Source organism: uncultured Jatrophihabitans sp., from assembly GCF_964251945.1.
In the GTDB taxonomy this organism is placed as follows: domain Bacteria; phylum Actinomycetota; class Actinomycetes; order Mycobacteriales; family Jatrophihabitantaceae; genus Jatrophihabitans.
Map to the genome: position 1 here is coordinate 112,405 of NZ_CAXULP010000007.1, position 57,083 is coordinate 169,487.

The window sequence follows — 57,083 nt, forward strand, 5'->3', positions numbered from 1 at the left end:
CCACTCGCCGCGCTTGCCGGCCTTCGCATGCCGGACGAGCACGATCACCGATTCGGGCAGCGGCACGGCGGCGAAGTCGGCGAGGATCTGCCGCTCCAGCGAGTAGGTCAGCCGGTCGTGCGCATCGACAGGAGGCAGCCATTCCACGGCGTCCACCTCGTTGCTCGGGCGGAAGTCGCCGCCGACGTGCCGCATCACCCAGAAGGTGCTGCGTTTGCGCGCCGCGCCGATGTCGTAACCCACGCTGCCGAGCAGGCGGGACACGACCACGTCAGCGCCGATCTCCTCGCGCACCTCGCGCACCGCCGCGGCGAGTTCGCTCTCGCCGCGCTCGAGCTTGCCTTTGGGCAGCGACCAGTCGTCGTAACGCGGCCGATGGACGACGGCGACCTCGAGCCGGCCGTCTTGTATGCGCCACACGGCGCCGCCTGCCGCGCGGACGTCTGGCGAACCCTGCTTCGCCACGGCTTACTCGCCGCGGCCGGCGAGCCGTCGCATCAGCAGCTCCTGGTAGTCGGTCCGCGCGCCGTCCGAGCGCCGCCACGAGCCGTTGGCCTGCAGATCCCAGGCCTCGGTGTCGTCGTCGAACGCGGCGTCCAGGCACGTCTCGAGATGGGCGCGCGCCTGCTTCTCGCGCACCTGCGTCAGCACCTCGACGCGTCGGTCGAGATTGCGGTGCATGAGATCGGCCGAGCCGATCCAGTACTCGGGATCGCCGTCGCCGCCGAACTGGTAGACGCGCGAGTGCTCGAGGAAGCGGCCGAGGATCGAGCGCGCGCGGATGTTCTCCGACAGCCCCGGCACGCCGGCGCGGATCGTGCAGAACGTGCGCACCAGCAGCTCGACGCGCACACCAGCCTGCGAGGCGCGATACAGCGCGTCGATCGTCTGCTCGTCGACGAGGTGGTTTGTCTTGAACCGGATCAGCGCCGGGCGGCCTTCGCGGGCGAGGAGCATCTCGCGCTCGATGCGGGTGATCAGCCCCGACCGGATGCCCTGTGGCGCCACGAGCAGCGAGCGGTACTCGGTCTGGCGCGAGTAGCCGGTCAGCACGTTGAACAGGTCGGTGAGATCGGCGCAGACGTCGGCGTCGGCGGTGAACAGCGCGAGGTCCTCATACATCCGCGCGGTCTTCGGGTTGTAGTTGCCCGTGCCGATGTGCGCGTAGCGGCGGATCTGGTTGCCTTCCTGGCGCACCACCAGCGCGGTCTTGCAGTGCGTCTTGAGCCCGACGAAGCCGTACACCACGTGGCAGCCGGCGCGTTCCAGCGCACGGGCCCACTTGATGTTCGCCTGCTCGTCGAATCGCGCTTTGATCTCCACCAGCGCCACGACCTGCTTGCCGGCGGCCGCCGCGTCGATCAGCGCGTCGACGATCGGCGAGTCGCCGGACGTGCGGTAAAGCGTCTGCTTGATCGCGAGGACTCGCGGGTCGGCGGCGGCCTGCTCGATGAAGCGTTGCGTGCTGGTCGCGAACGACTCGTACGGGTGGTGGACGAGCACGTCGCCGTCGCGCAGCGTGGCGAACACCGACTTCGGCGTCTCGCCCTCGGCAAAGCTGGGATGGGTGGCCGGGACGAACGGCCGCTCCTTCAGCTTGGGCCGGTCGACGTCGTAGACCTGATGCAGGGCGCTGAGGTCGAGCAGGCCGGGCACCCGCAGCACGTCGTCGGGATCGATCTGGATCTCGCTGGCAAGCAGTCCGACAACCGCCTCGTCGATGTCGTCGGTGACCTCGAGCCGCACCGCCGGACCGAAGCGGCGGCGCATCAGCTCGCGCTCCAGGGCCTGCAGCAGGTCTTCGTCGCGGTCTTCCTCGACCTCGACGTCGGCGTTGCGGGTGACCCGGAAGACGTGGTGCTCGACGACTTCCATGCCGGGGAACAGCATCGACAGGTGCGCCGCGATCAGGTCCTCGAGCGGCAGGAACTCCGCCTCTTCCGCGCTGCGCGAGACCACCACGAAGCGCGGGACGTTGTTCGGCACCTTCACCCGGGCGAAGCGCTGCACCTCGCCGTCCGGGTCGCGGACGAGCACCGCCAGATTGAGCGAGAGGCCGGAGATGTAGGGAAACGGATGCGACGGGTCGACCGCGAGCGGGGTGAGCACCGGGAAGACCTGGGCCTCGAAGTACTCGGCCAGCCGCGCGCGCTCCTCGTCGTCGAGGGCGTCCCAGCGCCGGATGTGCACGCCCTCGCGCTCCAGGGCGGGGTTGACGTCGTCACGGAAGCATCGGGCGTGCTGCTCGACCAGCTCGCGGATCCGGGTGGACAGGACGTCGAGGACGCGCCGGGTCGAGCGCCCGTCGGCAGAAGTGACCTGGATGCCCATGTCCGCGCGGCGCTTCAGGCCGGCGATGCGGACCATGTAGAACTCGTCGAGATTGCTGGCGAAGATCGCGAGGAACTTCAGCCGCTCGAGCAGCGGCTGCGCCGGGTCCTCGGCCAGCGCGAGCACCCGGGCGTTGAACGCCAGCCAGGACAGCTCGCGGTTGCTGAACCGGTCGTCGGGCAGGTCGTCGACGTGTTCGGCGACCCCGTCGAGGTCGTCGTCCGGGATCGTGTCGGACAGCTCGTACGGGGGCGCGTGCGGGTGCTGGCGGCCAGGCGCGGCGGACTCGATGCTCATCCTTCGGCCGCCGGGCGCGGACTGCGAGCTGCGCTCATCCGGCCATCATGCCCGGCGAAGTTGAACTGGGCGTGATCTGCGGGCCGACGAGCGCGGCGGTGGCCGTCCCCACGCCCAGCGCGAGAGCGGCGGCGAGGTCGGCGGCGGTGTCGACGTCGGTCCGCAGCCCGGGGCCGGCCGCGAGCGGGGCGGCGATCGCCGCGTGCCGCGCCGCCGATCCGGCCCCGAACGCGGGCTGCAGTTCGACGCCGGGCCGGCTGGTGAGCAACGTCGTGCCGGTGCCCGCCGCGTCCGCGACGTACCCGCGCGGATGGCCCGCGGCGGCGCCCAACGCGCTGGCCAGCTCGCCTGGACGCAGCGCGGGCAGGTCGCCGAGCAACGCCGCCACGCCGTCGTCCGGCCAGCGGGCCGCGGCGTGCGCGGCGCCCTCGCGCAGCGCGGCGTTCAGACCCGGCGCGCGTTGAACCAAGACCTCAGCGCTCGGCAGGCCGACGGCGGCAGGCAGCTGGTCCACGACGAGCAGCACCCGGCTGACTCCGTCGGCGGCGTGCGCGGCCGCCTCGGTGTCGGCGCGGATCGCCTCGACCAGCCGGCGGTGCTCGGACGAGTCCGCGCTGGCCGGCAGCAGACGGGATTTGGCGGCGGGCAGCGCCTTGACCGGGAGTAGGACGGTCCACCGCACAGTGGTCGAGTCTAGGAACAAGTTTCGCCGGGCGCCGCGGGTCGAGTGGCCGGGACCTGCCGCGCCCATGCGGCAGACTGCACCCAGGTCGCGGCGGGTCGAGCGCGCGGCCCCACGAAGACGGGAGATTCGGTGGCGAGGATCCAGCGCCTGCGAAAGCGCGGATACGGCGAGAAGCTCGGACCGGGTTGGCGGTTCGTCCGCACCGTCCTCTACCGGCCGTTCGTCACCCTCTTCCGGCTCGAGTACCGGCACATCGAGCGCATCCCGCAGCAGGGGCCGGTGATCGTCGTGCTGAACCACGTCTCGCACGTCGACCCGTTCCTCGCAGCGGCGTTCTTGCTCGACGCCGCCCGCACCCCGCTGTTCCTCGCCAAGGAGTCGATCTTCGAAGTGCCGGTGATCGGCCCCGCAATGCGCTGGATGGGCCACATTCCGGTGCGCCGCGGGACGACCGACGCCCGCCAGTCGCTGGCCGCCGCGGTGGCTGCCCTGGAGCGCGGCGGGGCGATCGTGCTGCATCCGGAGGGCACCGTCACCCGCGATCCGGATGGCTGGCCGATGAACGGCAAGACCGGCGCCGCCCGGCTGGTCGCGCTGGTGCCCGACGTCCCGGTGGTGCCGGTGACCCAGTGGGGGGTGCAGGAGCAGTTCGACCTCTACCGGAAGAAGATCAAGTTGATTCCGCGGCCGCGGCACGTCATCTCCGTGGGCGAGCCGATCGACCTCAGCGCGTTCCGCGATCGCGACCCGAGGCCGCAGATGCTGCGCGAGATGACCGACGTGATCATGCGCCGGTTGCGGGCCGATTTGGCCGAGCTGCGCGGCGTGCCCGCGCCGGAGGGCGACCTCTACCGCTGGACGCGGCGTGGCGAGAGCCCGGGCGACGCCGCATGAGGCCGCGTCCATGACCCGCGCGGCGGTGCTCGGCGCGGGCTCGTGGGGCACCACGTTCGCGAAGGTGCTCGTCGACGCCGGCAACGAGGTGACGCTGTGGGCGCGCCGGCCGGAGCTCGCGAAACTGATCAACGCCGAGCACGCCAACCCGGACTACCTGCCCGACATCGCGTTGCCGCCCGCGCTGGCCGCCACCCACGACGCGGCCGAGGCGCTCGACGGCGCCGACTTCGTGGCGATCGCGATCCCGTCCCAGTCGCTGCGGGAGAACCTGCTCGAGTGGACCGGCGACCTGCCGCGCGACGCGACGCTGATCAGCCTGATGAAGGGCGTCGAGTTGGGCAGCGCGAAGCGGATGAGCGAGGTGATCGCCGAGGTCGCGGGCGCGGCGGCGGAACAGATCGCGGTGGTCAGCGGGCCGAACCTGGCGCTGGAGATCGCGCAGGAGCAGCCGACCGCGACCGTCGTGGCATGCGTGGACGAAGCGCGTGCGGTGGCCGTGCAGGAACGCTGCGGCACCGGCTACTTCCGGCCGTACACGAACGTCGACGTTGTCGGCTGCGAACTCGGCGGCGCGGTGAAGAACGTGATCGCGCTGGCGTGCGGCATCGGGCAGGGCATGGGCTTCGGCGACAACTCGCTCGCCTCGATCATCACCCGGGGGTTGTCCGAGACGGCCCGGCTCGGCGCCTGCCTCGGGGCGGACCCGCTGACGTTCGCCGGGCTGGCCGGGCTAGGCGATCTTGTCGCGACGTGCAACTCGCCGCTGTCGCGCAACCGCGGTTTCGGGGAGCGGCTGGGCCGTGGCGAGTCGCTGGAGCAGGCGCAGGCCGCGACGCACGGCCAGGTGGCCGAGGGCGTCAAGTCGTGCCGGTCGGTGCTCGACCTCGCCCGCCGGCACGACGTCGAGGTGCCGATCACCGCGGCCGTCGAGGCCGTCTGCTTCGGCCATATGACCCCGGCCCACATGGTCGAGCTGCTGATGTCGCGGTCGATGAAATCGGAAGTCCGCCCGGCGGCGTCCCGGTAGGGTCCCCAGGCGTGACGGCGACGTGACGGAGGGGCAGCGGATCCGGGTGGCCGTCGTCTACGGCGGCCGCAGCAGCGAGCACGGGGTGTCGGTCGTGTCGGCTGGCAGCGTGCTCGCCGCGCTTGACCCGCAGCGGTACGAGGTCGTCGCCGTCGGCATCGCGCCGAGCGGGCAGTGGCTGCTGACCGACGACTCGCCGGAGACGTTCGCGATCAGCGGCCGCACCCTGCCCGAGGTCGCGAAGGGCGCGGCCGTCGTGCTGCCCGCCGACCCCACCACGGCGTCGTTGTTGAGCGTCGAGCCGGGCCTGGCCGCGCAGGCGCTGCAGTCCGTCGACGTCGTGTTCCCGGTGCTGCACGGGCGGTTCGGCGAGGACGGCACGATCCAGGGGCTGCTCGAGATGGCCGGCGTGCCCTACGTCGGGGCGGGCGTCTTCGCCAGCGCCGCCGGGATGGACAAGGAGCACTCGAAGATCCTGCTGCGCGCCGCCGGTTTGGACGCAGGCCGCTTCGCGGTGCTGCGCCGCGACCGCCCGTGGTCGCAGGCGGATCTGCACCACCTCGGGCTGCCGGTGTTCGTCAAGCCGGCGCGGGCCGGGTCGAGCGTCGGCATCACGAAGGTCGATCGATGGGATCAGCTCGCGGACGCTGTCGAGCTGGCGTTTCAGCACGACACGAAGGCGCTGGTCGAGGCCGCCGTCGTCGGCCGCGAGGTCGAGTGCGGCGTGCTCGAGGACGCCGACGGCCGGCCCCAGGCGAGTCTGCCGGCGGAGATCCGGCTGCTGCCCGGCCACGACTGGTACGACTTCGAGGCCAAGTACCTCGACGACGCCTGCGAGTTCGACATCCCGCCGGACCTGCCCGACGACGTCGTGGAACGGGTGCAGGCGGCCGCCTGCTTGGCGTTCGAGGCGCTGGACTGCTCCGGGTTGGCGCGGGTCGACTTCTTCGTCACGCCGGACGAGCGGGTGGTCGTCAACGAGATCAACACGATGCCGGGGTTCACGCCGATCTCGATGTACCCCCGGATGTGGGCGGCGACCGGCGTCGACTATCCGACCTTGGTGGACAGGCTGATCGCGGCCGCCCTGCGCCGCGGCGCGTCCTGAGCGACCCGGCCATGTCGCTGTCATGCCCTGCGAGCGCCATAGCGCGCAGCGGGCATGACAGCGGGCCGCTGCCGAACTGCGGCGGCGTCTTCTGTGCTTGGCGAAGCGCTGCACATACCCGGGCGGCGCTAACATAGGTCCGCACCGCCCTCTCAAGGCGGGACGCTGCTCGGCTTGCGACGACCTCCGGTGTTTGGTCGTCGACGCGCCCGTCAACCGGCGGTTCAGGCGCGCGAGCAGTGGGCGGGCCGTCAGGTCCGCCGGTGCCGTTCTCGTGAAGTTCGGTCGGGTTCGTGGCGTCTGCGGCACCGGCCCCAGGGCAGTTCTGGGGACGTCCAGCGGGCGGGCGTGCAGGGTTTTCGCTCGGCCACCGCGCCGGGCGTGCAGAGGAGGAGTTTGTGGCTCAACCAGGCCGGCGTCCCACGGGCGCTCGCCGCAGCGCTTCGCCGAAACAGCGACGCGGGCCCGAGGACGTCATCGCGATGCTGGCCCGCGCCGTCCGCGAGGTGGAGGCGGCCGTCGAGCGTCGCCGTGTGACGCCCGCGGTGCGCACGAAGTTCCAGGTCATCGCACTGCTCGTGCGCGAGGAGAATGCCCGCGTCCGGGGCGAGCTTGCCAGCAGCCAGACCCACCGGGCCGAACAGCTGAAGCGTCTGGACGGAATCGCGACCATCCTCGCGAAGACCGCCGTGCGCGACCCCGCACTCCTCGCCCTGCTCGCAGAAGGCGCGTCAGTCTCCGACGCGGCCCGCTCACTCAAGCGAGAGATGCTGAGGTCGGCAGGCATCGAGCCACCCCCGGAGGAGGCCGCGCCGACGGCGCCTGCCGCCGCTCCTGCCGGCGCCGAGCGTCGGGTCGTGCCCCGGTCGGTCGTCTCCCGACAGCTCACCGCCACCTTTCTGGCCCCGGACTTCTCCTCGGCCCAGCCGAGCACGGTCCGGCCGCGCCGCCTGGCCGGCTGGGAGCTGCTCAACCCGTTGCTCAGCTCGTTCGAACGCGCCGACAGCGGCGCCCCGGCGTGCATGCGCCTTCCGCCGCCGGCTTTTCTGCGCGTGCCGGGCAACCGGGAGCTGATGCCCCATCAGGCTCAGCTGATCGCCGCCGCCGCGGCCGGTCACCGGACCTTCCTGCTCGCCGACGAGCCCGGCCTGGGCAAGACCGCGGAGGCGCTGCTCGCCGCGGAGGCCGCGAACGCCTATCCGCTGCTGGTGATCGTGCCGAGCGTCGTGAAGATCAACTGGGCGCGCGAGGCCGAGCTGTGGACGCCGAACCGCTCGACCACCGTGGTCCACGGCAACGGCGACACGGTCGACGGCTTCGCCAACATCGTGGTGGTCAACTACGAGGTGCTCGACCGGCACGTGGGGTGGTTCGGCGAGTTCGGCTTCCGCGGCATGGTCGTGGACGAGGCGCACTTCATCAAGAACAAGAGCTCCCAACGCTCGCAGCACGTGCTGGAGCTCTCCGAGCGCATCCGGTCGCGGACCACGCGGCCCTTGCTGATGGCCCTCACCGGCACCCCGCTGATCAACGACATCGAGGACTTCCGCGCCATCTGGCAGTTCCTCGGCTGGATCGACGAGAGCGAGCCGCGTCCCGAGCTGCTGGACGCCCTCGAGGAGACCGGCCTGACCCCTGCCGACCCGGGGTTCTACGCCGCCGCCCGTCAGCGCGTGATCGACCTCGGCATCGTCCGTCGCCGCAAGGTCGACGTGGCCGCCGACATCCCCGCCCGCCGCATCGCCGACCTGCCCGTCGAGCTCGACGACAAGGCGGCGCGTTCGATCCGGGCGGCAGAGCGCGACCTCGCTCGCCGGCTGGTGGCCCGGTATGAGACCGCGCTGGCGAATCGCCGGACCGGCGCCGTCGGGGGCGCCGGTGTCGACGGCATCGACGCTGGCATCGACAACGACCTCGTGCGCAAGGTGGCCGCCTGGGAGCAGAAGGACGCGGGCACCAAGGAAAGCGGCGAGAACGTGTTCAGCATGATGCGCCGCATCGGCCAGGCGAAGGCCGGCCTGGCCGCCGACTACGCGGCGCAGCTCGCGCGAAGCGCCGGCAAGGTCGTCTTCTTCGCCAAGCACGTCGACGTCATGGACGTCGCAGAGGCGGCCTTCGCCAAGCAGGGGATGCGGTTCTCCTCGATCCGGGGCGATCAGACGCCGACGTCGCGGCAGAAGAACATCGACGCATTCGTGAACGACCCGGACGTCGCGGTCGCGGTCTGCTCGCTCACCGCGGCCGGCGTGGGCATCAACCTGCAGGTCGCGTCCAACATCGTGCTGGCCGAACTCTCCTGGACGGCCGCGGAGCAGACCCAGGCCATCGACCGCAGCCACCGCATCGGCCAGACCGAACCCGTCACCGCCTGGCGGATCATCGCCGCGCGGACCATCGAGGGCAAGATCGCCGAATTGATCGACAGCAAGGCTGGGCTCGCCGCGAGGGCGCTGGACGGCTCGGACGAGGAGGTCGGGGCCTCGGCGGACGTGCAGCACGAGGCGCTGGTCGCATTGCTGACGGACGCGCTGTCCGGACGGTCGCAGGACCGGGCGGTCTCATAGCTCACGTTGTCCAGACGGGCGACCTCATGGAGGGGACCTGCTGGCGGGTCGAAGCTCAGTCCAGGACGAAGACCGGGTGCTTGGCCGCGATCGCGGCGATCTGCTCGTCTGAGGATTCCGCGTCGACGCCGTCGAAGAACGCGCCGACCTCCGCTTTCCACCTAGCCAGATAGGCGCGCAAGACCGGCACCTTGTCTGCGTCGGCCAATTCGGTCGCCTGGCGTTGGTCGCGACGCCTGCCGAGCAGCAGCGTCAGACTGCCGCCGGCGGCGCGCACATTGCGGACCCACGAGCCGACCCCACGCGCAGACACCAGGTAGTCCCGCCCATCGTGGCGCAGCAGGTTGACTGGCACGCGCCGCGGTTCACCGCTCGTGCGGCCGGCCACTTCGAGGACGCGACTGCCCCATACGCTCACGCCCAGTCGGGTCAGCGCGGCAACGGCGCGATTCGCGACATTGCGAGTGAGCCAGCCTGGCTTGCGGTAGTGCGCCTGATCGGGCATCAGCGGAGTTTCGGATGCTGGTCGCTCATGGCAGGCAGCCTAATAGTCCGTCATAGCGAACCTCGTGCTGCTTCATCGTCTAAGTGTCGGGGAGGGCGAGGAGCAGCAGGAGATAGCCCACGCCATCCGTGCGGAGTGCGACGAGGAGCGCCCGATAGGTTGGGCGCCATGCCGATGCCGAAGCGGGCAAGCGTCGACGACTTCTTCGCGCAATTGACCGAGACCCAGCGACCGCACCTCGAAGCGCTCAGGCAGCTGAGCCGCGACGCCGATCCGGCGGCGCGGGAGGAGTTGAAGTGGAACCTCCCGGTGTACGTCCGCGGGGACAAGGCGAACATGTGGATGCTGCAGAACTTCAAGAATCATTGCTCGCTGCGCTTCTCGCCGCCGTTCTTCGCCACGCAGAAGGCTGCGGTGGAGGCCGCCGGTTACGAGGCTGGTGAGGGGTTCATCAAGCTCCCCTATGACCGCGAATTGCCGACCGAGCTCTTGACGGCGCTGATGAAGGCGCGGGTCGAGGACTACGAGGCGACGGGCACGGCCTAGCACAACCGCCGCGTCGGACCGGGCGCCGCGTCACTTCTTGGCGCGCACCTTGTTGCCGCGTGCCTCGTGGGTGAGTTCGGCGAGACCGAGGTGTTCGAGAAGGGGCGGCAGGTACATGCCGAATCGCCCGCGGTACCCCTTGCGCAAGCCGTACCACCCGCCGACGGGATTGTCCGGCGCGCGGCCGAATGCCTCGACCGTTCCCTCGGCCGCCGGCTTGTTCTCATCGTTAGCACCGAGTTCCACCCAGTCCTGCTCGGACAGCCAGTGGTGCAGGTCCTCGATCGCGCGGAGGTGGTACTTGAGCGTCGTCGAGCCCACTTGGCAGACGAGCGCCGGCGGGTCCGCCGTCTCGTCCCGCCACATCGCGTAGGTCGAACGGCCTGGAGCCGTGGTCAGCTGCCACGGATCGTCACTCGTGCCAGTCCCGGTCATCGCGATCCCATCTCGAGAGCAGCGCTCACATATGGCAGACGACTCTGCCATGAGCCTGTGGTCGGCGGCCCGCCACGTCGAGATCTTCCCGCTCCCGGTCCGAGGTCGCCTCGCCTGGCTCCACCAGGTGGCGGCTCGGCATGATGGCGGCATGACGTCGCTGCCCTCCTCCCGCATCCTCGATCCGCTCGACGCTCCGGCCATCCGGTGGGGCGTGCTGGCGCCCGGGGGCATCGCGCGGGATTGGACCGCCGCGCTGCACGCGACGACGGCGTCGCGGGTCGTGGCGGCCGGCTCACGCTCGCTCGAGCGGGCCCAGGCGTTCGCGGCCGAATTCGGCGTCGAACGGTCCCACGGCAGCTACGAAGCGCTCGTCGCCGACGGCGGGGTCGACGCCGTCTACGTCGCCAGCCCGCACTCCCAACACCACGAGCACGCGCTCCTGGCATTGGGCGCCGGAAAGCCGGTGCTGGTCGAGAAGGCGTTCACCCGTAACGGCGTCGAGGCGACGGCGGTCGTCGAAGCCGCCCGGGCAGCGGGTCTGCTCGCCGTCGAGGCGATGTGGACGCGGTTCCTGCCGCACATCGACGTCGTGCGCCGGTGCCTCGAGGACGGCGTGCTCGGCGAGGTCAAGGCGGTCGAGGCCGACCACGGCCAGCTGCTGTACCCCGACGGCCCGCGCCGCCTGGCCGATCCCGCGCTCGCCGGCGGCGCGCTGCTCGACCTCGCGATCTACCCGATCTCCTTCGCTCATTTGGCTCTCGGCGGGTTCACCGCCGTCCGAGCGACCGGGACGCTCGCCGAGACCGGCGTCGACGCGAGCGAGACCGTCGCCGTCACCGGAGCGCAGGGCGCGATCGGCACGCTCGCCTCGACGATGCTCGCGAAGACGCCGTGCTCGGCATCGATCTCGGGCGCCGCCGCCCGCCTCGAAATCGACGGCTGGTTCTACCGACCGAACACAGTGCGCCTGGTGGGCCTCGACGACCGCGAGATCGACCGCTACGAGCCGCCTAGCCGCGAGCACGGGCTGGCGTACGAGGCCGCCGAGTTCGCCCGGCTGCTGGCCGCGGGCAAGACCGAGTCCGACCTGCTGCCGCTGGACGAGACGCTGCGGATCATGCACGTGCTCGACGACGTCCGCGCGCAACTCGGCGTCCGCTTCCCCGGCGAGAGGTAGTACTGCTGCGCCAGGGCGTGTCGCTCATCGCCTTCCGGTGAATCGACGCTTCCACGCGCCCGTTCCGAGCTAGGCCTCTCGGCTCGGCAGTCTCCCGCTCGTGCGCGCTGGCAGCCGGTCGTGGGACGCGTCGCCGTTCGCGGCAGACGTGGCCAGCGACGCCAGCACGCGCAGCTTCTCGGCGCTGTCGCTGCCGATGTCGGGGTAGTACAACACGAGCGTCAGGTCGCCGACCGGGAGCTTGTCGCGGTGCAGTCGAAGCTCGCCGACGACAGGGTGGTTGACGACGGTCGTGCCTCCCGCGAGTTGGCGGACGTCGTGGCGCGCCCAGAGCGCACGGAACCGAGCGCTGGCCAGCGAGAGTTCCCCGACGAGCTCGACGATGCGCGCGTCGTCGGTGTCCCTGCCGATGGACTTGCGGAACGAGCCCACGAATTCAGCTGTGGCCGCGTCCCAGTCCGCATGGAACTCACGTTCCTCGGGATCGAGCATCAAGGACCGCAACCGGTTCTCGCCTGGTCGCAGCCGGGGCGAGAGGGCGAGCGCGAGCGGGTTCGACGCGAGCACGTCGAGCGCCCGGCCTTCGATGAACGCCGGCACCTCGAGGGCGGCCAGCAGATGACGCAACCGGGCGGGCACCCGCTCGGGCCGCTTGCGGGGGCGCGCTCGGCGCGACGGCTCGGCGAGGTCGAGCAAGTACTGATGTTCGACGTCGTCGAGACGCAGGACACGCGCAAGCGCGGCAAGCACCTGCGCAGACGGGTTCTTGTCGCGCCCACGCTCCAGGCGCAGGTAGTAGTCGGCGCTGATCCCGGCCAGCATGGCGACCTCTTCGCGCCGCAACCCGGCGACCCGGCGGTTGGGCCCGGCCGGGATGCCAGCCTGCTCCGGCGTGACCAAGTCACGCCGGGCGCGTAGATAACGGCCCAGCCGATTCAGCTGCTCGTCGCGCTCCATCGCCTCGACGCTAGCCCGGCGCCTGCTGCTGACAGGGGGTCCTGCCACTCCCCGGATCGGCAGGGACCTTCCACCCTCCGGACAGCAGAGGGAGCCTTCGTGCTGACGATTCGACAGTTACCAAGAGCGATATGGAGCCATGGTGGAGATCACGAACCGCACAGTCCTCATTGTCGGCGGCACCTCGGGAATCGGGCGCGGACTCGCGCGGCGATTCGTGGCTGCCGGCAGCACCGTCATCGTCGGCGGCCGGCGTCCTGAGCCGCAGGACGGGCTCGAAACGGTCCGGATCGACGTCACCGACCCGGATTCGATCCTCCGCGCCCGCGACGAGGTGCTCGACGCGCACCCCGACCTCGACGTCATCGTCACGATGTCCGGCGTCATGCTCACCGAAGACCTGCGCGACCCCGCGCACATCGCCGCGACCGAGACGACGATCGCCACGAACCTCCTCGGCACGATCCGCGTCGTCGACGCCTTCACCCCGCATCTGCTGGCCCGTGGCGCCGGAACGATCCTCACGGTGAGCTCGGGGATCGCCTTCCTGCCGTTCCCGCTCATGCCCGCCTACGGCGCGTCGAAGGCCGGCGTGCACGCGTACACAGAATCGCTGCGGGCGCAGCTTGCCGGGACGGGCATCGAGGTGGCCGAACTCGTGCCGCCCGCCGTCGCCACTGCGGGCCAGGAGAAGGTCAACCCGGCGGCCCTGCCGCTCGACGCGTACCTCGACGAGGTCATCGAGCTGCTGGCGGCCGAGCCGACGGCCCGCGAAATCCTCGTCAAGGGCGTGCTCATGCACCGTTGGGCCGAGCGCGACGGCGAGTACGCCGAACTCCTGGCGCGGCGCTCGCAGGCGCTCAGCACGCTGCCCAACCGCTGAGGACACGGCCAGCCGTCGCCACTGCCTTCGGCATTAGCGTCGGGGGAGTGCCGTCGTTACTGCCGCCGCCCGATGTGCCCGGGGCCGACCTCCCGGTCCGGGCGGTGTTGCCGGAGACGGTCGCCGCGCTCCGCCGCACCGGCAAGGCGGTGCTCGTGTCCCCGCCCGGGTCGGGCAAGACGTCGCTGCTGCCGCTCGCGCTCGCCGACGCCTTCGACGGACGGATCCTCGTCGCCGAGCCGAGACGGATCGCCACCCGCGCCGCAGCCCGGCGGTTGGCCGAACTGCTCGGCGAGCATCCGGGCGGCCGGGTCGGCTACGCCATGCGCGGCGAGCGCGTGGGCGGGGCGAGCATGCGGATCGAGGTGGTGACGACCGGCCTGCTCGTCCAGCGCATGCAGCGCGATCCCGAACTGCCCGGTGTCGCCGCCGTGGTGATCGACGAGTGCCACGAGCGGCATCTGGACGCCGACCTCTTGCTGGCGTTCTGCGTCGACGTCCGCGCCACGCTGCGCGCCGACCTCGCGCTGGTGGCGACGTCGGCCACCCCCGACACGGCCGCGCTCACCCGCGCGCTCGACGCGCCGATTGTGAAGGCGAGTGCGGCGACGCATCCGGTGGATGTCGGCTGGGCGCCGCCGGCGCGTCCGTTGCCGCTGCTGCCGGGCTCCCGCGTCGACCCGCGGTTGCTCGACCACGTCGCGGGCGTCACGCGGCGCGCGCTCGACGCGGGCGATGGCGACGTGCTCGTCTTCGTGCCGGGCGAACGGGAGATCGCGATCCTCAGCCGGGCGCTCGACGGCGTGGACGCCGACGTCCGCCCGCTGTTCGGGCGGCAGTCGCGCGCCGAGCAGGACCTCGCGCTGACGCCCGGTCCGCGGCGCCGAATCGTCGTCACCACGTCGGTGGCCGAGAGCTCGTTGACCGTGCCCGGCGTGCGAGCGGTCGTGGACGCCGGGCTGGCCCGCGAGCCGCGCACCGACCAGGCCCGCGGACTCGGCGCGTTGATCACGACGCGGGTGTCGAAGGCGTCTGCCGACCAGCGCGCCGGCCGAGCCGGCCGCGAGGCGCCGGGCCGCGCCTACCGCTGCTGGTCGGCCGAGGAGCACGTCCACCTCGCCGCGCATGCGCTGCCGGAGATCGCGACCGCCGACCTCGCCGGGTTCGCGCTCACGACCGCGGCGTGGGGCGCGCCGGGCGGCGCCGGCCTGACCCTGCTCGACCCGCCGCCGGCCGCCGCCCTCGACGCCGCGACCGCGCTGCTGCGCCGACTCGACGCCACCGACGCCGACGGCCGCATCACCGATCGCGGTCGGCGGATGGCCGCTGTGGGCGCGCATCCGCGGCTGGCCCGCGCCGTGCTCGACGGCGCGGACCTCGTCGGCGCCGACCGGACGCGCGAGGTGGTCGCGCTGCTGTCCGACGACTCGCTGACCGGTCGAGGCGACGACCTGGCCGCTCGTTATCGCGAACTTCGCAAACTTCGCGACGGCCGTGACCGCACTGACCGCGACGGCCGCGACCGCGACGGCCGCGACCACGACGCCGCACGCCGGTGGCGGCAAGAGACGCGCCGGCTCGGCAGCGGCGGGCCGGCCCGCACCGCGATGCCCGATGACCTCGCGGTCGGCACCGTCGTCTCCCTCGCGTTCCCTGATCGGATCGCGCGGGCCCGCGGGGCGGACACGGTCACCTACCGGATGACCAGCGGCACCGGCGCGCAGCTCGCGGAATCCTCACCGCTGCGGCGCGCACCGTGGCTTGCGGTCGCCGTGGCCGACCGGCAGCCCGGCCGCGCCGACGCCCGGGTGCGGGTCGCGGCGCCGCTCGACGAGTCGACGGCCCGCGCCGTGGCCGCCGACCTGCTCGCCACGTCGGAGGAGATCGAGTGGGCTGACGGCGCCCTCGTCGCGCGCCGGATCGAACGCCTCGGCGCGATCGAGCTCTCGTCGGCGCCGCTACGCGAACCCGATCCGCTACGCGTGCGGACCGCCGTGCGCGAAGGGCTGCGCGCGCAGGGTCTTGACGCGCTGAATTGGACCAGCGCCGCGCGGGACCTGCGCGCCCGGCTCGGCTTCCTGCACGGGGTGCTCGGCGAGCCGTGGCCCGACGTCGAGGACGCCGCGCTGCTCGAGCGCCTGGACGAGTGGCTCGATCTGAGCGCGCTGCGGCGCGGCGCCGACCTGCATCGCATCGACGTGCACGCCGCACTGCGCCGGCTGCTGCCCTGGCCGGCGGCGACCCGCCTGGACGAGCTCGCGCCAGAACGAGTGCGGGTCCCGACCGGGTCGCGGGTCCGCGTCGCATACGACGGCGCCGAGCCGCCGGTGGTGGCGGTGAAGCTGCAGGAGGCCTTCGGATGGACGCAAACACCGACGCTCGCCGACGGGCGCGCGCCGGTTGTGCTGCACCTGCTGTCGCCCGCCGGCCGGATCGTCGGCATCACCGGCGACCTGGCGTCGTTCTGGCGGCAGGGCTACCCGCAGGCGCGCGCCGACCTGCGGGCGCGATACCCCAAGCACCCGTGGCCCGAGGACCCGCTCACCGCCGAGGCACGGTGCGCACCAACCGGCGCAGCTGACCAGTGTTCGGCATTCGGTGGACTCGGCGCCGGCGACACCCGGCCGCGTCAGCGTGCCGCGTTGGCCAGCGTCTCGCGGTCGGCGATGCGCGCTAGCAGGTTCAGCAGCAGGGCGCGGTCCTCGGCGGCCACGCCCTCCAGCGCTCGCGCCTCGGCGGCATCGCGGGCGGTCGCGAACTTGGCGTACACGCGCCGGCCCGCCGTCGTGATCTGCGGGATGCGCACCCGACGATCCGTCGGATCGACCGACCGGACGACGAGCTGGCGCTGCTCGAGACGGTCGAGCACGCTGATCAACGTCGTCTTGTCGACGCAGACGATCCGGCTCAGCTCCAATTGGGTGCGCTGCTGACCGTCGTCGAGGGCCGCGAGAACGAGCCAGTCGCGAACGTCGTTGAGGCCCATGTCCACCGCGGCCCGGTCGAGATCGACGGCCATCCGGTCGGCTGCGGCGTGCAGCAGGAACGTCAGGTCCACCGGGCGGAACAGGGCCGAACAGGGCGGCTCGGCCGACTCGTCAGCTGAGCGCCTGGATCCCACAAGTCCGCACCGTAGCGAGTCCGCAACATGTAGTCAACATTCGGATGACTAGAATTCGGATCGTCTTGACTCGGACGATCTGAGCTCGTAGGTTCCGTGCTGGACTCGAACCGCCAACACCCGATCGCATGAAGGATTCGCACATGAGCACGAGCAACCCCGACGCCTATTCCAGCGTCGACCCGCGTCGGTGGCTGGCGTTGGGCGTCATCGCCGTCGCCCAGCTGATGGTGGTGCTCGACGCCAGCATCGTGAACATCGCGCTGCCCTCGGCCCAGCGCTCGCTGCACATCTCCGACGCCAACCGGCAATGGGTGATCACCGCGTATGCGTTGGCGTTCGGCGGCCTGCTTCTTCTCGGCGGTCGGATCGCCGACTTCATCGGCCGCAAGCGGGCCTTCGTCATCGGCTTGCTCGGCTTCGGAGCGGCATCGGCCATCGGCGGCATCGCGCAGAACCAGGCCGAGCTGTTCGCGGCGCGCGGCCTGCAGGGGGCGTTCGCCGCGCTGATGGCGCCGGCCGCGCTCTCGCTGGTCACGATCACCTTCACCGAGCCGCGTGAGCGGGCGCGGGCGTTCGCGGTCTACGGCGGCATCTCCGGCGGCGGCGCGGCGCTCGGCCTGATCCTCGGCGGCGTGCTGACCGAATACGCGTCGTGGCGGTGGACCCTGCTCGTCAACACCCCCATCGCGATCGCGACCGCGATCGCCGGCCTGCTGGTCGTCCGCGAGAGCCGCGCCGAGGGCACGCCGCGTTACGACATCCCTGGCGTCATCACCAGCACGCTCGGGCTCGTCGCGCTCGTCTACGGCTTCACCAAGGCCAACGAGAGCGGTTGGTCCGCCACCAGCACGCTGGTCCTGCTCGGCGCAGCGGTGCTGCTGCTGATCGCGTTCGTCGTGATCGAGGCACACACCGCCGAGCCGCTGTTGCCGCCGCGCGTCTTCACCGAGCGCAACCGCGCTGGCGCCTTCGTCGTGTCGCTGCTGATCGGGCTCGCGTTGTTCGGCATGTTCTTGTTCCTCGTCTACTACCTGCAGGGCACGCTGCACTACTCGGCTGTGAAGTCCGGGCTGGCGTTCCTCCCGTTCAGCGGGGGCATCGTGGTCGCGGCGGCGATGGCGAGCGGGTTGCTCCCGCGTATCGGCCCACGGCCGCTGATGGCCGGTGGCACCGCTGCCGCCGCCCTCGGCATGGCCTGGTTCACCCAGATCGAGGTCGGCTCGAGCTTCGTCGCCCACGTGCTCCCCGCCGAGATCGTGATGAGCCTCGGCATGGGCTTCGCCTTCGTGGCGCTGTCCAGCACCGCGCTGATCGGCGTCGAGCCGCGAGACGCCGGCGTGGCGAGCGCGCTCGTCAACACCACCCAGCAGGTGGGCGGCTCGCTCGGGACCGCGCTGCTCAACACCATCGCCGCGTCGGCCACCGCCGGCTATCTCCGCAGCCGTGGCGCTGGCGGCGCCGACAGTGTCGCCGCGGGCGCAGTGCACGGCTACACCGTCGCCTTCACCTGGAGCCTCGGCGCGCTGGTCCTTGCCGTTGTCCTGTCGCTGGTCCTCGTGACCAAGCAGCGCCGCGCGCCGGTCACCGCCGAGCCGGCCAGCGGCAGCCGCGAGACGTCGTTCGAGCACGCCGAAGAACTCGGGGCGATCCGCTAGCGCGTGGCCCGTCCCGTTCGGCTCGTGCGCGACCCTGGTGCGGCGCGACGCGGTCGGGACGGCCCGCCTGCAGCCGCTGAGACACACGTCCCAATCGCGCCGAGGAGGCTCGAACCGGGAAGGGGAGGGCAGGCCTCGGCGTTTTGTCCGGGATGACTGCCACCCAAGTGACCGCGCCGTCCGGCACAACTCAGCCGGCCGCGGCCCCCGGTCCGGTCGATCCGTCGGCTGTCCGACACCGGCAACACAGATTCTCTTCGCCCTACGCCCTGGCTGTTTCGCTGTCGCTGCTGGCGCTGTCGCCCTTCATCGTGCTGACGACCGCGACCCAGTCCGTCACCGAGCTGATGGCCCGCAGCTTGCACGCGTCGAGCACCACCCTCGAGGTGGGGTCGGGCCTGTCGAACGCCGGCTACGCGCTCGGCGCCGTCGTGGCCGCCGACCTCGCCCAGCGATTCGTGCAGCGCCACCTGTTCCTGGTCTACGAGGCCGCCTTTGTCGTGGCGTCGGCGCTCGCCGGGTTCGCGCCCAACGCGACGGTGTACCTTATCGGCCACGTGCTGCAGGGGATGGCCACCGGCCTGCTGCTCGTCGCGGCCCTGCCGCCGCTGATCCTGAGGTTCCCGCCCAGTCGGCTGCCGCTCACCGTCGGCTTCGTGAATATCGGCCTGTTCGGCGCGATCGCGCTCGGCCCGTTCCTCGGCAACGTGTTCGCCGACATCGGTCAATGGCGCTGGCTGTTCATCGCGGCGGCGGTGCTGGGCGCGCTCGGCTGGGCCGCCGCATGGTTCGGCTACGAGGTGTGGCCGCCATTCAATCCCGAGCTGCCGGTCGACAAGCCGGTGTTCCCGCTCGCTGTCGCTGCGACCTTCCTGCCGTTCCTCGGCAGCGCCCTGGCCGGCAAGGTCGGGTTCGGGTCGCCGTGGTTCTGGGGCCCGATCACGGTAGGCGTGCTCGCCCTGGTGACGTTGATCGGCTACGAGTACCGCCATCGCCGGGAACCGCTGATGCCGGTGCGGGCGCTGTCCAGCGCTTTGCCGGTGTCCGGGACCCTCGGCGCGATGCTGGGCGGCGGGGCGTTCGTGGCAGCGTTGTCCCTGATCACGATCGCCCAGCGCGAGCGCGGGGTGCCGCTGCTCACGGCGGGGCTCGAGTTGCTGCCGCTGGTGGCCGGGGTCGGCGTGTCGTCGGTGCTGTTCCGCCGCTACCTCACCCGCGCCGGCCTGCCGCTGCTCGCGGGATCCGGGCTCGTCGCGGTCATCGCCGGCATCGGCGTCGCGCTCCCGGTCGCCTGGTCGGCCAGCCCAGCCGTCTGCGTCCCGATCGCTTCGCTCCTGCTCGGCTTCGGGGCCGGCGCGTCCGTCGCCCCCGCGCTGTTCCTCGCCGGACTCGGCGTGGAGTCGCAGAAGATCGGCCGGGCGTTCGCGTTGATCGAGCTCATGCGCAGCGAGGCGGCGTTTCTGATCGCACCGGTCCTGGTGGTGCTCGCCGCGCACATCGGCGGCCTGCCCGGCGTCCGGGAAGCTCTCGTCATCTCACTCGTCATCGCCACGTCGGGCCTGTTGCTCGCTGTCCTCGTCTACGTCGGCAGCGGCACCCGCCCCCACCGTCCCGACGTCCTGCGATGGCTCGGCGGCGAGGGCCAGGCGTTGCACTCGCCGCCGCTGTTCGCGCGATTGCGCGGACTGCCCGTCGACTGAACGGCGGCGTGGCTCCGCGGTCAGCAACCGGCCGACGGAGCGCGCTCGGGTCGGTGATGTGGTGCGGGAGATCCAGGCCGCCCAGATCACCAGCGGGATCTGCAGCGGCAGCCTGCCCCACGCGACCCACGGTTGATTGGTCCAGCCGCGTCCGCTGCCGGAATCGAGCGCCATCTTGATGTTGGCCGGAAACACCGCGACGAAGAGGATGACGGCCGCGATGGCCGCAGCGCGGCGGGTCCGGCGCACGGCGAGGCCCACCGCGACGGCCAGCTCCGCGACGCCGCTCGCCCGAACCCACAGCGCAGGCGAGCCCAGGAACCGCGGCACAATGGCCTCGAACCCCGACGGCGACAGGAAGTGGTCCGTGCCGGTGGTGAGCAACAAAACGGCGAGCGCCCACGCGAGCACCGACGTGCGGCGGCGTTCCGGGACGCTGGCCACGTCGCCACCCTATGCGGGCTCGGATGCGGCTATCCGGTTTCCGTCGCGGGCAGCCGCTTGATCTCCTGCACGTTCCAGGCGTTGCCGTCCGGATCGGCGAAGTACACGAACCGGCCCCAGGGCAAGTCGGCGACGTCGCTGACCGGCACGCCGCGGGCGGCGAGCTCCTCGTGCGCGGCGTCCGCGTCGTCGACCACGAGCTGCAGCCCCTCGAGCGAGCCAGGCGACATCGTGGTCAGCCCCTCGCCGAAGCAGATCGAGCAACCCGACCCGGGCGGGGTCAGCTGCACGAAACGAAGCGAGTCGTCGACGCGCTGATCGTGATCGGCGTGGAAGCCCACCTTGTCGACGTAGAACTCCTTTGCGACGTCGACATCGGTGACCGGCACGCAGACCAACTCGAGTTTGTAGTCCATGCCCGCGATGCTGCCCTAGGGCGCCGACACCGCAAGTTGTCCGCGCCACGTCGGCGGATGACCCCGCCGAGCGAGGACGACTGTCGAGGTGTGGGCGCCCTCAGGCGATCGCTCCGGCAGCCCGCAGCTCCGCCAGCTCGTCCTCGCCGAAGCCCAGCTCGCCGAGCACCGCGCCCGTCGCGCCGCCGAGCGGCTCGACGTGCGCGGCCGCCGCGGCCGGCGTCGCCGAGAAGCGCGGCGCCGGCCCGGGCATCGCGGCGCCGTCCACTTCGACGAACGTCCCACGCGCCACGTTGTGCGGGTGCCGCAGCGACTCGGCCAGGGTGAGCACCGGCGCGACGCAGGCGTCCAGCGGCTCGAACACCGCGGCCCACTCGTCGCGGGTCCGGCCGCGGAACGCCTCGCTGAGCACGGCGGCGCAGGCGTCCCAGTCGGCGGGGGAGTAGGGCGACGGAGTCGTCGCCGGGTCGAGTTCGAGCGCGCGCACCAGTTCGGCCCAGAACTGCGGCTCGAGCGGCCCGACAGCGACCCATTTGCCGTCCGCGCACTCGTAGCAGCGGTAGTTCGGCGCCCCGCCGTCCAGCAGGTTCGACTCGCGCCGGTCCTGCCACCCGCCGCTGGCCGCGAAGACCCGGGTCATGGACGCGAGGTAGGACGCGCCGTCGGTCATCGCGGCGTCCACGACCTGGCCGACGCCGGTCGCGCGGGCGGACAGCAGCGCGGCGAGCAGGCCGGTGGCGAGGAACATCGCGCCCCCGCCGAAGTCGGCGACGTAGTTGATCGGCGGCGTCGGCGGGCCTGCTGCCGGGCCGATGCCGTGCAGCAGGCCGGTGATCGCGAGGTAGGTCAAGTCGTGCCCGGCGGTGCTCGCGAGCGGGCCGTCCTGTCCCCAGCCGGTCATCCGGCCGTAGACCAGGCGCGGGTTCCGGGCGAGCACCGCGTCCGGGCCGACGCCGAGCCGTTCGGCCACGCCCGGCCGGAATCCCTCGATGAGCGCGTCGCACCGCTCGGCCAGCCGCAGCACGATCTCCGCCGCGCCCGACTTGCGCAGATCCAGCCCGATCGAGCGCCGCCCGCGTCCCATCGGGCTGGCGGCCAGCACGTCCGCGAGCCCCGCCGACCCGGACAGCTTGTCGACGCGGACGACCTCCGCGCCGAGATCGGCGAGCAGCATGCCGAGGAACGGCACCGGGCCGATCGCGGGCAGCTCCAGCACCCGCACCCCGTCGAGCGGTCCGGCCATCGTCCGCCTTTCGATCGAGCCGCCCCCGCTTCGGGAGTTGTCCGCGCGTCGTCGGGCTATGGGCCGGTGACGCGAGGACAACGCGCGACGTGCACGGGCTAGAAGGTCTCGCCGTTCTCCGCCTTCTTGCGCAGCAGCGGATTCGGCTCGAAGCGCGGGCCGTACTCCGCGGCGAACTCGTCGGCACGCGCGACGAACGCTGTCACGCCGGCCCCGGAGTCGAACCCGTTGATGTACTGCAGCACGCCGCCGGTCCACGGCGGGAAGCCGATGCCCATGATCGAGCCGATGTTCGCGTCCGCGGTCGTGATCAGCACGCCCTCTTCGACGCAGCGCGCCGACTCGACCGCCTCGATCACCAGCATCCGCTCGCCGAGCTTGTGCAGGTCGACCTTGGACGGATCGCCCTGCGACGGGAAGTGCTCGGCCAATCCCGACCACAGCCCAAGACGTTTGCCCGACTCGTCGTAGTCGTAGAAGCCCGCGCCCTTGAGCCGGCCCGGCCGGCCGAGCTCGACCATCTTCTCGACGACGTCCTCGGCGGGATGCCGCGCGTAGGCGTCGCCCAACGCGTCGCGGGTTTCGTTGCGGATCTTCAGGAACAGCTCGAGGTTCAGCTCGTCAGCCAGCTGCAGCGCGCCGACCGGGTAGCCGGCCTGCAGGGTCGCCTGTTCGATGGTCGACGGCACGACGCCCTCGCCGAGCATCGCCACCGCCTCGTTGACGAACGTCCCGATGACGCGCGAGGTGAAGAAGCCGCGGCTGTCGTTGACGACGATCGGCGTCTTCTTGATCTGCGCCGCGTAGTCGAGCGCTCGGGCCAACGCCTCGTCCGAGGTCTGCTCGCCGCGGATGATCTCCAACAGCGGCATCTTGTCGACCGGTGAGAAGAAGTGCAGGCCGATGAAGTCCTTCTTCCGCTCGACGCCCTCGGCCAGCGAGGTGATCGGCAGCGTGGACGTGTTCGACCCGAGCAGCGCGTCCGGCGCGACGACGCCCTCGGTCTGGCCGAAGACTTCGTGCTTGAGCGACACCTTCTCGAACACGGCCTCGACGACGAGGTCGCAGCCGGCGAGGTCGGCGTAATCGGCGCTTGGCGTGATCCGAGCCAGCACTTCGTCGGCCTTGGCCTGCTCCAATTTCCCGCGGGAGACGGCCTTGTCGAGCAGCTTCTTCGAGTAGTCCTTGCCCTTCTCGGCCGCCTCGATCGAGACGTCCTTGAGCACGACCTGCATGCCGTTGCGCGCGCTGACATAGGCGATGCCGGCGCCCATCATGCCGGCGCCGAGCACGGCCACCTTCTGCGCGGGCCGCTTGTCGTAGCCGGCCGGCCGCGAGCCGCCGGCGTTGATCGAGTTCAGGTCGAACCAGAACGCCTGGATCATGTTCTTCGCGACCTGGCCGGTGACCAGGTTGACGAAATAGCGGCCCTCGACCTTCAGCGCGGTGTCGAAGTCGACCGTCGCCCCCTCGACCGCAGCGCACATGATGTGGTGCGGCGCAGGCATCGGGGCGCCCTTGAGCTGCTTTTTCAGGTTGCCCGGGAACGCGGGCAGCATGCCCGCGAGCTTCGGGCTGCTCGGCGAGCCGCCCGGCATCCGGTAGCCCTTCGCGTCCCACGGCTGCTCGGTCGCGGGATTCGCCTTGATCCAGGCGCGTGCCTTATCCAGCAGCTCGTCGGGCGTCGCGGCCAGCTCGTCGACGATGCCGACGCCTACCGCGTCGGCCGGCTTATAGCGGGTGCCCTGCAGCAGCACCTTCATCAGGCCGTCGCCGAGGCCGAGCAGCCGGGTGATGCGGGTGACGCCGCCGGCGCCGGGCAGCAGGCCGAGGGTGACCTCGGGCAGGCCGAACTGCGCCTTCGGGTTGTCCAGCGCGATGCGCCGGTTGCAGGCGAGCGCGATCTCCAGGCCGCCGCCGAGCGCCGCGCCGTTCAGCGCGGCGACGGTCGGCTTGCCGAGCTTCTCGAAGCGGCGGAAGTCGGACTTGATCTTCTCGATGCCCGCGGTGAACTCCTCGGCGTTCTCCGGCGTCACCTGGGCGAGCAGCTTGAGATCGCCGCCGGCGAAGAAGGTGTCCTTCGCCGAGGCGACGATGACGCCGGTGACGGATTCCTTCTCGGCCTCGAGCCGGTCGACGGCGGCGGTCAGCGACGAGCGGAAGTCGTCGTTCATCGTGTTGGCGCGCTGGTTGGGGTCGTCGAGGGTCAGCGTGACGATGCCCTCGCCGTCCTGCTCCCAGCGGATCGTGTCAGTCATGCTCAGACCCTCTCGACGATGGTCGCGACGCCCATGCCGCCGCCGATGCACAGCGTGGCCAGGCCGCGCCGCAGGTCGCGACGCTCGAGCTCGTCGACCAGCGTGCCGAGGATCATCGCGCCGGTTGCGCCGAGCGGGTGGCCCAACGCGATGGCGCCGCCGTTCACGTTCAGCAACTCATGCGGGATCTTCAGGTCCTTCATGAACTTGAGGACGACCGCCGCGAACGCCTCGTTCAGCTCCCAGAGGTCGATGTCCTCGACCGTCAGGCCGGCCTTGGCCAGCGCCTTCTCCGCCGACGGCGTCGGGCCGGTGAGCATGATCGTCGGCTCGGAGCCCACGACGCCGACCGAGATGATGCGCGCCCGCGGGGTCAGTCCGTTGGCGGTGCCCGCCGCCTCGTTGCCGACGAGCACCAGACCGGCGCCGTCGACGATGCCGGAGGAGTTGCCCGGCGTGTGCACGTGGTCGATCTTCTCGACCCAGTGGTACTTCTGCAGCGCGACCGCGTCGAAGCCGCCCATCTCGCCCACCGCGGCGAAGCTCGGCTTGAGGCCGCCCAAGGATTCGACGGTCGTGCCGGGCCGCGGGAACTCGTCGTGGTCGAGCACGATGGCGCCATTCAGGTCCAACACCGGGATGACCGAGTTGGCGAACGCGCCGTCCGCAATCGCCTTCGCCGCGCGCAGCTGCGACTCGGCGGCGTAGGTGTCGACGTCGGTGCGGCTGAATCCCTCGAGCGTCGCGATCAGGTCGGCGCTGACGCCCTGCGGCACGAAGCTGGTCGCGTAGGCCGTCTCCGGGTCCTGCGCCCACGGGCCGCCGTCGGAGCCCATCGGCACCCGGGACATCGACTCGACGCCGCCGGCGACGATGAGGTCCTCCCAGCCGGAGCGCACCTTCTGCGCGGCGACGTTCACAGCCTCCAAGCCGGAGGCGCAGAACCGGTTGAGCTGGAAGCCCGGGCCGGACGTCTCGTAGCCCGCGGCCAGCGCGGCGGTGCGGGCGATGTCGGCGCCCTGCTCGCCGACCGGCGACACGCAGCCGAGGATGACGTCCTCGACCGCTGCCGGGTCGAGCTGGGCGTTGCGCTTGCGGAGCTCCTCGAGCAGGCCGACCACCAGCGACACCGGCTTCGTGCCGTGCAGCGATCCGGTGTCCTTGCCGCGGCCGCGGGGCGTGCGCACCGCGTCGTAGATGAATGCTTCGGTCATCGTCCTACCGTCCTGTCTCGACAGTTCTGATTCGTGCGGCCTTGTTTCGCTGAGCAGCCGACCGTTCCAGTTCTACTGTCACGATGCGCGGCGCGCCAGTGTTTGTGGCTCGGCCGACGCCGTCGGCGCGCAAACAGCGGCTCGGCCGGCGCGGTTTACCCTCGACAACCATGGCAGAGGCGGCGACCGAACCGGCGAACAGCCCGCCGGCTGGGCAGCCGAGCGACGAGTACACCGTCGACGAGTACACGGTCGACGAGTACACGGTCGACGAGCTCGCGGCGCGGACCGGGCTGACGGTGCGCACCGTGCGCTTCTACGCCAGCGAGGGCCTGCTGCCGCCGCCCGAGCGTCGCGGCCGGGTGGCCTTTTACGACGGCCGGCATCGGATGCGGCTCGACCTCATCCGAACGTTGCAGGAGCACGGCTACACGCTGTCGGCGATCCAGCGGGTGCTGGCTCGGCTCTCCGCCGACGCCTCGCCGGCCGAGTACGCCGTCCAGGGCGCCGTGCTCGCCCCGTGGCTGCCGGACGCGACCGAGGAGTTCGACCGCGCGGCGCTCGAACGCCGGATCGGCCGGCGGATCACCGACGAGCAAGAGGATTTCCTGATCCGGGTGGCGGCGCTGGAGCGGCTGCCGGACGGCCGGTTCCGCGCCTCGCCCGCATTGCTCGGGCATGCGATCGACCTTCTCGCGCTGCCGGTTCCGCATAGCGTGCTCGAGGAGTCCGCGTCGATCATCCGCACGCACGCCGCGGCCGTCGCCGACGGGCTGACCGACCTGTTCGCCAAGGCGATCTGGGGGCCGTACCAGCGCGGGGCGCTGGACCACGAGCAGGTCGTGGCGATCCTGGAGCGGATGCGCCCGCTGGCGCTGCAGGGGCTGGTGGGGTCCTTTGCCCGCGCCGCCGACGAGGCCGCCCGGCGGCGGCTCGAACGCTGACGCCTCACTTGCGGCGGGTGCACAGATCGTCTGGGTCGGCCGCCGTGCCGCTGCCGTCGCACACGGCGGGCAGGGCCTTCGCGATGGCGTCGGACAACGGCGGCATCACGTTCACGACCGGGTACTTGGCCGGCACCGAGATCGAGATATAGGCCGCTCGGTCCACGGTGGTGAAGACGTCGCCGCCTCCTGCGGTCGTGACGTCGTACCAGGGGCCGGCAGCGGGTCCCGCGACCACGAACTTGGCCGACGAGCCTGGGACCAGGTCTTTCGGACGACCCGCTCCGCAGGACAGCACGACGGCCGGATCGCCCCATGCCACGACGTTTGGGGTGTCGGGCTTGGTGTGCACCACACGCGGCGTGAGCTTGCCCAGCGACACCGGCAGCGCCGCGAGCACCTTGGCGCAGTTCGCCGCCTGCGCGGTGGCCTGCGGGGGCGCCGAGGCCGAGATCGCCGGCAGCGGCGCGCCGCTGCTCGACGGCGTGGAGCTGCCGGTGTTGCCGGTGATCGCGGCGAGCGCGAAGGCCGCGATCACGACGAATGGCACGGTGACCGCTGTCGCGATCAGCGCCGCTCGACGGCGGACCGGGTCGATGAGTGGCTCCGGCAGGTGTTGGCGGCCGGTTACAGGTGGACGACCGGGCAGGTCAGCGTGCGGGTGATTCCCGGCACGCCTTGCACCTTCGCGACCACCAGCCGGCCCAGCTCGTCGACGGTGTCCGCCTCGGCGCGCACGACCACGTCGTACGGCCCGGTGACGTCCTCAGCACTGGTCACGCCCGCAAGCCCGGCGATCTCTTCGGCGACCGCGGCAGCCTTGCCCACCTCGGTCTGGATCAGGATGTACGCGCTGACGCTCATCACCACCCGCGCCGAGCGGCGCGTCCCTCCCTCGAAAGAGCTTTGCGGACCGGTAGAACGTAGCGCAGGGCGACGCGTCGAGTTCGGCGCCGGTCGGCCGGCAACAGCAGTGAAGGGGCGAGGGTCATCACCGTTTCCGAGGTCGGCGAGTTCGGTCTGATCGCGCGGGTGACGGCCGGGCTCGAGCGGACGCCGGCGGTGCTGATCGGCCCGGGCGACGACGCCGCGGTCGTGCGCGCCGAGGACGGCCGGGTCGTGGTCTCGACGGACATGCTCGTCGAGAACCGGCACTTCCGCCGCGACTGGTCGGCCGCGGACGACGTCGGGCACAAGGCGGTGGCGCGGGCGTTCTCCGACATCGTCGCGATGGGCGCCACACCGACCGCGCTCGTCGCGGCGCTGGGCGTTCCCGGCTCGCTCGAGCTGTCCTGGACGGACGGGTTGATGGCGGGGCTGCGCGAGGAATGCAGCCACGTCGACGCCGCGCTGGTCGGCGGCGACGTGACGGCCGCCGAGCAGATCACCTTGGCGCTGACGGCCTTGGGCGATCTCGGCGGCCGCCCGCCGGTGACGCTGGCGGGCGCCCGCCCTGGGGACGTCGTCGCGGTGTGCGGGCGGCTCGGCTGGGCGGCGGCCGGCTTCGCGGTGCTGAGCCGCGGGTTCCGCTCGCCGGTGCAGGTGGTCTCCGCGCACCGACGTCCCGAGCCGCCCTACTTCGAGGGCCCGCACGCCGCGCAGCTCGGCGCGACCGCGATGACCGACGTCAGCGACGGGCTGGTCGCCGACCTCGGACACGTCGCCGCGGCGAGCGGGGTGCGACTCGAATTGCGCGGCGAACTGCTCGACGTCCCGGCCAAGCTGCGCGAGGTGGGCGCGGCGCTCAACGTCGATCCGCTGGTGTGGGTGCTCACCGGCGGCGACGACTACGCGCTCGTGGCGACCTTCCCGAAGGGCGCCGACCTGCCCGACCCGTGGCGTGTCATCGGCGCCGCGACCGACGCCGAGCCAGGTGTGCGGGTCGACGGCCGGCGCTGGCCGCACGGCGGTCACGAGCACTTCCGCTGACCACGGGAATAGACGCAGCCGGTATTGCCGCGGGTTAGATTCCATGGGTGTTCGAGGTCGAAGTCCGTCCCTACGACGACGCCGACGTGCGAGCTATGGAAGCCGAGGTGCAGGAGCACTACGTCCAGCTCTACGGCGGCCCGGATGGCGCCGCGATCGACGCGGCGCAGTTCTCGCCGCCGGCCGGGCTCTTCCTGGTGGGGCTGCTCGACGGCGAGCCGGTCGCGATGGGCGGCTGGAGGCGCCTGGCCGATGGCAGCGCCGAGATCAAGCGGATGTACGTGCGCGGCGTGGCCCGTCGCCGCGGCCTGGCCCGGGCCCTGCTCGCCGAGCTCGAGGGCGCGGCGTGCGCCACGGGGATCCGCCACATGGTGTTGAACACCGGCCCGCAGCAGCCTGCCGCAATCGCGATGTACGAGGCTGCCGGCTACCGGCCGACAGCGGCCTTCGGGCATTACGCGTGCCAGACCGGCGCGCTGTTCTACCGCCGTGACCTGACCGACGATCCTGACCGCCCTGCTGCGACGCCGTGAACGCTTACCCGCCCGGCGTCACCGGCGCGACTCCGGCCCGCGCGGCTGCGGCGACGGCCTCGCTGGTGGTGCGCGCGCCGAGCGCGGCGCGCGCGGCGGCCAGCCGGCGGTCGGCGGTGCGCCGCGAGAGGTGCAATTCGCGCGCGGCCTGGCCGAGCGTCGCGCCGCCGAGCAGCAGCGCGAGCAACGAGCGCTGATCGGCGTCCAGCCCGCTCGGCGGCGGGCCGATCCGATGCTCCACCTCGCCAAGGCGCCGAAGGTCGTCGCAGAGCCGGTCGATCACCTCGCGCGGCGCGGCCGCGTCCACGACGAGATCGGCGCCGGCGACGGCGCAGAGCACCGCAGTGGCGGCGTCCTCGGCGTTCGCGACACGGCCCACCCGCACGGTTCGGCCGCGCTGCAGACCCGCCGCCGCGTCGCGCCGGTCGTCACGCGCAAAACCCGGTGTCGCGCGCGCGACCGGCCCGGCGAACTGCGTAGCGGCTGCTGCGACGGCGTCCGCCCGGTGCTGCTCCAGCACGAGGAACCTGCTCACCACCTGATGTTGCCCTGCCTTGGCGCCTGAGATGGTCGCGTTTTCGGCCTAAATCTTGACCAACTCAGGCGCCAAGGCAGGGGTCCGGGGTGGCGTCAGGCGAGCGCGGCGGCCTGCGCTCGGCTCACCGCGCCGAGCTTTGCCGACGCCGAGGACAGCTGGGTCACCACCGTGTGCCGCGAGATCCCCAGCCGGCTCGCGATCTGGGCGTTGGTGAGCCCGGCCCCGACCAGCTGCAGCAGCTCGCGCTGCCGTCCGGTCAGCGCGTCGCCGGCGTCGCGGACGCGCGGCGCCGATCGGCGCTCGCCCGCCGCGCGCAACGAGCGGTGAACGCGGCCGAGCAGCGGCGCCATGCCGTGTTGACGTGCGCGCGCCTCCACCGCTTCGAGCAGTCGCACGGCGTCCTCGGACCCGGCGCGGCGGGCGGCCTCGGCGGCGCCCCACAGGCAGCGCAGCTCGCCGCGACGGTGGTAGGGCGCCCACAGCCGCGCCGCTTCGCGCAACAGTTCGGCCGCATGCGCGCCGTCGCCTCGATGCAATTCCCGAACGCCGGCCATCTCGAGCGGGATCGCCCGCAGGATCGGCCGCTCCTGCGGGCTCGCCGGCTCGCCGGGATCGATGCCCAGATCCAGTCGCGCCCAGGACCGGCTGACGCAGCCGAACAATGTGTTCACGTCGCTCTCGTGAGCGCTCGTGTACTCGTCGGCGTAGCGCAACGCCTCGGCCGGCCGGCCGGTCCAGAACGCCGCCTCCAGCCGCACCCACAGCGCCTCCATGCGGCCCCGGGAGTCGTCCGCCAGCCGGCTCTGCGCGGCGGCGAGCCGGCGCAGCGCCTCATCAGCCCGGCCGACGTCCACCAGCGCGACGCAGAACAACTCGAGCAGCTGGCCCTGCGCGCGGGCGTCCAGCGTTTCGGCGAGCAGATCCTCGGCCTCGTCGAGCACGCTCGAGTAGTCACCGGCGTGGAAGTCGAGCCCGACGAGCGTCACGCGCATCATTCGCTCCCACTCGCCGAGACCGAGCTCGGCGGCCCGATCGCGGTATCGCCGGGCGAGCGCGCGCCCGGCGGCCGGGTCGCCGCTCATCTCGTGCGTGGAGATCAAGTTGGTCGCCGCCAACAGCTCGGTGACGGTGTCGGCCGCCTCGGCGGCCAGCCGGATCGCCCGCTCGAGGCCTTCGACGGCGCCGGGCCGGTCGAAGATCGCCGCAGCCGTCCCGTGCAGGTAATGGGCGCGGGCGAGGTCGACGCCGTGCTCCGCAGCCAGCTGCAACCCGCGTTCCGCGGCGGCCATCCCGGCCTCGGCGTCGAAGTCGACGAATACCGGGACGCGGGTCTGCTCGATCAGCAGCCGCACCCGTGTGTCGCTGTCGGCGCCGCCGGCCGTGTCGCTGTCGGCGCCGCCGGCCGTGTCGCTGTCGGCGCCGCCGGCCAGTTCGAGGCCGGCGCTCAACGCGGCTCGCAACCCCTCGACGTCGCCCGCGGTGTAGGCGCCGCGGGCGCGCAGCAGGCACGCCGCGGCGCGCGCGTCGGTGTTGGCGGGGTCGATCAGGTCGAGCGTGCGGGTCATCTCGTCCCAGTGGTTGACCAACTCGAGCGCGCGAGCCGCGCGCAGGCGCAGCTCGTCGGCGTCCGGCCCGACGGCGCACGCGGCGGCGACAGCGAGGTGCCGGGCCCGTTCGGCCGGGCGGGTCGTGGCATCGGCGGCGCGCAGGGCAGCGGCGTAAGCCAACTCGCTCTGCCCGGCCAGTAGCAGGTGGCGGGCGGCCTCGCCGTCGTCCCGGACCTCGTCGGCGATGCGCTTGTGCAGCGCGCGCGCCTCGTCCGCGGCCAGCCGGTCGGCCGCGATCTCTGCGAGCAGAGCGTGCCGCGCCTCCACCATCGGCGCCCCGCCGGCTGAGCGGTCGGCGACGAGCACGGCGAGGTCGGCGTCGACCAGTTTCTTGACGCCGATCTCGCCGACTGCCGCCGCGCTGACCGGCCGGCCAGCGAGAGCGAGCAGATTGAACGCGTCTTGGCCGACCGGCCCGAGCTTGCGCAACCGCGCCTCGATCGCCAGGCGCAGCGACGCCGACGGTTCGCCGGTCGCCGCGAGCTCGCGCAGCAGCAGCGGGTTGCCCCCGGCCCGGGCGAGCAGCTGCGCCCGGCCGCCCGGCGAGAGGTCCGGCCGCAGCGCGGCGACGAGCTGGGCCGACTGCTCCTCGGTCAGCCCGGGCAAGGTGACGACCTCATACCCCGCCGATCGCAGCTGCGCGACGGCGCGGTCGGTGCTCGGTTCGCCGCTGCGCACACCGGCGAGCACGGCCACCCGACCGGCCAGCCGCGCCGCGACGTCGAGAGTCGTGTGCGCCGCCCAGTGCAGGTCGTCGAGCAGCAGCACGCCGGCGCCGACCGCCGCTTCGACGTCCTGGGCGACCGCGGTCGCGTCAGCGCCGACCAGCGGCCGCTGCAGCGCGCGCTCGAACGCCAGGTAGTCGAGCCAGTCGAGCGTCGACAGCGCGCCGCCCTCGAACACCGGCCGGCCGGCTGCCGACGCGGCGGCTCGCAGCACGGTCGTCTTGCCGACTCCGGCCTCGCCGACCAGGACGACGGGCGTGTCGTCAGCGAGCAACTCCGCCAACCGGGCGAGCTCCGCGCCGCGTCCGCCCACCACCGCCGCATGATCGCATGCGACTCGAGGCGTCGACGACGACGGCCCGCCTCGCAAAGGCGAGACGGGCCTTGGGTCGACGGTCAGGCGGCGGGGTCAGCCGCGGGTCACCTTGCCGGCCTTGAGGCAGGAGGTGCAGACGCGCAGGCGGCGGCGGGTGCCGGGCGCCACGATCGCGCGGACGGACTGCACGTTCGGGTTCCACCGGCGGTGGGTCCGGCGGTGTGAGTGCGAGACGGACATGCCGAAGCCCGGACCCTTGCCGCAGACATCGCAGACGCTGGCCACTGGTACTCCTTGGGACGCGGATCGGTCAGAGATCTTGTTTCGGCGGCCAGCACGGCCGGCCGAGCACCCGAGGCGGAATCGGGCAACCTGAGTAGTCTAACCGCTGCCGATCGACGCGGCCAAACTGCGTCTGGCCTCGTTCCCGGCCCGGTCCTTCGCCATTGCGCGGCGGCGCGACAGTATCGTCCGGCCGACCCGTTTGCGAGGAGTGCCCGTGCTCGACGCGCTGGACGCGGCCGCCGTGCAGCGGTGGAGCCGCACCGCGGTCGAGCTGCTCGACGCCCACCGCGCGCAGATCGACGCGCTGAACGTGTTTCCGGTGGCCGACTCGGACACCGGCGCGAACATGCTCACGACCTTGCGCGCGGCCGACGACGCGGTGGCCGCCGCCTGCTCGGCTCGGGTCGGCCGGCCCGAGCCGGGCGCGCCCGCGGTGCTGGCAGCGTGGGCGTCCGGCGCTGCGGCAGGGGCGCTCGGCAACTCCGGCTTCATCATCTCCCAGATCCTGGCCGGCATCGCGGCCGCCGCTGCCGGCGTGCCCGCTGCCGGGTCGCTCGGCGACGGGGCCGCCTCCGCCGTCGCGCTGGCCGACGGCCTCGACCGCGGCGCCACGCTGGCCCGGGCCGCGGTCGTCACGCCGGTCGACGGCACGATGCTCACCGTCGCCCGCGCGGCCGCCGACGGGGCGACGCGCGCTGCGGCCGACTCGGCGGCCGACGGGCCCGCCGACCTCGCAGCCGTCGCGCGAGCGGCCACGGCGCATGCCGACCGTGCGCTGCAGCGCACCCCTGAGCAGCTGCCGCAGCTCGCCCAGGCCGGCGTCGTCGACGCGGGGGGTCGGGCCTTTGTGCTCGTCCTCGACGCGCTCGTCCGGGTCGTCACCGGCGAACCGGCGACGCTCGCGCCGGTGCGGACGCCGCTGCGCTCAACAGATTTGGGCTCGCCGGATCCGGGGCGGCAGCCGGCCGTCGCGATCCCGGCCTACGAGGTGCAGTTCGCGCTGGCTGCCGACGCCGCGGCGATCGACGGCCTCAAGCACCAGCTCGCCGCGCTCGGCGACTCCATCGCCGTCATGCCCACCGGCCAGGGCCGCTGGAAGGTGCACGTGCACGTTGACGACGTCGGCGCCGCGATCGAGGCGGGTGTGATCGCGGGCCGGCCGCACGGCATCAGCGTCGTGCCGCTGGTGACTGCCGCTCCGCACGACGACGGGCCGTCCGCGGTGCTGGCCGTCGCGCCCGGCGCGGGGCTGACGCACCTGTTCGAACGCGAGGGAGTGCGAGTGGTCGACGGCGGGGCCGACGACGCCCCGTCCGTCGACGACGTCGTGGCGGCGATGCGGGCCACCGGCGCGCGCGAGGTCGTGCTGGTCCCCAACGCGACACGGGTCGCGGGTCTCGCGGAGTCGGCGGCCGCGCTGGGCCGCGCGCAGGGGATGCGGGTGTGGGTGGTGCCCACTCGATCTCCGGTGCAGGGTTTGGCCGCCGTCGCCGTGCACGACGCCGCACGCCGCGTCGACGACGACGTCGTCGCAATGGCCGAGGCCGCCGCGGCGACCCGGTTCGCCGAGCTCGTCGTCGCCGGCGCCGAGGCGCTCACCGCGGTCGGCATCTGCCAGCCCGGCGACGTCCTCGGCCTCATCGACGGCGAGGTCGTCGAGATCGGGCAGAACTTGCAGGACGTCGCGCTCGCCGTCGTCGACCGGCTGCTCGGCGTGGGCGCGGAGCTGATGACCGTCCTCGTCGGCGAGAACGCCGCGGCCGGGCTGCCCGAGCTGATCGAGCGGCACGTCCGCGCCCGCGCGCCGCTGACCGACGTCTGCGTGTATGCCGGCGGCCAGCCGGACGTGCCGCTGATCTTCGGAGTCGAGTGACGTGCCCACGCTCGACACCCCGCTCGTCGACACCGTCGGCCTGCGCACCGCGAAGGCGCTGGAAAAGGCCTTCGACATGCGGGCCGTGCGCGACCTGCTCGCGCACTACCCGCGCCGGATGGCCGAGCGCGGTGAGCTGACCGAGCTCGCGAAGCTGCGCGTCGACGACGAGGTCACCGTGCTCGCCGACGTCCTGGCCGCCACCCCGCGCCGTTCGAGTCGGGGATCTCGGCTGGAAGTCACGGTCGGGGACCGGACGGCGAGCCTGCAGCTGGTGTTCTTCGGCAAGGGCGCCTGGCGGGCGAAGGACCTGCAACCAGGGCGGCGCGGCTTGTTCTCGGGCAAGGTGGGCCAGTTCCGCAACACCCGGCAGCTCGTGCATCCGGACTATCTGCTGCTCAGCACCGCTGACGACGCAGACGAGACTGCGGACGCCGAGGCGGACATCTACGCCGGCCGGCTGATCCCGGTCTACCCGGCGACGCAGGCCGTGCGCACCTGGACGATCTCGAACGCCGTCCGGCAGACGCTGCTGGTGCTCGACCTGATCCCGGACCCCCTCGACGCCGCCGTGCGCGCCCGGCACGGGCTGCTGGAGCTGGACGTCGCGTTGCGCGCGATGCACGAGCCGGACGACCTCCGCCAGTGGCAGGCCGCGCGCCGCAGGCTGGCCTGGGACGAGGCGCTCGGCATCCAGTTGGTCCTCGCCCAGCGGCGCGCCCTGGCCAGCGCCAACCCGGCGACGCCCCGACCGCCCCGACCTGGCGGGCTGCTCGACGGGTTCGACTCGTCGCTGCCGTTCGAACTGACCGCGGGGCAACGGGAGGTGGGGGAGACGCTTGCCGCCGAGCTCGCCGCGCCGCATCCGATGCACCGGCTGCTGCAGGGCGAGGTCGGTTCCGGCAAGACCGTGGTGGCGCTGCGCGCGATGTTGCAGGTCGTCGACGCCGGCGGTCAGGCCGCGTTCCTGGCGCCGACGGAGGTGCTCGCCACCCAGCACGCCCGCACGATCGAGACGATGCTCGGGCCGCTCGCGCGCGGCGGTCAGCTCGGCGGCGCCGATCGCGCCACTCGCGTCACGCTGCTGACCGGGTCGTTGCCCGCTGCCGCGCGCAAGACGGCGCTGCTCGCGGCCGCGAGCGGAGAGGCGGGCGTGGTCGTGGGCACGCACGCCCTCATCCAGCAGCACGTGCAGTTCGCCGATCTCGGCCTCGTCGTCGTCGACGAGCAGCACCGCTTCGGCGTCGAGCAGCGCGACGCCCTGCGGGCGAAGGCGGCGCAGCCGCCCCACGTGCTCGTGATGACCGCGACGCCGATCCCGCGCACCGTCGCGATGACGGTCTTCGGCGACCTCGAGACCTCGACGCTGCGCGAGTTGCCGCTCGGCCGGTCGCCGATCGCGACGTCGGTCGTGCCGACGGCGGAGAAGCCGGCGTGGCTCGAGCGCGGCTGGCAACGGATCCGCGAGGAGGTCGCCGCAGGCCGGCAGGCCTACGTCGTCTGCCCGCGGATCGGCGCGGACATGGCCGAGTTCGAGGCGGACTTCGCCGCCGGCGGGCCGGACGTAGAGGATCCGGGCGACCTCCTCGGCGCCGACGACAGCGATCTCGGCCTCGACGGGGACAGCCCGCGGCCGCCGCTCGCGGTCGTCGACGTGCTGCCGATGCTCGCCGAAGGCCCGCTGCACGGCTTGCGGATCGCCGCGCTGCACGGCCGGCTCTCCTCGGATGAGAAGGACCGCGCGATGACCGACTTCGCCGCGGGCCGGATCGACGTCCTCGTCGCCACAACTGTGATCGAGGTCGGCGTCGACGTGCCGAACGCGACCGTGATGACCATCCTCGACGCCGACCGCTTCGGCGTGTCGCAGCTGCATCAGCTGCGCGGCCGGGTAGGCCGCGGCGGACACGCCGGGCTGTGCCTGCTCGTGTCCGACGCGCGGGCCGGCACCCCGGCGCGCGAGCGCCTGGACGCGGTCGCCGCGACCACGGACGGCTTCGAACTCGCCCGCCTCGACGTGGAACAGCGACGCGAGGGCGACGTGCTCGGCGCGGCGCAGTCCGGGCGGCGTCGCTCGCTGAAACTGCTCTCGCTGCTGCGGGACGAGCCGCTGATCACCTCCGCGCGGGCCGCGGCGAGCGAACTCGTCCAAGGCGACCCCACGCTCGAGGCGCATCCGCTGCTGCGGGAACAGCTCGCCGCCCTGCTGCGCGACGAGCAGGCGGACTATCTGGAGAAGGGGTGACCGGGCGCCCGCCGCGGCGAAGCCCCACCCCCGCGATGATCTCGGCCGGAACGTGCGAATCCGCGTGGTTGGGCCGAGATCATCGAGGGTGGTGCCGGCGCGGACGACGCCGGCGCCGGCGCGGCGGCGAACGGTGAGGATCGTTGGCGGCGCGGCAAAGGGCCGGCGGCTCGCCGGACCGGCCGACGGCACGCGGCCGACCTCGGACCGGGCGCGGGAGGCCATGTTCAACTCGCTCGCGGCGACGCTGCGAATGGACGGCGCGCGGGTGCTTGACCTGTTCGCCGGCACCGGCGCGGTCGGCCTCGAAGCGCTGTCCCGGGGCGCGGCCGAGGCGGTGCTCGTCGAGAAGAGTCGGGCGGCGCTCGGCGTGCTTCGGCGCAACGTGGAGCTCGTCGGCCTGCCCGGCGCGACCGTCGCCGCCCGTCCGGTCGCGTCGTTCCTGAGCGAACGGCCGGAACGACCCTTCGACCTCGTCTTCGCCGACCCGCCCTACGCCTACGACAACGCGAAGGTGCAGGGGCACGTCGCCCAGCTGATCCTGCAGGACTGGCTCGCGCCCAACGCCTACGTCGTCGTCGAACGGTCAGCCCGCACGCCGCTGACCGGCTGGGCGCACGATTCGCTCGCCGCCGTCGGCGAGCGGCGTTACGGAGACAGCGTGCTTTGGTACGGTCGGCGACGATGAAACCCCCAGAGGCGGGCGGCACAGCCATCGTGCGACGCGCGCTGTGCCCCGGTTCCTTCGACCCGGTCACCAACGGGCATCTCGACATCATCGACCGCGCCGCGAACCTCTACGACGAGGTCGTCGTGGCGATCTTCGTGAACCAGTCGAAGTCGAGCCTGTTCGAGGTGGACGAGCGCCGGGAGATGCTCGCCGAGGTCACCGCCGGCTACCCCAACGTCACGATCGACACCTTCGAGGGCCTGGTCGTGGACTACTGCCGCGTGCACGACATCCCGGTGATCGTGAAGGGCCTGCGCGCGGTGAGCGACTTCGACTACGAGCTGCAGATGGCGCAGATGAACCGCGGGCTCGCCGGCGTCGACACGCTGTTCATGCCGACCAACCCGGAATACAGCTTCCTTGCCTCTAGCCTGGTCAAGGAGATCGCAAAATGGGGCGGCGACGTCGCGTTGCTCGTCCCGCCGATCGTGTTGAAGAGGCTGACGGAGCGCACCAGTTCCGCAGGGTGACGGCAGGAGGCTCGAGGCGATGGCGGACGAGGCGCTGCGCCGGGCAGACGAGCTGCTGAACGAGCTGATCGACACGATTGAGACGGCGCGCGCGCTGCCGATGTCCGCCTCGTGCGTCCTGCCCCGGGAACACCTGCTCGACCTGCTCGACGAGCTGCGCGAGGTGCTCCCGCCGGAGATGGACGAGGCCCGAGCGGTGGTCGCCACCCGCGACCGCGTGCTGACCGACGCGCGCGAGGGCGCCGCGGAAATGCGGGCGCGCGCCGTCGGGGAGGCCGACGCGGTGCTGGCTGACGCGGCGCATCGCGCCGGGGAGGTCGTCGTCGAGGCCGAGCAGCGGGCGGCCCAGACCTTGGACGCCGCTCGCGCCGAGCACGCGCGCCTGGTGTCGGCCACCTCGGTGCACCAGGCCGCGGCCGCCGCCGCCACGGCGCTTCGCGAAGACGCCGAAAAGTACCACCAGCAGGTCAGCGCGGACGCTCAGCTCTATGAGACAAAGGTCCGCGGCGACGCCGACCGCTACGCCCGGCAGGCCAGGGCGGAGGCCGAGCGCTACGTCACCAAGCTGACCGCGGACGCCGAGGACTACGCCGAACGCACCCTCGACGAGCTCTCTTCGGTCCTGCACCGGTCGGCCGCCACCGCCGAGCAGGGCCGCGCCGCACTCGCCAGCCGCCGGGCGACGGCGTGGGCCGCCGAAGGCGACGCCGCGGCGGCCCCGCTCTCCGCCTGACCCGCGGACCAGCGCGGCACGGCAAAATTCGTCAGCGCGGCGCCCCCTCGGCTAGGCTGATCAACGGCCTCAACCCGATCGAGGCCGTGTCGCAGTTTCGAGAACACCACACCGATGCAGCAGTCATCCGCGAGCGCCTCGCCGCGCAGCCCGTTCGTCTTCGACCTACGGGAGCTCGGCCGGCGTCCGGGCCTGGCGCGCGAGTACCGGCGTAGCGTTCCCGCTCCTGCGGATCTCGGCCTCGATCTCATCGGGGTGCCGGACGGCGCTCCGCTCGACCTGGACCTCCGACTCGAGTCGGTCACCGAGGGCGTGCTCGTCACGGGCACGGTCGCCGGCCCGCTCATCGGCCAGTGCGGGCGGTGCCTCGACCCGGTGTCCGATGAGTTCGTCGTCGACGTCTGCGAGCTGTTCGCCTACCCGGACAGCCTCACCGACGAGACGACCGAGCAGGACGAGGTCCACCGGGTCGACGGCGAGCGCCTCGACGTGGAGCCGGTGGTGCGCGACGTGGTCGTCCTCGCCCTGCCTTGGACGCCGCTGTGCGAGCCGGACTGCGCCGGCCTCTGTCCCACCTGCGGGCAGCGGCTGGACGATCTGCCCGCCGGGCACACGCACGAGCAGCTCGACCCCAGGTGGGCGGCGTTGGCGCGCTTCGCCGAGCCTGATCAGGGCCCGGCCGAGTCGCCGGCCGACTCACCGCCAGCGCCCCGCTGAGCACCAGCACCGAGCACCACCCGAGCACCACCACCCGAGCACCAGCACCGACACGAGGAGAACGACGTGGCCGTCCCGAAGCGCAAGATGTCGCGCAGCAACACCCGGTCCCGCCGGGCGCAGTGGAAGGCGACCGCGCCAACGCTCGTGCTCTGCCCGAACCGCGCCTGCGGCGAGATGGTCCTGCCGCACACCGCGTGCCACAACTGCGGGCAGTACAACGGCAAGCAGGTCCTGTCCGTCTGATCCGCGGACGACTCCAGTGTCCGACGAAGCCGTCCCGGCAGACCAGGACAAGCTCGGCAAGGCGCTCGGCGTCGAGATCGACGCTGACCTGCTGCGCCGCGCCCTGACGCACCGCTCCTACGCTTACGAGCACGGCGGCTTGCCGCACAACGAGCGGCTGGAGTTCCTCGGCGACGCCGTGCTCGGCATCGTCGTCACCGACGCGCTGTACCGCGGCCATCCCGACCTCACCGAGGGCCGGCTGGCGAAGCTGCGCGCGTCCGTCGTGAACATGCGCGCGCTGGCCGGAGTGGCCGCCCGCATCGCCCCAGACGGCCTCGGCGCCTATGTGCGGCTCGGCAAGGGCGAGGAAGCCACCGGCGGGCGGGAGAAGTCGAGCATCCTGGCCGACACGCTGGAAGCCGTGCTCGGCGCGGTCTATCTCGGCGCCGGCCTCGACGAGGCCAGCCGGGTGATCCACGAGCTGTTCGACGACCTGCTCGACGACGCCGCGCAGGCCGGCGCCGGGCTGGACTGGAAGACGAGCCTGCAGGAACTCACCGCCAAGCACGGCCTCGGCGTCCCCGACTACGTGATGAGCGCGATCGGGCCGGACCACGAGAAGACGTTCACCGCCCAGGCCAGCGTCGCGGGGCAGCTCTACGCGTCGAGCACCGGGCGCAGCAAGAAGGAAGCCGAGCAGCTCGCCGCGGAGACGGCCTGGCGGTCCATCGCGGCCGCGCACCCCGACGACGACGACTGACGACGACTGACGACGACTGACGACGACTGACGACGACTGAGGTGCCCGAGCTCCCCGAGGTCGAGACCGTCCGCGCCGGGCTGCAGCGCTGGGTCGCCGGTCGCACGATCGCCGCTGTCGAAGTGCGGCACGCCCGTTCGGTGCGCCGGCACCTGGCGGGCGGCGCAGACCTGGCCGCCCGGCTGGCCGGCGCGACCGTGCGCTGCGCGTCGCGCCGTGGCAAATACCTGTGGCTTCCGCTCGTCGACCGCCCCGCCGCGTCGGGGGGCGCCCTGATCGCGCACCTCGGGATGAGCGGCCAGCTGCTCGTCGAGGCGCCGGACGCGCCGGACGAACGCCACCTGCACCTGCGATTCGCCTTCGCCGACGGCGGGCGAGAGCTGCGTTTCGTCGATCAGCGCACTTTCGGCGGCGTGCTGGTCGACAGGCTCGTCCCGGCTGACGACGTCCCCGCGGGCCGTCCGCCGGAGCGCGTGCCGGCGCAGATTGCGCACATCGCCCGCGACCCGCTCGACCCGCTGTTCGACGACGAGCAGTTCGTCCTTCGGCTGCGCCGCCGCGACACCGAGGTCAAGCGGGCGCTGCTGGACCAGACGTTGATCAGCGGCGTCGGCAACATCTACGCCGACGAGTCCCTGTGGCGCGCCCGGCTGCACGGGGCGCGACGGACCGCGACACTCAGCCGGCCGGCCGCGCGCGAGCTGCTGGCTCAGGTCCGAGCCGTCCTCGGCGACGCGCTGCAAGCCGGCGGCACGTCCTTCGACGCGCTTTACGTGAACGTCAACGGCGAGAGCGGCTACTTCGACCGCTCGCTCGCCGTCTACGGCCGCGAGCACCGGCCGTGCCCGCGCTGTGGCACGCCGATCCGCCGCGCCGCCTTCATGAACCGCTCGAGCTTCTTCTGCCCGCAGTGCCAGCGTCCGCCGCGCGCTCGCTGACCGCCCGCCGCGCGCTCGCTGACCGCCGCTCGCCGGCCTTCTCGAAGTTGTCCTCGCTTCGGCGGGCTGTACGCCGACGACGCGCGGACAACTTGGAAGGCAAGGACACTCAGCGCCCTAGCACAGCGAAGGCTTGTTGACCGGTTGTTACCGCAGTGAGATGATGAGGTGACAAGACGGGACTTCTGCCCTGTGCTGCTCGCCGAACCGCCCGCTCTGCCACCGCAGAACGTCGGGCTCGGCGCAGTGACTGCACCTCCCGCCGCGTCATTTACGACACACGGCACAACAGGCACACGGTCTGAGTCGGCTTGCCCGGGCCTACCGGTCCGGATCCGGTTCGAACGTCACGCAGAAAGTGAAAGGTCGTCCGATGGCACGCGCCCTGGTAGGACACATCGGCACCAACGGCGAGCGCATGCTCGCCGTAGAGATCGCTCGGCTCCGTCGCCGGGTCCGCGAACTCGAGCTGGAGAACACCCAGCTGCGTGAGGCGGGCACCGCGCACAGCGCCGAGCTGGATCTCGAGCTGCACCGCATCGCCGAGCAGGCGCAGCCGGCGCTCGCCTGACCGGCGCTCGCCTGGCCGGCGGCTCGGCTCGCCGTGCGCTGGCCGCCCCGCGCACGGTATAGGTTTCTCGGCGTCGTTCGCGCCGCGCCTCGTGCGCCGCGCCCGTCGAACAGCGCCGTACCGGGAGTTTCGTGCACCTCAAGTCGCTGACGTTGCGGGGCTTCAAATCCTTCGCCTCAGCCACCACGCTGCGCTTCGAGCCGGGCATCACCGCAGTCGTCGGCCCGAACGGCTCCGGCAAGAGCAACGTCGTCGACGCGATCGCCTGGGTGCTCGGCGAGCAGGGCGCGAAGGCGTTGCGCGGCGGCAAGATGAAAGACGTGATCTTCGCCGGCACCGCCGGCCGCCCGCCGCTGGGTCGCGCCGAGGTCACCCTGACGATCGACAACTCCGACAACGCGCTGCCGATCGACTACACCGAGGTGTCGATCACCCGCCGGATGTTCCGCGAGGGCACCAGCGAGTACGAGATCAACGGCGACAGCGCCCGGCTGCTGGACATCCAGGAGCTGCTGTCGGACTCCGGGATCGGCCGCGAGATGCACGTCATCGTCGGCCAGGGCCAGCTCGACGCCGTCCTGCAGGCGCGCCCGGAGGACCGCCGCGGCTTCATCGAAGAGGCCGCCGGGGTGCTAAAGCACCGCAAGCGCAAGGAAAAGGCGCTGCGCAAGCTCGAGGCGATGCAGGCGAACCTCACCCGCGTCACCGACCTGACCGACGAGCTGCGCCGCCAGCTCAAGCCGCTCGGCCGGCAGGCCGAGGTCGCCCGCCGAGCCGCCGGCGTCCAGGCCGAGCTGCGCGACTCGCGATTGCGATTGCTGGCCGACGACCTGCTGACGTTGCGCACGGAGCTGGAGCGCGAGGTGGCCGACGAGGAGGCGATCCGCGCCCGTCGCGCGGGCGTCGAGGACGCGCTGGCCGCGGCTCGAGCGCGAGAGGGCGAGCTGGACGCGCGGCAGGTCGCCGACGCGCCGGTCCTCGCCCGCGCCCAGGACACCTGGTATCGGCTGTCCGCGCTCGAGGAGCGTTTCCGCAGCACCGGCTCGCTGGCCGCAGAGCGAGCCCGCCACCTGGCCGCCGACCCCGACGGCGACGCCATCGCCAGCCCCGTCGGCCGCGAGCCGGAGGAGATGGAGGCCGAGGCCGCCGAGCTGCGGGCCGAAGAGGGCGGCCTGCAGGCTGATCTGGCGTCGGCGCAGACGGAATTGACCGAGGTCGTGGGGCACCGGCAGGCACTGGAGCGCCGGCTTGCCGAGGCCGAGCAGGCGCTCGTCGCCGCCGTCCGCGCCGTCGCCGACCGGCGCGAGGGGCTCGCCAAGCTGACCGGACAGGTCAACGCGCTGCGCGCCCGCGCCGCGGCCGGGCAGGACGAGAGCGCCCGGCTGGTCGCCGCCGCCGCGGATGCGCGCGAGCGCGCGGTCCAGGCCGAGGCCGAGCTCGCGAAGGTGCAGTCCGAGGTCGGCCGGCTGGACGACGGCGAGCTCGGCTTGGACACCCGGCACGAGAACGCGGTCGCCGCGTTCGAGGCCGCCGCGGCGGCCGCCGGGGAGCTGGCCGACGCCGAACGCGAAGCCGAGCGCGAACGCTCGACGTGGACGGCGCGGGCCGACGCGTTGGTCGTCGGGCTCGCCCGCAAGGACGGCACCGCCGCGCTGCTGGCCGCCGGCAGCAGGCTGCCTGGCGTGCTCGGGTCGGTGGCCGCTCTACTGCGCATCGACGCCGGGTGCGAGGCCGCGGTCGCCGCCGCGCTGGGCGTCGTGGCCGACGCGGTCGCCGTCGGTTCGGCGGCCGACGTGCTGAGCGCGCTGGAGTTGCTCAAGGCCGATGACGGCGGCCGGGCCGGGCTGCTCGTCGGCGGTTTCACCGGCGATTCCGTCGGAGCCCCGCCTGCGTCCCGCGCCGATCTCCCGCCGGGCGCGCGCTGGGCGGTGGACGCCGTCGGCGCCCCGCCGGAACTGGTGACGAGTGTCGCGCACGCGTTGCGCGACGTCGCGATCGTCGACGACCTCGCCGCGGCCGCAAGCCTGGTGAGCGACCGGCCGGACGTGCGGGCGGTCACCCGCGAGGGCGACGTCGTGGGCGCGCATTGGTCGGCCGGCGGCTCGTCGTCCGCGCCGAGCGCGATCGAGATCAACGCCGCGGTGGACGAGGCCCGGCAGAAGGCGGACGAGGCGGCCGCGCGGCATGAGCGGCTAGACGTGGAGCTGGCGGCGGCGCGGGCCGAGGCCGCGCAGCGGCGAACCGCCGTCGAGGCCGCGCTGCAGGCGTTGCACGAGTCCGACGCGCGGTTGTCCGCGGTCGCCGAGCAGCTCGCCCAGCTGGGCCAGGTGGCTCGGTCGGCGAGCGCCGAGGCGGACCGGCTGGACGAGGCGCGCGCCCGGGTCGACGCGGCCCGCGACAACGACCTCGCCGGGCTGGCCGATCTGGAGCAGCGCCTCGAGCTCGCCCAGTCCGCCGCCGACGAGCCGGCCGAGCCGGACACCGCCGACCGGGACGCGCTGCAGCGGCAGGTCGCCGACGCCCGCCAGGGCGAGATGGAGGCCCGGCTACGGGTGCGCACCGGCGAGGAGCGGGTGCGGGCGATGCACGGCCGGGCCGACCAGCTGCTGCGCGCGGCGGAGATCGAGCGCGCCGCCCGACGCCGCCGCCAAGAGATCCGCCAGGCCCGCGAGCAGGGCGCCCGCGTCGCCGCGCAGATCCGCGACGACGCCGCGCAGGTCCGTTCGGCGGTCGCGCATTCTCTCGCCGCCGCGACCGCCGAGCGCGACGCCGCGCAGTTCCAGCGCGCCGAGCGCGACAGCGAGTTGGCCGACGTGCGCGGGCGGGGGCGGGACCTCGCCGCGGAGCTCTCGAAGCTCACCGACGCCGTGCACCGCGACGAGGTCATGCGCGCAGAGCAGCGGCTGCGCATCGAGCAGCTGGAGACTCGCGCGGTCGAGGAGTACGGCGTCGAGGTCGCGGCGTTGCTGGCCGAGTACGGGCCAGACCAGCTCTGCCCGCCCAGCGCCGCCGAGACTGCCGAGTACGCGCAGGCCCGCGACCGCGGCGAGCAGGTCGTCGCCCCGCTGCCAGGGCCGTACGACCGCGCGGTGCAGGAGAAGCGCGCCGCCCGCGCCGATCGCGACCTCGCGCTGCTCGGCAAGGTGAATCCGCTGGCGCTGGAGGAGTTCGCGGCGCTCGAAGAGCGCCATCAGTTCCTGTCGACTCAGCTCGAGGACCTCAAGGCGACGCGTCGCGACCTGCTGACCGTCGTCAAAGAGGTCGACGACCGCATCCTCGCGGTGTTCACCAGCGCCTTCCACGACGTCGCGCGCGAGTTCGAGATCGTGTTCGCCGCGCTGTTCCCCGGCGGCGAGGGCCGGCTGCTGCTGACCGAGCCGGACGACATGCTGATGACCGGCGTCGACGTCGAGGCGCGGCCACCGGGCAAAAAGGTCAAGCGGCTGTCGCTGCTGTCCGGCGGCGAGCGCTCGCTGGTCGCGGTGGCGCTGCTCGTCGCGATCTTCCGAGCCCGGCCCAGTCCGTTCTACGTCTTCGACGAGATCGAGGCCGCGCTGGACGAGACGAACCTCGGCCGGCTGCTCGAGCTCGTGGAACAGTTGCGCAAGAGCAGCCAGATCATCCAAATCACGCACCAGAAGCGCACGATGGAGATCGCCGACGCGCTCTACGGCGTGGCCATGCGCGGCGACGGCGTCACCCAGGTGATCAGCCAACGACTGCGCGACGCCGGGTAGTTCAAAGACGACGGTGTAGTCAAGACGAGTGAGCAGCCCTCGAGGTTGCCTGGATGTGAGAAGCACCTGCGGAATTCGGCTTCACCGCGCGCACCGCCTACCTTGATGGGGTGCCGAAGCTGACTCATCTGCGCCCGACCCGTGCCCAATCCGCGTTCGCCGCGGCGATCGCCGCGTTCGCGCTCGTCGCCACCGCCTGCTCGAGTTCGAGCCCGACCTCTGCCGGTTCGACCACGCCGGGAACGCCGAGCGACTCGTCGTCGAGCAGCGCCCCGGTCGCGTCGCCTACCAGTTCCTCGCCGGTTGCGCCGCCGGTGAAGAAGGTGCATATCAAGTTGTTGAATAGTGATGGGTCGGAGTATGGGGTGGGGATGCCGGTTATCGCGTATTTCTCGAAGCGGATTAAGTCGGGGAAGGCGTTGCAGGACGCGACGACGGTGACGGTGAATGGGCAGGCGGCGAAGGGCGCGTGGTTTTTCGAGTCGAGTGCTGCGGGCAATGGCCCGGTGGAGGGGCATTTCCGGTTGCAGAATTATTGGCCGGCGCACGCGAAGGTGCATGTGGGGATTCCGGCGAAGGGTTTGTCGGCGGGGCCGGGTTTGGCTTATGACGATAGTTTGACGTTGGATTTTTCGACTGGTCCGAAGACTGTGGCGATCGTGAACGACGCGACGCATAAGATGACGGTGACCAGCGACGGCAAGTTGTATGGGACGTTCGGGGTGTCGTTGGGGGCGACGAAGACGCCGACGTTTCGTGGCACGAAGGTGATCATGGAGCAGGATCGGACGACGTGCATGCACGACACGAACAACACCTATTACGAGTGCGGGATCAAGTGGGATCAGCGGTTGACGTATAGCGGGGAGTATCTGCATGCGGCCCCGTGGAACGTCTCGAATATCAACAACGGGGTGAACTCTTCCAACGGCTGCACCAACTTGTTGCCGGCCGTCGCGGAGAAGTTGTGGCATTTCATGCGGGTGGGCGATGTGGTCCAGTACCCGAACGCGGACGGCCCGGCGATGCAGTTGGGCAGCGGTTACGGCGACTGGAACGTCAACTGGCCCCAGTGGCAGACCGGCGGCCTGGTCAGCACCACCGCCTGACCACCGCACGCAACCTGACCGGCCCGCTCGCCGTCTACACCATGTGGGTGTCAACCAAGCGCGGCCAGCCGACTCGCGGGGCCCGTTGAGGGACTGATGAACGAAGACGAGATCGCTCGCCTGCTGTCGCAGTCGTTCGACGCGCAGGCGCGCTCGCAGGTGCCGGATGACGCTCTTCCAGGCCCTGCTCGGTTCCTGCGAGAACCGCCTCGCCGGGTAGTAAGCCGTATTCTCATCCCGCTCGCCGCGGCAGCCGTCGTCGCGGCGGTCGCGGTCGGGGTCTCCGTCGGCCGCTCGGCAGACCAGCGTGTGACCGGTGTCGGCGCGCCGACGACCGCGCGGGTGACCGCCTCCGCTGCGCGTAGCAGCGTCGCGTCGCCTACCAGTTCCTCGCCGGTTGCGCCGCCGGTGAAGAAGGTGCATATCAAGTTGTTGAATAGTGATGGGTCGGAGTATGGGGTGGGGATGCCGGTTATCGCGTATTTCTCGAAGCGGATTAAGTCGGGGAAGGCGTTGCAGGACGCGACGACGGTGACGGTGAATGGGCAGGCGGCGAAGGGCGCGTGGTTTTTCGAGTCGAGTGCTGCGGGCAATGGCCCGGTGGAGGGGCATTTCCGGTTGCAGAATTATTGGCCGGCGCACGCGAAGGTGCATGTGGGGATTCCGGCGAAGGGTTTGTCGGCGGGGCCGGGTTTGGCTTATGACGATAGTTTGACGTTGGATTTTTCGACTGGTCCGAAGACTGTGGCGATCGTGAACGACGCGACGCATAAGATGACGGTGACCAGCGACGGCAAGTTGTATGGGACGTTCGGGGTGTCGTTGGGGGCGACGAAGACGCCGACGTTTCGTGGCACGAAGGTGATCATGGAGCAGGATCGGACGACGTGCATGCACGACACGAACAACACCTATTACGAGTGCGGGATCAAGTGGGATCAGCGGTTGACGTATAGCGGGGAGTATCTGCATGCGGCCCCGTGGAACGTCTCGAATATCAACAACGGGGTGAACTCTTCCAACGGCTGCACCAACTTGTTGCCGGCCGTCGCGGAGAAGTTGTGGCATTTCATGCGGGTGGGCGATGTGGTCCAGTACCCGAACGCGGACGGCCCGGCGATGCAGTTGGGCAGCGGTTACGGCGACTGGAACGTCAACTGGCCCCAGTGGCAGACCGGCGGCCTGGCGTCGACCACCCGCTGAACACCGGTCTTTGCCCCGTAGCGGCGCGAAACGCCGGCGCGCGCCCCGCCGCGGGGCAACGCCGCAGGTGAAGGGTCGGCGCGGCGACTGATTGGATGAGCTCGTGGTTGTGCTGTTTCTCGTCCTCGCGATCGTCCTCGTGGTGCTGCTGTTCACCGCGGTGCTCGTCGTGCCCCGCCGCCGCGGCCGCGTCGTTCCCCCGCCCCCGCGGGCCGGCGTCGACTACGCCCCGGGCGTCGGCGACGACGCGGAGACGCCGCGCGACACTCCGACCCGCTCGGTCGGCGCCGTGGTGCAACTGCCGCCGGACCCAGTTTCCGAAAGGCGTGCCGCCGAGGCAACCGATGTGGGGGCCCCCCAGCTTGACGTCCCGGAGCCCACCGCGGGCCGGTTGCTGCGGCTGCGCGCCCGGCTGGCCCGCTCGCAGACCTCGCTCGGCCGCGGACTGCTGTCCGTCCTGTCCCGCGGCAGGCTCGACGAGGACGCCTGGGAAGAGGTCGAAGAGGCGCTGCTGACGGCCGACGTCGGCGTCGGCGCCACCACCGAGATCGTCGACCGGCTGCGCACCCGCACCAAGGTGCTCGGCACCGCCTCGCAGGGCGAGTTGCGCGCGCTGCTCGCCGACGAGCTCGTCACCGCGTTGCAGCCGGACATGGACCGCACGCTGCGCTCGACGCCGGTCGGCGATCGGCCGGCCGTCGTCCTCGTCGTCGGCGTGAACGGCACCGGCAAGACCACCACCTGCGGCAAGCTCGCTCGCGTGCTCGTCGCGGACGGCCGCACCGTGCTGCTCGGCGCCGCCGACACGTTCCGCGCCGCGGCCGCCGACCAGCTCGAGACCTGGGGGTCGCGGGTCGGGGCGGACACGGTGCGCGGGCCGGAGGGCGGCGACCCGGCGTCCGTCGCGTTCGACGCGGTCAAAGAGGGCACGCGACGCAAAGTCGACACCGTCCTGATCGACACCGCCGGCCGGCTGCACACGAAGGTCGGGCTGATGGACGAGCTCGGCAAGGTGAAGCGGGTGGTGGAGAAGCAGGGCCCGGTCGACGAGACGCTGCTCGTGCTCGACGCCACGACCGGCCAGAACGGGCTGACCCAGGCGCGGGTCTTCACCGAGGTCGTGGACGTCACGGGGATCGTGCTCACGAAGCTCGACGGCACGGCGAAGGGCGGCATCGTGATCAGCGTGCAACGCGAGCTGGGCGTGCCGGTCAAGCTCGTCGGGCTGGGGGAGGGCGCGGACGACCTCGCGCCGTTCGAGCCGGAGCAGTTCGTCGACGCGCTGCTCGGCGATGCCTGAATGATGAGGGCGCTGTACAAGCCGGCGGCGGCGCCGGGTTTCCAGCTGGCCGAGCGGCCGGAGCCTGCGGCCGGCCCGGCCGAGGTCAAGATCCGGGTGCTGCGCACCGGCATCTGCGGCACCGACCTGCACATCGAGCGCTGGGACGCGTGGGCCGCTGGCGCGGTGAACGCGCCGCTCGTCGCGGGCCACGAGTTCTGCGGCGAGGTCGTCGAGGTCGGCGCGGCGGTGCGCGACATCGGGGTCGGCGACCTGGTCTCCGGCGAAGGGCACATCGTCTGCGGCACCTGCCGCAACTGCCGGGCCGGACGTCGCCATCTGTGCATCCGGACGTCGTCGATCGGCGTCAACCGGGACGGGGCGTTCGCCGAGTTCGTCGTGCTGCCCGAGTCGAACGTGTGGGTGCACCATCCGCGTATCGATCCCGATCTCGGGGCGGTCTTCGACCCTTTCGGCAACGCCGTGCACACCGCGCTGTCGTTCCCGCTCGTCGGCGAGGACGTGTTGATCACCGGCGCCGGCCCGATCGGGCTGATGGCGGCGCAGGTCGCCCGGCACGTCGGCGCGCGGTTCGTGGTGATCACCGATGTCTCGTCGTACCGGCTGGAGCTCGCCCGCACGATGGGCGTCGACCTCGCGCTCGACGTCTCGGCCGACTCGATCGCCGACGCGCAGCGCCGGCTCGGCATGGTCGAGGGCTTCGACGTCGCGCTCGAGATGAGCGGGCATCCAGCCGCGCTGCCGGACGCCATCGACAACCTGAACTCAGGCGGCCGGATCGCGATGCTCGGCCTGCCCAGCACGCCGATCGAGATCGACTGGGGCCGGGTGGTCACGCACATGCTGACGATCAAGGGCGTCTACGGCCGGGAGATGTTCGAGACCTGGTACGCCATGAGCGCGATGCTGCGCTCCGGCCTCGACGTCAGCGCCGTGGTCACCCACCGGTTGCCCGCGACCGAGTGGGCCGACGCGTTCGCCATCGCGCGCAGCGGCCAGTGCGGCAAGGTCGTGCTCGACTGGACGGAGGTCTGACGATGTACGGAGCCGTGCGCGGGCAGCTGCGTGAGACGTTGGACGAGATCCGCGCCGCCGGCCTCTACAAGAGCGAGCGCGAGCTCGCGTCGCCGCAGTCGGCACACGTGTCGACCGGCGGGAGCACGGTGCTCAACTTCTGCGCCAACAACTACCTCGGGCTGGCCGACCACCCGGACGTCGTGGCCGCGGCCCGCGCAGCCCTCGACGAGTGGGGCTTCGGGATGGCGAGCGTGCGCTTCATCTGCGGCACGCAGACCCAGCACCGCGAGCTCGAGAGCCGGCTGTCGCAGCTGCTCGGCACCGAGGACACGATCTTGTTCTCGTCCTGCTTCGACGCCAACGGCGGCGTGTTCGAGGTGCTGCTCGACGAGCGCGACGCCGTGATCTCCGACGAGCTCAACCACGCGTCGATCATCGACGGCATCCGGCTGTCCAAGGCCCGCCGGCTGCGCTACCGCAACCGGGACATGGCCGACCTGGCAGTGCAGTTGGACGCCGCCGCCGACGCGCGCCGCCGGCTCGTGGTGACCGACGGCGTCTTCTCGATGGACGGCTACCTCGCCCCGCTCGACGAGATCTGCGCGGTGGCCGAGCGGCACGACGCGCTGGTGATGGTCGACGATTCGCATGCGGTCGGCTTCATCGGCCCGTCGGGCGCGGGCACGCCGGAGCTGTTCGGGGTGCAAGATCGAGTCGACGTCAACACCGGCACCCTCGGCAAGGCGCTGGGCGGCGCGTCCGGCGGATACGTCAGCGCGCGAGCCGAGATCGTCGAGCTGCTGCGCCAACGCGCGCGGCCCTACCTGTTCTCCAACGCGGTCGCGCCGCCGGTCGTGGCCGGCTCGCTCGCGGCGGTCGGCCTGGTGACCGGTGGGGCCGAGCAACGCGAACGGCTGCGCGACAACGCCGCGTTGTTCCGCGCGTTGATGACCGACGCCGGCTTCGAGCTGCTGCCCGGCGAGCATCCGATCGTGCCGGTGATGTTCGGCGACGCGACGCTGGCCGGCAGGATCGCCGACGCGATGCTCGCGCACGGCGTGTACGTGATCGCGTTCAGCTATCCGGTGGTGCCGCAGGGCAAGGCGCGGATCCGCGTCCAGCTGTCCGCCGCGCATTCCGCAGCCGACGTGCGGGCGTGCGTCGCGGCGTTCGCGGCCGCCCGGGCCGAGGTCAGCTGAACGGGCCACTCAAGGGAACGCGAGGCGGCTGGCGAGCACGCGGCGCAGGTCGTCCGCGGCGTCCATGACAGAACGACGCATGCCGACATCGAGCGTCCGGTCGCCGAGCAGCCGTTCGGTGGCGTCGAGGGTGGTCTGCCGCGCGGCCGGCCACGGATAGGCCAGCCTCGCGAGAGCGGTGTTCACCCAGCCGGAGCGCAGCGTCGCGGCCGTCCCGATCTCGTCGAAGAACCGTTCGACGTACGGCGCGGTCAGCTGCTGCTGGCCGACGTGCCAGAAACCCTCGGCGGCGGCGTACAGCTCGTAGTTGGGCATGGCCGCGTCGCTCATCAGCGCCGTCCAGGCGGCGTCCTTTGCGGCTGGGTCCGGCTGCGCAGCCCGACAGCGCGCCGCGTGCACCGCGCCCTGCGAGCTCGCGTCTCGCCGTGCCTCGGCCGCGATCTCGGCCGCGCCGAACTCGCCGGCCCCGGCCAGCCGCAACGTGATCGCCCAGCGAAGCTCGGCGTCGATGTCGAGCCCCGTAGCCCCGTCGGCGTCCGGCCCGTCGGCCAACCAACGGCGCAGCAGGCCGGAGTCCGGGGTGACCGCGACCAGCAGCCGGGCGAGCGCAAGCTGCCGGCTCGATCCCGCCGCTGCTCCCGGCAAGGCCGTCAGGGCCGCCGAGGCCAGCCTGGCCGCCGCTGCCGGCTGCTGCGCGTCGGCGACGTAGCGGTCCAGCAGGGTGGCAGCGGCCCACCGCCCGACCGGTCCGAGCACGTCGTCCGGCTCGGCCGGCAGCGCCGCCACCGCGATGTCGACGGCCACCGCGGGCGACACGTGCGCGTCGGCCACCGCCAGCCGCAGCGCGTTCCACAGCGCCACCCGGGTGCGCGGCGAGGCGATGCCCGGGAGCAGGCCGGGCAGCGAACGCCAGGTGTCAGCCGGCAGTTCCAACTGGGCCCACGTCTCGTCGTCGGCGTCGGGCACCAGCACGCCGGCCGGCAGGTCGACGGCCGTCCGATCGGCGTCGACCAGCAGCTGCTGCGCGCCCAGCTCCGCGCCGCCCGGGCCGAACACCCGGGCGGTCACCGCGTGCCGGCGCGGCGTTCCCCTTGGGCTGCGGCGCAACACCGCGCCGTCGGCGGCGCTCAACACGTCGAGCCCGGTGGTCCGCAGCCAGGTCTGCGCCCAACCCGGCATGTCGACGGCGCCTTCGGCGGTCCACGCGCCGAGCAGGTCGGCGAGCTCGGCGTTGCCGTGCGCGTGCGCGCCGATGTGCCGGCGCAGCCCGGCGAGGAACACGTCCGGGCCCAGGTAGGCGGCCAGCTGGCGCAGCACCGACGCGCCCTTGGCGTAGGAGATGCCGTCAAAGTCGTTGAGCGCCGACGCGGCGTCGGCCGCGCCGTTTCCCGCGACCGGGTGGGTGGACGGGCGGCGGTCCGCGGCAACGCCCCACGCCTTGCGCCGCGCCCCGAACGTCACCCACGCGGTGTCGCCGAGGACCTCGTGGCCCAGGTACTCGGCGAAGGACTCGTTGAGCCACAGGTCGTCCCACCAGCGCATCGTGACGAGGTCGCCGAACCACATGTGCGCCATCTCGTGCGCCACGGTGGTCGCCCGCTCGAGCCGGTCGCTGTCGGTGACCCGCGAGCGGAACACCATGGTGTCCCGGAAGGTCACACAGCCCGGATTCTCCATCGCGCCGGCGTTGAACTCCGGCACGAAAGCCTGGTGGTACTCCCCCCATGGATAGCGATGGCCGAACATCTCGTGCAGCCGGTCGAACGAGCGGCGAGTGACGTCGAACAGCTCCTCGGCGTCGCGGTCGAGGTGCTCGGCCAGCGACTGGCGGCAGTGCAGCCCGAGCGGTATGCCGTCGTGGCTGCTGCGTACCACGTGGTATGGACCGGCGACGAGCGTGGTGAAGTACGTGGCCAGCGGACCGGTCGCCGCGACGGTCCAGTGACCGGGCGCCTGCTCGGTCGCGGGGCCGTTGCCGATGACTCGCCAGTCCGCCGGGCAGCGCACGTCCAGCTCCAGCGTCGCCTTCAGATCGGGTTGGTCGAAGCAGGCGAACCAGCGGGGCGCGGCGTCGAGGAAGGACATCGCGTAGAGGTAGACGCGCGAGTCGACCGGGTCGACCTGCCGGTGCAAACCCTCGCCGTCGCGCGAGTAGGACATCGCGGCGTCCACCACGAGCGTGTTGCCACCGGCGCGCGGCCGCACCCGCAGGCGGCGCCCGGCGGCGTCGAAGTCCTCGGCGAGGTCGAGCCGCGCGCCGTTGAGCGTCGCCGAGTGCAGGCGCGCTGGCGCGACGTCGGCAAACGTCTCCTCGTCGGACGCGCTGTCGAACTCGATGGTGGTCGTCGAGCCGAAGGTGTGCTCGTCGCCGGTCAGATTCAGGGCGACACGGTAGCCGAGGACGTCGAGCTGCGCGGCTCGGCGCACGGCGTCGACCCGAGTCAGGCTCGTCATTGCTTTAGGCGCTTCTGCACCATCAAGTGGTGGACGTACCCGCCGGCCAGGCTCGGGATGAACAGGATCGACAGCGGCCCGCCGTGCTGCGCCACGGTGCCGTACACGGCCAGGGCGAACACGGCCACCACGAGGACGGCGTAGGCGAGCAGCCACGGGTGCGCGGCCCAGACCGTCCGGTAGTCGTACCAGGTGTGCACGCGTTGCACCGTACCGTCGCCCCGTGGCCTCGATCTGGCGCGATCCCGTCGTCCTCACCTTCATCGACGCCGACAATCGCGAGCTCGGCCGGCTGAGCAGGCCGGACTACGTCCCCCGCGTGGGCGAGAACGTGCGGCTGCGCCAGACGCCGCACGTCGTGGAGCGGGTCGGCTACGACATCGACGGCGATGCGATCACCAACATCTGGATCGTGTGCCGGCCGGTCTGAATCCCACACATCGGCGCAACGTTGGTTACACGCCGGAAACCTGCGGCAACCCCTCCCGGAAACACCGGGCCAAGAAGGTGACCGCGATGTTCACGCGCTCTGCTGACGCGTCAACCGACACCAACGAGGGGAACCGTACGTGTCGCACCTCCTAGCGTTACACCAGGTCCTGGCAGCCGGCTGCCCGAACCCGGCGAAGTTCGGGAAATACCTGCCGATCGACGTGACCGATTCTGCTGGCAACGGCTGTCCGGGCCTGCCGCAGACCGACTCCGGGGCCACCGCGTGGATCCTGGCCTCGTCCGCGCTCGTGTTGTTGATGACACCCGCGCTCGCGTTCTTCTACGGCGGCATGGTGCGCGCGAAGCACGCGCTGACGATGCTGCTGCAGAACTTCGCGGCGATCGGCGTCGTGAGCGTGACCTGGCTGCTGATCGGGTTCACCTGGGCGTTCAGCGGCGAGGGCAAGTACCTCGGCGACCTGCACTTCGTGTTCCTGCGCCATATGAACGACGCGGTGCCCACCCTCGGCGCCGCGCAAGTGATCCCGACGCTGTGTTTCGTCGCGTTCCAGCTGACCTTCGCGATCATCACGCCGGCGCTGATCACCGGCTCGACCGCCGACCGCTGGAAGTTCGGCTCGTTCGTGACGTTCGTGACCATCTGGTCGATCGTCATCTACGCGCCGGTCGCGCACTGGGTCTTCGACGGGTACGGCTGGCTGAACCGGTCGGCCATCGAGCCGTTGAAAGATGCGAGCGCGGGCTTGCCGAACTTCTTCGCCGAGGACTTCGCCGGCGGAACGGTCGTGCACATCAACGCCGGCGCGGCGGGGCTCGCGATGTGCCTCGTCCTCGGCAAGCGCAAGGGCTGGCCGACCGAGCAGATCCGCGGCCACAACATCCCGTTCGTGCTGCTCGGCGCCGGCCTGCTGTGGTTCGGCTGGTTCGGCTTCAATGCCGGCTCTGAGTTGGCCGCAGACAGCACCGCGAGCGCGGCGTGGGTCAACACCAACACCGCGACCGCGACGGCGCTGCTCGGCTGGCTGCTGGCGGAGAAGCTGCGCTACGGCAAATCGACCGCGTTGGGCGCCGCTTCGGGCGCCGTCGCAGGCTTGGTCGCGATCACGCCATGTGCAGGCTGGGTCAGCCCGATGGGCTCGATCTTCATCGGCTTCATCGCCGGCTTCCTCTGCGCCTTCGCGGTCAGCCTGAAGACCAAGTTCGGCTACGACGACTCGCTCGATGTCGTCGGCGTCCACTTCGTCGGCGGGTGGATCGGCACGCTGGCCGTCGGCTTCTTCAGCACCGACGACCTCAACGCGTATGCGGAGAATGGAATTCTGTACGGCGGCGGCGGCCACTTCGGCGGCTGGAACCTGCTGCTGCATCAGTTCCTCGCCGCCGGCGCGGTCACGATCTACTCCTTCGTCGGCACGCTGATTATCGGTTTCCTGATCAACCTGGTGATCAAGAACCGAGTGCCGGAAGATTGGGAGGCCGAAGGCCTCGACACGGCGATGCACGGTGAGTCCGCATACGATTGGGGCGGCGTGGGCACGTCGGGCCACTTCGGCACCCCGGTCGCCGCGCACACGGAAGGTGTCCCCGCATGAAGCAGATCACCGCGGTCATCAAGCCTTTCAAGCTGGACGACGTGAAGGCAGCGCTCGAGGTGCTGGGCGTGCAAGGCCTCACCGTCAGCGAGGTGCAGGGCTTCGGCCGGCAGCGCGGGCACACCGAGGTTTACCGCGGCGCGGAGTACACAGTCGACTTCGTGCCGAAGGTGCGGGTGGACGTCATCGTGTCCGACGGCGACGTCGAGAAGCTCGTGGCGGCGATCGTGGAGGCCGCGCGCACCGGCAAGATCGGCGACGGGAAGGTGTGGGTCACCTCGATCGACACCCTCGTCCGCGTCCGCACCGGAGAGCGCGACGCCGACGCAGTCTGAGTCACCGAAAGAGCCTCGCGACAAGGTCCGGGTCGGCGTTCTACGCCGGCCCGGACTTGTCGGCGCAGAGCTGCGCGAAGCGCTCTGCACGAGCTACGACGAGTGGCTGCGCAGCCTGCTCGCGCCTCGGCAGGGCGTCGCGCTCGTCGCGGTCGGCGGCCTCGGCCGGCGCGAGCCCGCCCCGTACTCCGACCTCGACCTCGTGTTGCTGCACGACGGAAAGGTCGATGGCCTGTCCGCGGTCGCCGACGCCATCTGGTACCCGATCTGGGACAGCGGCATCGGCCTCGACCACTCCGTCCGAACGCCGGAGCAGGCGCTGGCCGTCGCCCGGGAAGACCTCAAGGCGCTGCTCGGCCTGCTCGACATCCGGCACCTCGCCGGTGACGCCGGGCTGACCGGACGGGTGCGCAGCGGCATCCTCGAGGTCTGGCGCGCGACGGCCGCCAAACGGGTCGGCGAGATGCGGCAGCTGTCCCGGGCGCGCTGGGCCATCGCCGGCGAGGGCGCGTTCCTGCTCGAGCCAAACCTGAAGGACTCCCGCGGCGGGCTGCGCGACGGACAGGCAGTGCGCGCGCTCGCGGCCGCCCAGCTCGTCGACTTCCCGATCCGGGTGCGCGAGGCCTACCCGGTCCTGCTGGACGTCCGCGGCGAACTGCACCGCATCACCGGCCGCGCCGAGGACGTGTTACGGCAGCAGGAGCAGGACGGCGTGGCCGCCACGCTCGGCTGCCCGGCCGCGGAGTTCGGCGAGCCCCGCGACGTGTTGCTGCGCCGGGTGAACGAGGCCGCGCGCTCCATCGCGCACACGCTCGACCTTGCCTGGCGCCGAGTGGACGCGCAGACGGCCCGGCCGCGCGCGCGCCGTCGGCTGTTCGGCTCGAGCCGGCCCGTCGTGCCGGACCGGGTGGGCATGGCCCGCAACGTCGTCGCCCAAGACGGCGAGGTGATGCTCGCCCGCGACGCCGACCCGTGGTCCGATCCAGGGCTAGTCCTGCGGGTCGCGCGCGTCGCCGCCGAGCAGGACCTGCCGATCGCGCCGTTCGCGCTGGAGCGGCTGGCGACCGAGTCGG

The 57,083-nt window shown here is 71.9% G+C and carries 52 protein-coding genes and 2 pseudogenes (2 of these 54 only partly in view); 34 read left to right on the forward strand and 20 right to left on the reverse strand.

The features are described from left to right. The 3 genes in view from ACFFBG_RS14515 to cofC are tightly spaced (at most 34 nt apart) and all read right to left on the reverse strand, a layout consistent with a single transcriptional unit that may run on beyond the window. Window positions 1–465, reverse strand: partial view of an NUDIX domain-containing protein gene (locus ACFFBG_RS14515; protein WP_375479915.1) — the 5' portion only. 417 nt of this gene lie to the left of the window's left edge; the window shows 465 of its 882 coding nt (coding positions 1–465); the start codon lies at window positions 463–465; its stop codon lies beyond the left edge, outside the window. 3 nt (window positions 466–468) lie between these two features. Continuing rightward, entirely contained in the window at window positions 469–2,628 is a 2,160-nt protein-coding gene (locus ACFFBG_RS14520; protein ID WP_375479917.1) for an RNA degradosome polyphosphate kinase, read from the reverse strand. A gap of 34 nt (window positions 2,629–2,662) precedes the next feature. Beyond that, on the reverse strand, window positions 2,663–3,310 hold the full coding sequence (gene cofC / locus ACFFBG_RS14525) for a 2-phospho-L-lactate guanylyltransferase (protein WP_375479919.1): 648 nt from the start codon (window positions 3,308–3,310) through the stop codon (window positions 2,663–2,665). A gap of 132 nt (window positions 3,311–3,442) precedes the next feature. Here cofC and ACFFBG_RS14530 point away from each other — a divergent pair, with 132 nt between their 5' ends. The 4 genes from ACFFBG_RS14530 to ACFFBG_RS14545 all read left to right on the forward strand — a co-directional run bounded on the left by ACFFBG_RS14530 (window position 3,443) and on the right by ACFFBG_RS14545 (window position 8,909). Continuing rightward, window positions 3,443–4,207 carry a lysophospholipid acyltransferase family protein gene (locus tag ACFFBG_RS14530; protein WP_375479921.1) on the forward strand — a complete coding sequence of 255 codons (765 nt, stop codon included), beginning with the start codon at window positions 3,443–3,445 and terminating at the stop codon, window positions 4,205–4,207. Window positions 4,208–4,217: 10 nt separating this feature from the next. Continuing rightward, window positions 4,218–5,237, forward strand: coding sequence for an NAD(P)H-dependent glycerol-3-phosphate dehydrogenase (locus ACFFBG_RS14535; RefSeq protein ID WP_375479923.1), 1,020 nt, complete (start codon window positions 4,218–4,220; stop codon window positions 5,235–5,237). A gap of 22 nt (window positions 5,238–5,259) precedes the next feature. Then, on the forward strand, window positions 5,260–6,345 hold the full coding sequence (locus tag ACFFBG_RS14540) for a D-alanine--D-alanine ligase family protein (protein WP_375479925.1): 1,086 nt from the start codon (window positions 5,260–5,262) through the stop codon (window positions 6,343–6,345). A 398-nt stretch (window positions 6,346–6,743) separates the two neighbouring features. Further along, window positions 6,744–8,909 (forward strand): DEAD/DEAH box helicase, encoded by a 2,166-nt coding sequence (locus ACFFBG_RS14545; RefSeq protein ID WP_375479927.1) that lies wholly within the window; start codon window positions 6,744–6,746, stop codon window positions 8,907–8,909. Window positions 8,910–8,964: 55 nt separating this feature from the next. On the opposite strand, the gene ACFFBG_RS14550 is transcribed toward ACFFBG_RS14545, so the two are convergent. Continuing rightward, a complete protein-coding gene (locus ACFFBG_RS14550; RefSeq protein WP_375479929.1) occupies window positions 8,965–9,414 on the reverse strand; it encodes a nitroreductase/quinone reductase family protein in 450 nt (149 codons plus the stop codon). Between the two features lie 168 nt (window positions 9,415–9,582). On the opposite strand from ACFFBG_RS14550, the gene ACFFBG_RS14555 reads away from it, so the two are divergent. Further along, on the forward strand, window positions 9,583–9,960 hold the full coding sequence (locus ACFFBG_RS14555) for an iron chaperone (RefSeq protein ID WP_375480047.1): 378 nt from the start codon (window positions 9,583–9,585) through the stop codon (window positions 9,958–9,960). A 30-nt stretch (window positions 9,961–9,990) separates the two neighbouring features. On the opposite strand, the gene ACFFBG_RS14560 is transcribed toward ACFFBG_RS14555, so the two are convergent. Further along, complete coding sequence (locus ACFFBG_RS14560) at window positions 9,991–10,395, reverse strand: DUF6855 family protein (protein WP_375479931.1); 405 nt, start codon at window positions 10,393–10,395, stop codon at window positions 9,991–9,993. A gap of 49 nt (window positions 10,396–10,444) precedes the next feature. Here ACFFBG_RS14560 and ACFFBG_RS14565 point away from each other — a divergent pair, with 49 nt between their 5' ends. Next, window positions 10,445–11,575 (forward strand): Gfo/Idh/MocA family protein, encoded by a 1,131-nt coding sequence (locus ACFFBG_RS14565; protein ID WP_375479933.1) that lies wholly within the window; start codon window positions 10,445–10,447, stop codon window positions 11,573–11,575. Window positions 11,576–11,644: 69 nt separating this feature from the next. Here the strand turns inward: ACFFBG_RS14565 and ACFFBG_RS14570 are convergent, their stop codons facing one another. Next, window positions 11,645–12,532 carry a helix-turn-helix domain-containing protein gene (locus ACFFBG_RS14570; protein ID WP_375479935.1) on the reverse strand — a complete coding sequence of 296 codons (888 nt, stop codon included), beginning with the start codon at window positions 12,530–12,532 and terminating at the stop codon, window positions 11,645–11,647. A gap of 142 nt (window positions 12,533–12,674) precedes the next feature. Here ACFFBG_RS14570 and ACFFBG_RS14575 point away from each other — a divergent pair, with 142 nt between their 5' ends. Both ACFFBG_RS14575 and hrpB read left to right on the forward strand, forming a co-directional pair. Further along, entirely contained in the window at window positions 12,675–13,415 is a 741-nt protein-coding gene (locus ACFFBG_RS14575) for an SDR family oxidoreductase (protein WP_375479937.1), read from the forward strand. A 47-nt stretch (window positions 13,416–13,462) separates the two neighbouring features. Beyond that, window positions 13,463–15,985 (forward strand): annotated as a pseudogene (hrpB, locus tag ACFFBG_RS14580) (ATP-dependent helicase HrpB); the annotation flags it as partial. A 59-nt stretch (window positions 15,986–16,044) separates the two neighbouring features. Here hrpB and ACFFBG_RS14585 read toward each other — a convergent pair. Next, complete coding sequence (locus ACFFBG_RS14585; protein ID WP_375480049.1) at window positions 16,045–16,401, reverse strand: MarR family winged helix-turn-helix transcriptional regulator; 357 nt, start codon at window positions 16,399–16,401, stop codon at window positions 16,045–16,047. Here ACFFBG_RS14585 and ACFFBG_RS14590 point away from each other — a divergent pair. The 3 genes from ACFFBG_RS14590 to ACFFBG_RS14600 all read left to right on the forward strand — a co-directional run bounded on the left by ACFFBG_RS14590 (window position 16,333) and on the right by ACFFBG_RS14600 (window position 19,894). After that, window positions 16,333–16,521, forward strand: coding sequence for a hypothetical protein (locus ACFFBG_RS14590; RefSeq protein WP_375480068.1), 189 nt, complete (start codon window positions 16,333–16,335; stop codon window positions 16,519–16,521). The genes ACFFBG_RS14585 and ACFFBG_RS14590 overlap by 69 nt on opposite strands. Before the next feature lie 158 nt (window positions 16,522–16,679). Then, window positions 16,680–18,194, forward strand: coding sequence for an MFS transporter (locus ACFFBG_RS14595; protein ID WP_375479939.1), 1,515 nt, complete (start codon window positions 16,680–16,682; stop codon window positions 18,192–18,194). A 152-nt stretch (window positions 18,195–18,346) separates the two neighbouring features. Then, window positions 18,347–19,894 carry an MFS transporter gene (locus ACFFBG_RS14600; protein WP_375479941.1) on the forward strand — a complete coding sequence of 516 codons (1,548 nt, stop codon included), beginning with the start codon at window positions 18,347–18,349 and terminating at the stop codon, window positions 19,892–19,894. A gap of 207 nt (window positions 19,895–20,101) precedes the next feature. Here ACFFBG_RS14600 and ACFFBG_RS14605 read toward each other — a convergent pair. From ACFFBG_RS14605 to ACFFBG_RS14625, 5 genes and pseudogenes are all read right to left on the reverse strand, one after another. Next, window positions 20,102–20,338 (reverse strand): annotated as a pseudogene (locus ACFFBG_RS14605) (MauE/DoxX family redox-associated membrane protein); the annotation flags it as partial. A gap of 29 nt (window positions 20,339–20,367) precedes the next feature. Then, on the reverse strand, window positions 20,368–20,754 hold the full coding sequence (locus tag ACFFBG_RS14610) for a glyoxalase superfamily protein (RefSeq protein WP_375479943.1): 387 nt from the start codon (window positions 20,752–20,754) through the stop codon (window positions 20,368–20,370). A gap of 100 nt (window positions 20,755–20,854) precedes the next feature. Continuing rightward, window positions 20,855–21,997, reverse strand: a complete 1,143-nt coding sequence (locus ACFFBG_RS14615; RefSeq protein WP_375479945.1) for a CaiB/BaiF CoA transferase family protein — start codon at window positions 21,995–21,997, stop codon at window positions 20,855–20,857. A 98-nt stretch (window positions 21,998–22,095) separates the two neighbouring features. Next, a complete protein-coding gene (locus ACFFBG_RS14620; RefSeq protein WP_375480051.1) occupies window positions 22,096–24,261 on the reverse strand; it encodes a 3-hydroxyacyl-CoA dehydrogenase NAD-binding domain-containing protein in 2,166 nt (721 codons plus the stop codon). Next, the gene (locus tag ACFFBG_RS14625; RefSeq protein ID WP_375479947.1) at window positions 24,258–25,469 is read right to left on the reverse strand and encodes an acetyl-CoA C-acetyltransferase; all 1,212 of its coding nucleotides are present in this window, start codon (window positions 25,467–25,469) and stop codon (window positions 24,258–24,260) included. Before ACFFBG_RS14625 ends, ACFFBG_RS14620 begins: the two co-directional genes overlap by 4 nt. A 170-nt stretch (window positions 25,470–25,639) precedes the next feature. Between ACFFBG_RS14625 and ACFFBG_RS14630 the strand changes: the two genes are divergently transcribed. Continuing rightward, window positions 25,640–26,413, forward strand: coding sequence for a MerR family transcriptional regulator (locus ACFFBG_RS14630; protein WP_375479949.1), 774 nt, complete (start codon window positions 25,640–25,642; stop codon window positions 26,411–26,413). A 4-nt stretch (window positions 26,414–26,417) separates the two neighbouring features. Here the strand turns inward: ACFFBG_RS14630 and ACFFBG_RS14635 are convergent, their stop codons facing one another. Beyond that, the gene (locus ACFFBG_RS14635; RefSeq protein WP_375479951.1) at window positions 26,418–26,963 is read right to left on the reverse strand and encodes a DUF3515 family protein; all 546 of its coding nucleotides are present in this window, start codon (window positions 26,961–26,963) and stop codon (window positions 26,418–26,420) included. Between the two features lie 77 nt (window positions 26,964–27,040). After that, a complete protein-coding gene (locus ACFFBG_RS14640) occupies window positions 27,041–27,277 on the reverse strand; it encodes an Lrp/AsnC family transcriptional regulator (RefSeq protein WP_375479953.1) in 237 nt (78 codons plus the stop codon). A 126-nt stretch (window positions 27,278–27,403) separates the two neighbouring features. Between ACFFBG_RS14640 and ACFFBG_RS14645 the strand changes: the two genes are divergently transcribed. Continuing rightward, entirely contained in the window at window positions 27,404–28,342 is a 939-nt protein-coding gene (locus tag ACFFBG_RS14645) for a thiamine-phosphate kinase (protein ID WP_375480053.1), read from the forward strand. A 47-nt stretch (window positions 28,343–28,389) separates the two neighbouring features. Then, entirely contained in the window at window positions 28,390–28,875 is a 486-nt protein-coding gene (locus ACFFBG_RS14650) for a GNAT family N-acetyltransferase (RefSeq protein WP_375479955.1), read from the forward strand. Window positions 28,876–28,879: 4 nt separating this feature from the next. Here the strand turns inward: ACFFBG_RS14650 and ACFFBG_RS14655 are convergent, their stop codons facing one another. The 3 genes from ACFFBG_RS14655 to rpmB all read right to left on the reverse strand — a co-directional run bounded on the left by ACFFBG_RS14655 (window position 28,880) and on the right by rpmB (window position 32,346). Continuing rightward, window positions 28,880–29,410, reverse strand: coding sequence for a hypothetical protein (locus tag ACFFBG_RS14655; RefSeq protein ID WP_375479957.1), 531 nt, complete (start codon window positions 29,408–29,410; stop codon window positions 28,880–28,882). Between the two features lie 95 nt (window positions 29,411–29,505). Further along, window positions 29,506–32,061 carry a LuxR C-terminal-related transcriptional regulator gene (locus ACFFBG_RS14660; RefSeq protein ID WP_375479959.1) on the reverse strand — a complete coding sequence of 852 codons (2,556 nt, stop codon included), beginning with the start codon at window positions 32,059–32,061 and terminating at the stop codon, window positions 29,506–29,508. 93 nt (window positions 32,062–32,154) lie between these two features. Then, a complete protein-coding gene (gene rpmB, locus ACFFBG_RS14665) occupies window positions 32,155–32,346 on the reverse strand; it encodes a 50S ribosomal protein L28 (protein WP_375479961.1) in 192 nt (63 codons plus the stop codon). 214 nt (window positions 32,347–32,560) lie between these two features. Here rpmB and ACFFBG_RS14670 point away from each other — a divergent pair, with 214 nt between their 5' ends. The 11 genes from ACFFBG_RS14670 (at window position 32,561) to smc (ending at window position 45,348) form a co-directional block, all read left to right on the forward strand. Continuing rightward, complete coding sequence (locus tag ACFFBG_RS14670; RefSeq protein ID WP_375479963.1) at window positions 32,561–34,219, forward strand: DAK2 domain-containing protein; 1,659 nt, start codon at window positions 32,561–32,563, stop codon at window positions 34,217–34,219. A gap of 1 nt (window position 34,220) precedes the next feature. Then, window positions 34,221–36,464, forward strand: coding sequence for an ATP-dependent DNA helicase RecG (gene recG / locus ACFFBG_RS14675; protein ID WP_375479965.1), 2,244 nt, complete (start codon window positions 34,221–34,223; stop codon window positions 36,462–36,464). Window positions 36,465–36,597: 133 nt separating this feature from the next. Beyond that, window positions 36,598–37,152, forward strand: a complete 555-nt coding sequence (gene rsmD / locus ACFFBG_RS14680; protein WP_375479967.1) for a 16S rRNA (guanine(966)-N(2))-methyltransferase RsmD — start codon at window positions 36,598–36,600, stop codon at window positions 37,150–37,152. Between the two features lie 29 nt (window positions 37,153–37,181). Next, entirely contained in the window at window positions 37,182–37,664 is a 483-nt protein-coding gene (gene coaD, locus ACFFBG_RS14685; RefSeq protein ID WP_375480055.1) for a pantetheine-phosphate adenylyltransferase, read from the forward strand. Between the two features lie 19 nt (window positions 37,665–37,683). Further along, complete coding sequence (locus ACFFBG_RS14690) at window positions 37,684–38,397, forward strand: hypothetical protein (protein ID WP_375479969.1); 714 nt, start codon at window positions 37,684–37,686, stop codon at window positions 38,395–38,397. Window positions 38,398–38,511: 114 nt separating this feature from the next. Next, window positions 38,512–39,114, forward strand: coding sequence for a DUF177 domain-containing protein (locus tag ACFFBG_RS14695; protein ID WP_375479971.1), 603 nt, complete (start codon window positions 38,512–38,514; stop codon window positions 39,112–39,114). Window positions 39,115–39,180: 66 nt separating this feature from the next. Next, the gene (gene rpmF, locus ACFFBG_RS14700; protein ID WP_375479973.1) at window positions 39,181–39,360 is read left to right on the forward strand and encodes a 50S ribosomal protein L32; all 180 of its coding nucleotides are present in this window, start codon (window positions 39,181–39,183) and stop codon (window positions 39,358–39,360) included. Window positions 39,361–39,376: 16 nt separating this feature from the next. After that, window positions 39,377–40,102 (forward strand): ribonuclease III, encoded by a 726-nt coding sequence (rnc, locus tag ACFFBG_RS14705; protein WP_375479975.1) that lies wholly within the window; start codon window positions 39,377–39,379, stop codon window positions 40,100–40,102. Between the two features lie 41 nt (window positions 40,103–40,143). Further along, on the forward strand, window positions 40,144–41,040 hold the full coding sequence (gene mutM / locus ACFFBG_RS14710; RefSeq protein WP_375479977.1) for a bifunctional DNA-formamidopyrimidine glycosylase/DNA-(apurinic or apyrimidinic site) lyase: 897 nt from the start codon (window positions 40,144–40,146) through the stop codon (window positions 41,038–41,040). A 373-nt stretch (window positions 41,041–41,413) separates the two neighbouring features. Beyond that, window positions 41,414–41,611, forward strand: a complete 198-nt coding sequence (locus ACFFBG_RS14715) for a hypothetical protein (protein WP_375479979.1) — start codon at window positions 41,414–41,416, stop codon at window positions 41,609–41,611. 131 nt (window positions 41,612–41,742) lie between these two features. Continuing rightward, window positions 41,743–45,348, forward strand: a complete 3,606-nt coding sequence (gene smc / locus ACFFBG_RS14720) for a chromosome segregation protein SMC (protein ID WP_375479981.1) — start codon at window positions 41,743–41,745, stop codon at window positions 45,346–45,348. Between the two features lie 124 nt (window positions 45,349–45,472). Here smc and ACFFBG_RS14725 read toward each other — a convergent pair whose 3' ends face one another. After that, on the reverse strand, window positions 45,473–45,682 hold the full coding sequence (locus ACFFBG_RS14725) for a hypothetical protein (RefSeq protein WP_375479983.1): 210 nt from the start codon (window positions 45,680–45,682) through the stop codon (window positions 45,473–45,475). Between the two features lie 31 nt (window positions 45,683–45,713). On the opposite strand from ACFFBG_RS14725, the gene ACFFBG_RS14730 reads away from it, so the two are divergent. The 5 genes from ACFFBG_RS14730 (at window position 45,714) to ACFFBG_RS14750 (ending at window position 51,176) form a co-directional block, all read left to right on the forward strand. After that, a complete protein-coding gene (locus ACFFBG_RS14730; RefSeq protein ID WP_375479985.1) occupies window positions 45,714–46,457 on the forward strand; it encodes a L,D-transpeptidase in 744 nt (247 codons plus the stop codon). 96 nt (window positions 46,458–46,553) lie between these two features. Next, entirely contained in the window at window positions 46,554–47,660 is a 1,107-nt protein-coding gene (locus ACFFBG_RS14735; RefSeq protein WP_375479987.1) for a L,D-transpeptidase, read from the forward strand. A gap of 109 nt (window positions 47,661–47,769) precedes the next feature. Next, a complete protein-coding gene (gene ftsY, locus ACFFBG_RS14740; protein ID WP_375479989.1) occupies window positions 47,770–48,960 on the forward strand; it encodes a signal recognition particle-docking protein FtsY in 1,191 nt (396 codons plus the stop codon). Between the two features lie 3 nt (window positions 48,961–48,963). Next, on the forward strand, window positions 48,964–49,995 hold the full coding sequence (gene tdh, locus ACFFBG_RS14745; RefSeq protein WP_375480057.1) for an L-threonine 3-dehydrogenase: 1,032 nt from the start codon (window positions 48,964–48,966) through the stop codon (window positions 49,993–49,995). Between the two features lie 2 nt (window positions 49,996–49,997). Beyond that, complete coding sequence (locus ACFFBG_RS14750; RefSeq protein WP_375479991.1) at window positions 49,998–51,176, forward strand: glycine C-acetyltransferase; 1,179 nt, start codon at window positions 49,998–50,000, stop codon at window positions 51,174–51,176. A 9-nt stretch (window positions 51,177–51,185) separates the two neighbouring features. Here ACFFBG_RS14750 and pepN read toward each other — a convergent pair whose 3' ends face one another. Continuing rightward, window positions 51,186–53,630 carry an aminopeptidase N gene (gene pepN / locus ACFFBG_RS14755; RefSeq protein ID WP_375479993.1) on the reverse strand — a complete coding sequence of 815 codons (2,445 nt, stop codon included), beginning with the start codon at window positions 53,628–53,630 and terminating at the stop codon, window positions 51,186–51,188. Continuing rightward, window positions 53,627–53,830, reverse strand: a complete 204-nt coding sequence (locus ACFFBG_RS14760; RefSeq protein ID WP_375479995.1) for a hypothetical protein — start codon at window positions 53,828–53,830, stop codon at window positions 53,627–53,629. The genes pepN and ACFFBG_RS14760 overlap by 4 nt, the downstream gene beginning before the upstream one ends. A 23-nt stretch (window positions 53,831–53,853) precedes the next feature. Here ACFFBG_RS14760 and ACFFBG_RS14765 point away from each other — a divergent pair, with 23 nt between their 5' ends. The 4 genes from ACFFBG_RS14765 to ACFFBG_RS14780 form a co-directional block, all read left to right on the forward strand. Further along, a complete protein-coding gene (locus ACFFBG_RS14765; RefSeq protein ID WP_375479997.1) occupies window positions 53,854–54,060 on the forward strand; it encodes a hypothetical protein in 207 nt (68 codons plus the stop codon). A gap of 223 nt (window positions 54,061–54,283) precedes the next feature. Then, complete coding sequence (locus ACFFBG_RS14770; RefSeq protein WP_375479999.1) at window positions 54,284–55,675, forward strand: ammonium transporter; 1,392 nt, start codon at window positions 54,284–54,286, stop codon at window positions 55,673–55,675. Next, window positions 55,672–56,010 (forward strand): P-II family nitrogen regulator, encoded by a 339-nt coding sequence (locus ACFFBG_RS14775; RefSeq protein WP_375480001.1) that lies wholly within the window; start codon window positions 55,672–55,674, stop codon window positions 56,008–56,010. Before ACFFBG_RS14770 ends, ACFFBG_RS14775 begins: the two co-directional genes overlap by 4 nt. 70 nt (window positions 56,011–56,080) lie before the next feature. Beyond that, a protein-coding gene (locus tag ACFFBG_RS14780; RefSeq protein ID WP_375480059.1) for a [protein-PII] uridylyltransferase crosses the window boundary here: on the forward strand, window positions 56,081–57,083 show its 5' end (the start). It continues 1,256 nt past the right edge of the window; only the first 1,003 of its 2,259 coding nucleotides appear in the window; its start codon is at window positions 56,081–56,083; its stop codon lies beyond the right edge, outside the window.

What these genes read in the sequence shown, in the direction of transcription:
- ACFFBG_RS14565 (WP_375479933.1), top strand. Translation starts at nt 10,445, where the DNA reads ATGAGCCTGTGGTCGGCGGCCCGCCACGTCGAGATCTTCCCGCTCCCG.
- ACFFBG_RS14560 (WP_375479931.1), bottom strand. Translation starts at nt 10,395, where the DNA reads ATGACCGGGACTGGCACGAGTGACGATCCGTGGCAGCTGACCACGGCT.
- ACFFBG_RS14555 (WP_375480047.1), top strand. Translation starts at nt 9,583, where the DNA reads ATGCCGATGCCGAAGCGGGCAAGCGTCGACGACTTCTTCGCGCAATTG.
- ACFFBG_RS14610 (WP_375479943.1), bottom strand. Translation starts at nt 20,754, where the DNA reads ATGGACTACAAACTCGAGTTGGTCTGCGTGCCGGTCACCGATGTCGAC.
- ACFFBG_RS14615 (WP_375479945.1), bottom strand. Translation starts at nt 21,997, where the DNA reads ATGGCCGGACCGCTCGACGGGGTGCGGGTGCTGGAGCTGCCCGCGATC.
- ACFFBG_RS14535 (WP_375479923.1), top strand. Translation starts at nt 4,218, where the DNA reads ATGACCCGCGCGGCGGTGCTCGGCGCGGGCTCGTGGGGCACCACGTTC.
- ACFFBG_RS14625 (WP_375479947.1), bottom strand. Translation starts at nt 25,469, where the DNA reads ATGACCGAAGCATTCATCTACGACGCGGTGCGCACGCCCCGCGGCCGC.
- ACFFBG_RS14695 (WP_375479971.1), top strand. Translation starts at nt 38,512, where the DNA reads ATGCAGCAGTCATCCGCGAGCGCCTCGCCGCGCAGCCCGTTCGTCTTC.
- tdh (WP_375480057.1), top strand. Translation starts at nt 48,964, where the DNA reads ATGAGGGCGCTGTACAAGCCGGCGGCGGCGCCGGGTTTCCAGCTGGCC.
- pepN (WP_375479993.1), bottom strand. Translation starts at nt 53,630, where the DNA reads ATGACGAGCCTGACTCGGGTCGACGCCGTGCGCCGAGCCGCGCAGCTC.
- ACFFBG_RS14640 (WP_375479953.1), bottom strand. Translation starts at nt 27,277, where the DNA reads ATGAGCGTCAGCGCGTACATCCTGATCCAGACCGAGGTGGGCAAGGCT.
- ACFFBG_RS14520 (WP_375479917.1), bottom strand. Translation starts at nt 2,628, where the DNA reads ATGAGCATCGAGTCCGCCGCGCCTGGCCGCCAGCACCCGCACGCGCCC.
- ACFFBG_RS14735 (WP_375479987.1), top strand. Translation starts at nt 46,554, where the DNA reads ATGAACGAAGACGAGATCGCTCGCCTGCTGTCGCAGTCGTTCGACGCG.
- ACFFBG_RS14600 (WP_375479941.1), top strand. Translation starts at nt 18,347, where the DNA reads ATGACTGCCACCCAAGTGACCGCGCCGTCCGGCACAACTCAGCCGGCC.
- ACFFBG_RS14570 (WP_375479935.1), bottom strand. Translation starts at nt 12,532, where the DNA reads ATGGAGCGCGACGAGCAGCTGAATCGGCTGGGCCGTTATCTACGCGCC.
- ACFFBG_RS14630 (WP_375479949.1), top strand. Translation starts at nt 25,640, where the DNA reads ATGGCAGAGGCGGCGACCGAACCGGCGAACAGCCCGCCGGCTGGGCAG.
- ACFFBG_RS14690 (WP_375479969.1), top strand. Translation starts at nt 37,684, where the DNA reads ATGGCGGACGAGGCGCTGCGCCGGGCAGACGAGCTGCTGAACGAGCTG.
- ACFFBG_RS14585 (WP_375480049.1), bottom strand. Translation starts at nt 16,401, where the DNA reads ATGGGCCTCAACGACGTTCGCGACTGGCTCGTTCTCGCGGCCCTCGAC.
- ACFFBG_RS14775 (WP_375480001.1), top strand. Translation starts at nt 55,672, where the DNA reads ATGAAGCAGATCACCGCGGTCATCAAGCCTTTCAAGCTGGACGACGTG.
- ACFFBG_RS14750 (WP_375479991.1), top strand. Translation starts at nt 49,998, where the DNA reads ATGTACGGAGCCGTGCGCGGGCAGCTGCGTGAGACGTTGGACGAGATC.
- ACFFBG_RS14595 (WP_375479939.1), top strand. Translation starts at nt 16,680, where the DNA reads ATGAGCACGAGCAACCCCGACGCCTATTCCAGCGTCGACCCGCGTCGG.
- ACFFBG_RS14715 (WP_375479979.1), top strand. Translation starts at nt 41,414, where the DNA reads ATGGCACGCGCCCTGGTAGGACACATCGGCACCAACGGCGAGCGCATG.
- ACFFBG_RS14550 (WP_375479929.1), bottom strand. Translation starts at nt 9,414, where the DNA reads ATGCCCGATCAGGCGCACTACCGCAAGCCAGGCTGGCTCACTCGCAAT.